Genomic DNA, 54936 nt, shown 5'->3' on the forward strand with positions numbered 1-54936 from the left:
CGTTGCTCATCAGCGAGCTTTCCGTGAGTTCCAGTTCCAGCAGCTCGGGAGGAATATCGTGCTCGCGCAGTGCGCGCAGCACCTCTTCCTCGAGCCCGCCGACGAAGAACTGGATGCCGGACACGTTCACCGAAACCTGTATCGCACCGGCGCCGGAGCCGATCCAGTACGCGATCTGGCGGCACGCCTCGTGGATGACCCAGGTGCCCACGCGCACGATCAGCCCCGTTTCCTCCAGCAGCGGGATGAACAGGGCCGGCGACACCATGCCGTGGCCGGGCCGGTTCCAGCGGATCAGCGCCTCGGCACCGCTGATGCGGCCGGTGCCGATATCGATCTTGGGCTGGAAGTACAGCACGAATTCGGCGTTGTCGATGGCGCGCCGCAGCGCGTTTTCCAGGTCCAGCCGCGCCAGCGACTGGGCGTTCATCTCGGCGGTGAAGAAGCGGAACGCATCGCGCCCCGCTTCCTTGGCGCGGTACATCGCCGTATCGGCATATTTGATCAGCGTGTCGGCATCGAGGCCGTCGTCCGGGTAGACGGCGATGCCGATCGACGCGGTGACGGTGACTTCGTGCCCCTTCAGGTCGAACGGCTGGCGCATCGCCTCGCGCAGCTTGTCGAGCACGGGCAGCGCCTGGTTCACGCCCTCGGGCAGCATCAGGATCGCGCAGAACTCGTCGCCGCCGAAGCGGCCGATCGTGTCGCGCACGCGCAGGCAGTCGACCAGCCGGCTGGAGAACTGCTTGAGCAGTTCGTCGCCGATCGTGTGGCCCAGCGTGTCGTTGATGTTCTTGAATCGGTCCATGTCGAGGAACAGCACGGCCAGCGCCCAGCGGTGCTCGGCGGCCTGCGTCAGCGAATGGGTCAGCGATTCATACAGCTGGCTGCGGTTCGGCAGCCCGGTGAGCGTGTCGAAGTGCGCCAGCTTCAGCAGGCGGCGCTCGGCTTCCTTGCGTTCGGTGATGTCGCGCGCCACCGCCACCAGGATCCAGTTCTGGTCGGAACGCAGCGTGCGGCGCTGCACTTCCACCGACAGCAGCGAGCCGTCGCGCCGGTGCAGCAGCAGCTCGGCCATGGCGCCGCCCTGGTCGCCGGCCAGCAGCTTGTCGTACAGGTCCACCAGCTGCATCGGCCCGCCGCTGCGCTCGCGCTGCCCAACCTCCAGGAAATCCTCGCGCGCAAAGCCGAGCATGCGGCAGGCGGTCGCGTTGACGTCGACGAAGCACATGTTGGCGCGGTCGACCAGGAAGATCGCATCGGCCGTGGCATCCATCGCCAGCCTGAAGCGGCGCAGGTCCTCGGTGAGGCGGTTGCGAGCATCCATGTCCTGCTGCAGCTGCGCGTGGTTGCGCCGCACTTCCTCGTACAGCTTCAGGGTCTCGTACGACACGGCGATCTGCGCGGCGACGGTGACGGCGATCCGCTCATCCACCTCCGAGAACCCTTCGTCGCCCAGCTTGTCCGCCAGGTACAGCCAGCCATGCACGCCGGCGCCCGACGCGATCGGCACGCCGAGGAAGGAATGCACGGGGGGATGTTCGGCCGGCAGGCCGAGGTGGCAGGGATCGCCCGGCAGGGAGTGCCGCCGCACCGGCTGGCGCTGTTCCATGACCTGTTTCAGGATGCCCGCGTCGGGCGCCTCGCACAGAACCCGCGTTTGATCGGCGGTACCGCAGTGGCTGAACCAGCCCAGCGCGCTGCCATCCTCGTTGAGCACGCCGATGCACGCATACTTGGCCACGCAGATGTTCTGGGCCACGCGGCAGCCGATATCGACCAGCGCCTGCGGCTCGCGCTCGGCGGAAAGATCGATGCCGAGCTCGATCAGCGCGGTCAGGCGCAGGCTGACCGCCTGCAGGCTGGACAGGCTGTTCGACAGCCGCTGCGTCATCGAGCGCAGCCGCTCCGCTTCGCCGTCCGGCGTTTCATGGTGGGCCAGCTCGGAAATCACCTGGCTGCTGGACTCCACTTCGTCCAGGTACTCGGCCATCTTGTGGCCGATGCCGCCCAGGCTGGTATCGGCGATGGACGAATCGGCCATCTCCACGGCGAAGTCCGGCACTTGCGCGCGCCGGGCGGTCACGCCGAGCGCTTCCTGCACGGTGTCCATTATCACATCCGGATCGGACGGCTTGGGCAGCACCCAGCGCACGCCGCACGACTGCGCCACCGCCACCGCCTCGCGCTCGCGATAGGTGGCGGTGTAGAAAATGATCGGCACGTTGGCCGTTTCCGGATTCTCGCGCACGCGGGCCACGAACTCGTAGCCATCCATGTTCGGCATGAGAATGTCGGAAATGATCAGGTCGGGCCTGTCGTGTTCGATCAGCTTCAATGCCTCGATGCCGCTGGCCGCTTCCATCAGCCGGTGACCGGAAAAGCCCAGCAAGGTCATCAGGAACTGCCGGTTCAGCACGTGATCGTCGACGATCAGGATCGTTGCGATGTCGTTATTGTTCTGGGGCGACATCTCCCCCGGCAAAAAAGACTCGAGCTGTGTGACGAAACTGTCCGGCTCGATCGGTTTGCCGATGTAGCCGTCGAATCCGGCGCCCAGCAGGCGCTCGCGGTCGCCCACCATCGCCAGCGCGGTCACGGCCAGCGCGGGAATGTGCCGCGTGGCCGGATCGGCCTTCAGCGCGCTGACGACGCCATAGCCGTCCAGCTTGGGCAGGTGCACGTCGCAGATGATCAGGTCCGGCTGTTCGCGCCTGGCGGCAGCCACGCCTTCCTCGCCGTCGGCGGCGGTGAGCGGGGTATAGCCGAAGGCACGCAGCAGATAGACCATCAACTCCATGTTGGTGGGATTGTCTTCGATGATGAGGATGCGTGCTGACACGGTGTCCCTCCCTTTTATTATGAATTGTCGTTGCCGGGCAACAGCCCTCCCCGTCCTGTCAGTATCCCTTATTCCGTACGGACGCGATGCACGGCAGGCGCGCGCGTCCAGCTCTGCCGGTTATTGTTCCGGTATTAGCTAAAGTTTCCGTACGTCAATTTATTGTAGCGGGGGATCGTGGCCGCGTCAAACGGCTGGCGGCGAGAATTTCATCGAGGATGCACGACAGCACGCGCGGATCGCTGCCCAGCGCCACGTGGCCGATGCCGGAAAAGGCAATGTTGCTCGCGCCGGCCAGCTGGCACGACGTTGCCGGCACCACGATGTTGTCGTGCCACGACCAGACCGACGTGATCAGCGGCCGGTATGCGGTGTCATCCTGCGCGAGCTGGGCGAGCCACCCGGAGTCCCGCCGCATCTGCCGCGCATTCGCGCCGATGCCGAGGGAAGCCAGCCCGGTGCCATGGTGCGGCGTGCCGACGGTGACGACGCGCGCCACGTTCCGCGCACCGTGGCGCCGCAGCCAGGCGCGCGCCACCAGGCCGCCCATGCTGTGGGCGACCACGACGATGCGTGGCGCACCGGTGGCGGCGAGCAGCCGCTGCACGGCGCACTCGACCTGCGCCACGTAATCGTCCAGCGGCGCGGTGACCGGCTCCAGGTCCACCGTATCGTGGCTGATGCGCTCGCGCCGGAGCAGCGCGCGCAGCGCGGCCCAGAAGCCGCCGTTGCAGCCGTAGCCGTGCACCAGCAGCACGGGCAAGGCGCGCGCTTCGGCTGCGAAGAACGGCGCGGGCGTGTGCCGCAGCATCGTCCATGACGATGTCAGCATCGACGCGCGGAATTCGCCGCAGAACAGGCACAGCCGGCCAGCCGGGTCGAGCCGGTGCTCGGCCGGCACCGCGCAGCCGAACTTGCGCGCCATCCTGAAGTTGTTGGCATTGATCGCGCCGCGGACCAGCACCACGGCCAGCACCGCCAGCAGCAGGGCCAGGTCGAGCGGCACGTATTGCGCCGCGGCGTACCAGATCGCCAGCGCCGCCGCCACCTGCATCGCCATGATCGCCAGCAGGATGCGCACCACCATGATTCACTCCCTCTTTTGTGAAAAGCCAGTGTAAGGCAAGCGGCGCCGCCCGGGTAGAGGGTGCCGTCGGCTTACTGGCCGCTATCGCCGGGCGGGCGGCGCGACGCCAGCATCTGCCGCGCGATGCCGCGCAGGATATTGACTTCCTCGGTCTCCAGCCCGGTGCGGGCGAACAGCCGCTTCAGCCGTGGCATCAGCTTGCGGGGATTGCCCGCATCGAGGAAGCCGATCGCCACGAGCGCCTGTTCGAGGTGCGTGTACATGCCCTCGATCTGCGCCTGGTCGGCCGCGTCGCCATGGAAGCCGATCGGGGTGGCGGCGGGCGCGGCGCCGCCGAGGGCCGCCATCCGGCATTCGTACAGCAGCACCTGCGCGGCCTGGGCCAGGTTCAGCGACGAGTATTCCGGGTTGGCCGGAATGTTGATCAGCACATTGCAGCGCTCGACGATCTCGTTCGGCAGGCCGAAGCGCTCGTTGCCGAAGACCAGGGCTGTATGGAGACACTGCCCTGCGGCGGCATCCCCCGCGGCGGCCACGTGCTGCGCCAGTTCACGCGGGCCCTGGACGGGCGGCGAGAATTCGCGCAGCCGGGCCGACACGGCGGCGGCATGGTTGATGCCGTCCAGCGCCTCGGCCATCGTGGCGACGATGCGCGCGCCGGCCAGGATATCCTGCGCGCCGCTGGCGAAGGCCACCGCTTCCTCGTGCCGCACGGCGCCTTCCACGCGCGGATTGACGAGCACCAGCTCGGAAAAGCCCATGGTTTTCATCGCCCGGGCAACCGAACCGATGTTGCCCGGCCGGCTGGTTTCCACGAGGATCACGCGCAGTCGGGAGAACAGCGGGCTGAAAAGAGGTGGCGTGCTGGGTGTCATTTCCTGCGGCATCATTTAGAATAGCGGTTTTCGCGAACGGCAGATTTTACAACGCCGCCCCGCCCCGCTCTTTTAATTCGCTCCTGTTCACACAGAACCGCCCCGCCGCAGCCCACCCTGCCCGGGCGGCCTGTCCATTTTTATACGGATTTGCCATGCATCCAATGCTCAACACGGCCGTGAAGGCCGCGCGCCGCGCCGCCGCCGTCATCAACCGTGCTTCGTTCGACCTCGACCGCGTCAGCATCGCCGAGAAACAACACAACGATTTCGTCACCGATGTGGACCAGGCCGCCGAACAGGCCGTCATCGAGGTGCTGCAGAAGGCCTATCCTTCGCACGCTTTTCTGGGCGAGGAATCCGGCACCACCGGCAACGTGAACGACGAGAGCGAATTCGTGTGGGTCATCGACCCGCTGGACGGCACCACCAACTTCATGCACGGCTTCCCCCAGTACGCCGTCTCGATCGCGCTGCAGCAGCGCGGCGTGATCACACTGGGCGTTGTCTATGACCCGGTGCGCAACGAGCTGTTCACCGCCGAGAAAGGCGCCGGCGCCTACCTGAACGACAAGCGCATCCGCGTGCGCAAGCTGGACCGTATCGCCGGCGCACTGCTGGGCACCGGCTACAAGAACGGCAGCGGCAAGGCGCTGGACGAATACCTGAAGATGTACGGCATCATGGCCGAACGCTGCCACGGCGTGCGCCGCGCCGGATCGGCCGCGCTGGACCTGGCGTACGTGGCCAGCGGCCGCCTGGACGGCTACTACGAGAAAAACCTGCAACCGTGGGATATCGCGGCCGGCACGCTGCTGGTCACCGAAGCGGGTGGCATCGCCGGCGAATTCAATGGCGAATCGAAGTACATGCAGACCGGCCACGTGATCGCCGGCAGCCCGCGTGTCTTCGGCCAGATGGTCGGTTTACTCGCTGAATTTGCCTAAAGTCAATATTTGGTGCAGCTTTGTTACAAAAAAAGGCCCGATTGGGCCTTTTTTATTGCCCTTGCGAAATTTAGTTCCTCTGAATACTGATATACTTCTTTAGAGAAATTGCCGACCAGTCCGGCCTCGCTATCATTCCATCCCTGCCTGTGACTGGCAAGGGGCTGTTTTTCTTCCAGAGCAACTATGTCTTTCACTGAACTCGGCTTGTCCGATGCGATCGTCCGCGCAGTAACCGAAGCCGGCTATACCGCACCGACACCCATCCAGACCCAGGCCATCCCGGCTGTCCTCAACGGCGGCGACCTGCTGGCCGGCGCCCAGACCGGCACCGGTAAAACGGCCGGCTTCACGCTGCCGATCCTGCACCGCCTGTCCACCGACACCGCCGGCGCCAAACTGGCCAATAACACGTCGACGCGTCCGATCCGTGCGCTGATCCTCACGCCGACCCGCGAACTGGCTGCCCAGGTCGAGGAATCGGTGCGCGTGTACGGCAAGTACACGAAGCTGAACTCGGCCGTGATCTTCGGCGGCGTGTCGATCAATCCGCAGATCAAGCTGCTCAAGCACGGCGTCGACATCCTCGTCGCCACGCCGGGCCGCCTGCTCGACCACATGCAGCAGGGCACGGTCAAGCTGGACCAGGTCGAGATCCTGATCCTGGACGAAGCCGACCGCATGCTGGACATGGGCTTCATCCGCGATATCCGCAAGGTGCTGGCCGCGCTGCCGCCCAAGCGCCAGAACCTGCTGTTCTCGGCCACGTTCTCCGACGAGATCAAGGCGCTGGCCGACGGCCTGCTGAACAAGCCCGCCACGATCGAAGTGGCGCGCCGCAACTCGACCGTGGAAATCATCGCGCAGAAGATCCACCCGGTCGACCGCGACAGGAAGCACCCGATGCTGTCGCACCTGATCCGCACGCACAAGTGGACCCAGGTGCTGGTGTTCACGCGCACCAAGCATGGCGCCAACAAGCTGGTGGAACAACTGGGCACGGACGGCATCAAGGCGATGGCGATCCACGGCAACAAGAGCCAGTCGGCGCGCACGCGCGCGCTGGCCGATTTCAAGGACAACTCGCTGCAGGTGCTGGTGGCGACCGATATCGCGGCGCGCGGCATCGACATCGACCAGCTGCCGCACGTGGTCAACTACGATCTGCCGAACGTGCCTGAAGACTATGTGCACCGGATCGGCCGCACCGGCCGCGCCGGCGCCACCGGCGAAGCCGTGTCGCTGGTCTGCGTGGACGAGCACGATATGTTGAAAGACATCGAAAAGCTCATCAAGCAGACGCTGCCGCGTGAAGTCATCGCCGGCTTCGAGCCGGATCCGACGGCCCGTGCGCAACCGATCCAGCTGCGCAGCGGCAATGGCCAGCACCGCAACCCGCGCGCCGGCAATGCCGGCGGCCGTGGCAATGCCGGCAACCCGGGCAATGGCGGTGGCCGCGGCAACGGCGGTAACGCAGGCGGCACCGGCAATGCCGGCGGCCGCGGCAAGCCGGCGGCGGCGCGTGCCGGCAATGGTGCCGCCGGTGCCGGTGGCAACCGCCCGGCTGCAGGTTCGGCTGCAACGCCGGCCCGCAGCGGCGCACCCCGCGGCGGCCAGCGCCCTGGCGGTCCGGCGCCCACCCGCTCCGGCGGCGGCGGTCGCGGCCGTTGATCGTTGCCCGTTGATGGCAGCGCGCCGCCATGGCGCGCTGCCATCAGACGCCGCCATTCACGCTGCGTTCGCGATATCCACATCATCGCGGTGCCTTGACCGCGATGCTGGCGGCCGAGGGCAAAATGGTGCATTATTGCCAATCTTGCCCGCAATTGCTACAGTAGTGGCTATCCTCAGAGTAGCCGCACCAACAGAGTAGCCGCCCATGCCGAAGTTCGCCGCCAACCTTACCCTGCTTTTTACGGAAGTACCGTTCCTGGACCGGTTCGCCGCCGCGCGCGCGGCTGGCTTCGATGCCGTGGAATGCCAGTTTCCGTATGAGTACAATCCCGCCGAAATCCGGCGCAGGCTCGACGACAACGGCCTGCGCATGGTGCTGCACAACCTGCATGCGGGCGACTGGCAGGCCGGCGAACGCGGCCTGGCATGCGATCCGCGCCTGCACCGCCAGTTCCGCGACAGCGTCAAGCAGGCGCTCGACTATGCGACGCTGCTCGACGTGCCGCAGCTGCATTGCCTGGCCGGCGTGGTACCGCCGGGCATGGATCTGCGCCGCGTGCGCGAAAGCTACCTCTATAACCTGGAATACGCTGCCAACATGTGCCGGCCGCGCGGCATCCGCCTGCTGATCGAGCCGATCAACACGATCGACATTCCCGGCTATTTCCTGTCGCGTACCGAACAGGCGCTGGACATCATCGCCGCATGCGACAGCGACAACGTCTTCCTGCAGTCGGACATCTATCACATGCACAGCATGGGCGAGGACGTGACGGCGCTGCTGCGGCGGGCGCTGCCGCACATCCGCCACGTGCAGCTGGCCGATGCGCCCGGCCGAAATGAACCGGGCACCGGCGAGATCGATTATCCCCATGTGTTCGCGCTGCTGGAAGAACTGGGCTACGACGGCTGGATCGGCTGCGAATACCGGCCGCTCGCGGGCACCGTTGCCGGCCTGCAGTGGCGCGATGGCCCCGCCATCGGCGGTGTGCCGCCGGCAAACCGGCTGAACCCCGCCGCCTGAGTTCCATTCCCGAGTTCGCCTGTTTGCGTTTGCGCAAACAGCGGCAATTCTGCAGGCGCAAGATGTTCGTTCCGCTCACGACACGGAAAGATCATGCGCCTGTCATCGCCGCCCCTTTCGTCCCCGCCGCTTCCTTCCCTGCTCCGTCCCTGCCCGCATTCATTGCCCGCCGGGCGCTCCCTTCCCCTGCTGTTGCTGCCGACGCTGCCGATGCTGCTGATGCTGGCCGTGCTGCTGTCCGGTTGCGCCGGCAACGCCCGCCTGAAGGAAGCGCGCGCATTCGCCGCCGAGGCACCCAAGCTGAACGGTTATGTCGAATTGAGCCAGCGTTACCGCGACACCTACCAGCGTGAGAAACCTTACCTGAGCCCGGCCGCCGGCCAGCGCGAACAGGCGATCGATGCCCGGCGCCGCGCGGCCTATCCCGACCTGGTGGCGATCCATGAAGCGGTCGTCGCCTACCTGCGCACGCTGGGCAGGCTGGCCGGCGGCGACCGCTTCGACGCGGGCGACCAGATCAAGGATGTGGCGAAAGGCATCAAGGCCTGGCCCGATACCGGCCTGACCGACCGCCACGTGAATGCGGTATCGGGCCTGGCGCGCGTGCTCGCCCGCGTGACGACCGGCCGTGCCCAGGACCAGGCCGTGCAGGACATGCTGCGCGATGGCTATGAGCCGCTGCGCGACTTGCTCGACGCGATGAGCACCGTGCTGCGCTATTACGACAAGCAGCACGACAACGAGCAGGGCATCGTGATCGGCATGCTGGAAACGGAAATCCCGTTTGCCGACCAGCCGAGGGACCGACTGCTGGCCGCGCTGGCGAAGTCGCACAAACAGGAAAAGCTGGACGAATACCGGCTGCTGGGCCGGCGCCATACGCTGGCGGCCGGGCAGGTGCAGGCGATCCGCGAGCGCCACGAAGCGCTGTACCGCGACCTCGTTCCGGCCGCGCCGCAAGCCACGGCGCGCGTCGCCGTCAACGAGGCAGGAGGCACGCAATGACCACCGCCAGCAACGCCATGGCCACGGCAGACGGCGACATCGAAGCGCTGGCCGACAGCCTGACCGACAACGCCGATGCGCTGCACAGGCGCATCATGGCCGCGATTCGCAAGAAGGATGCCGCCACCGGGCAGGCCATCACGCATGCCGAAGCGCAGGCGTTGTTCGAGCAGGAGATCGCGCTGCGCCAGCAGGCCAACGCGCTGTATGCGGATGCCACGAAATCCGCTGTCGCCGGGCTGGCGATCCCGGTACGCGAGCTGCTCGACCTGGCCGCCCGCGCCCGCGAGCGGATCCGGCGCATCGACCGCGCCAAGGAACTGGCCGGCATCGCCGCGGCGCTGCTCAACGCGGCGGCGGCGATTGCCGCGCTCAGGCCGGAGGGCCTGGCGCCCGCGCTGGAAGATCTAAAGGAGCACGTGCAGGCGTTGCCGGAAACCGGCAAGCCGGCCTCCCGCGCGTCGGGCGGCAGGCATACAATGGATTCATGAACATCCTGACATCCGACCAGCTTGCGGCATTGCAGGCGTCGCTCGAGCAGCGCAGGCTCACGCTGCTGCGGCAAGCCGCCGGCCGCCCGAACAGCGAGTTCAGCCGTACGCCGGCAGTCGAGGAAATCGAAACCTCGCCGGCAGACAGCGCCAGCAACCGCACGCTGAACCAGCTTGAAGCGGAAGCGGACGAGCTCCGGCTGGCGCAGCTGTCGTCCATCCGCCACGCGCTCGCCAAGTTCGACAGCGGCGAAAACGGTGCTTATGGCGAGTGCGAAAGCTGCGGCGAACCGATCGGCTACTCCCGCCTCGAAGCGCGCCCCGAAGCCCGCTTCTGCATCGCCTGCCAGACGCGGCTCGAGCAGCAGCGGCGCTGAAATTCCCCGATCCGTGCGCGGCGCCTCCGCCACACCGGCCTATAATTGCCTCATGGGCTACAAGACGATTCTCGTACACGTTGATGAAGCGCCCCACGCGCCGGCGCGGGTGCTGATGGCGGCCGAGCTGGCGCTGCAGCATGGCGCGCATGTGATCGGCGTGGCACTGACCGGGGTGTCGCGCTTCCTGTATCACAACGAGATGGTCGACGACGACGATCCCAACCTGGCGCAGCACCTCGATGTGTTGCGCGAACGTGCACGCGGCGCGCTGGCCGACTTCGCTCCACAGCTCCGCGCGCTGGGCTTGCACAGTTTCGAGGAACGCGTGCTGGACGACGAACCCGGCGCCGGGCTCGCGCTGGTGGCGCGCCATGCCGACCTGGCCATCGTCGGCCAGGCGGTGCCGGATCAACGGGGCACGGGCCCGTCGGCATTTCCGGCCGAAGTGCTCACCGAATCGGGCTGCCCGGTGCTGGTGGTGCCGCACACGGCGCGCCCGCGCGGCTCCATATCCGTTACCCCGTCCGGCATCGCCAGCCCGGGCGCCCCGGCCCCCGGCCGGCACGTGCTGATCGCCTGGAATGCCAGCAAGGAAGCGGCGCGCGCGGTACGCGAGGCGCTGCCGTTGCTGGCGCGGGCCGAGCAGGTCACGCTGGCGATCGTCGATGCCGATCTGCGGCCGGCGGCGTTCGGCGACACGCCGGGCGAGGATGTACTGGCCTGGCTGGGCCGCCATGGCATCGAAGCCGACGTGGTCATGTCGCAAACGCCGCGCCAGGGTTTGCTGAAACGCCCGGGCGACGTTGGCGAGGCGCTGCTGGCGCTGGCGGAGGAACGCGGCGGCGATCTCATCGTGCTCGGCGCCTACGGCCACTCGCGCTTCCGCGAAACGCTGCTGGGCGGCGTTACCCGCACCGTGCTGGAAACGATGACGGTGCCGGTGCTGATGGCGCACTGAGGACAGGCCGGGGGCGCGCCGCCGACCCTGAATTTTCAGTCCTGCGCGGTCCGTTCGGCGTCGTCAGTCCCGCGCCGTCCGTCCGGCTTTCACTCCTGCCACTGCTGGTCGCGGATCTTCGCCACCTGGCGCTGGGCCATCCACTGCCACAGCTGCAACGCATCTTCCTTTCCCGCCGACATGCTGCGCGGGCTGGCCAGCGCGATCTCGCAATCGCGGTCGGACCATTCCTCGAACCGGATCGCGCCGCCGCGCACCACCTCCAACTGGTACATCAGCCCGTCGTCGTAGCCGAACCGCAACACCGCGGACGGGGCGCCGCCATCCGCCCCCGCCCCGTCGCCTTCGTAGATTTCCGACAGCGCCGCCGCCAGCTGCGCGTCGGTCGGCGCCGGCACGTTTCGGCCGTCCGGCCTGGTGAGTTCCATCCATGCGTGTGTCATTCACGCTCTCCAGAAGATTGTGGACCAGGCGCCGCCGTGCCGTCAGCCGATACGCCGCGGCAGCGACAGCGGATCGAAGTCTTTCCAGTCGCCACCGGCGATCGTGCCTTCGGCGCGCTCGATATCGCCCGCGCCGAGGTTGCGCAGCACCTGCACGGCCGGCCCTTCATTGCCGTCCGGTACGGCCACAGCGATCATCATGCCGGCCTTGCGCGGCGCGACGGCATTCTGGCCGCCCTGTTCGGCCTCGCCCTTGTCCTTCATGTGCGAGAAGCTGTACAGTGAACCGACGTGCGCGCCGACCAGGCCGCCCACGATCGGGCCGACCGGGCCCGTTACCGGCGCCGTGGCCGCACCGATCGCCGCGCCGATGGCGCCACCCGTCGCGGCGCCCTTGGCCAGCCCTTCGGGCGTATCCTTGGCGCCGGGCGACAGCTGGCGGTCCCCGCCGATCGCGAGCATGTCGTGCTGGCCGGGCTGGTTGACGTAGAAGGCGCTTATGCCGTCGTCCGGATAGCCCGCATCGCGCAGGGCCTGGCGTGCGCCGTCGACCTGCTCCTGCAACTGGAAATGACCGGCGATGATGATCGTCATGATTGTTATCTCCTGCATGAATTGGACGCACTCAGCTTGCCGCGCCCGCCGCCGTGTTTCCGTTCGTTGACGCACATAGCCCCGTGCAAGGGAGGTATCGCCTGTCGAGACTTTTTGCGCATGGGTAGCCGGCCATGCCGTCACCCCGGCCGCCGATGGACCGGCCGTGGCGCCTGCGCCGATCGCCGCGCTGTCAGATGTCGCCGGCGCCTCGACGTGGCGGCCGCTGCGGCAGCCAGACGGTGAATGCGGTGCCTTCGCCCGGTTGCGAGCGCACGTCGATGCGCCCGCCGTGACGGTGGATGATGCCGTAGGAGAGCGACAGCCCGAGCCCCGTGCCGCTGCCGACCGGCTTGGTCGTGAAGAACGGCTCGAAGATGCGGGTCAGGTGTTCCGGGGCGATGCCGGCGCCCGTATCGGCGAACTCGACCCAAACCCAGCTCCCCTGCACGCCGGTGCGGATGTGAAGGATGCCACGCTCGGCGATCGCCTGCCCGGCGTTGACGATCAGGTTCATGAACACCTGGTTCAGCTGCGAGGCACGGCATTCCACGAGCGGCAGCTTGCCGTATTCCTTCACCACCGTGACCTTGTACTTCAGTTCGTTGGCAACGATATTCAGCGTGCTGTCCAGCCCGCGGTGCAGGTCGGCGAACTGCCATTCCGTTTCGCCCACGTGGGAAAACTCGCGCAGCGCCTGCACGATCTCCTTCACGCGCCGCAGGCCGTCGATCGATTCGCTGACCAGCGACGCCACGTCGCCGCGCACGAAATCCAGGTCGGCCGCCACCCGCACCGGCGCCATTCGTGCCAGCAATTCCGGGTGGCCGGCGATCGCGTCGTCGTAGGCGTCGATCAGGTCCACAAGCGTGCCGACATACCCTTGCAGCGACCCCATGTTGGAATTGACGAAGCCGATCGGATTGTTGATCTCGTGCGCGATGCCGGCCGCGAGCTGGCCGACCGACGCCATTTTCTCGGCCTGCAGCAACTGCTCGTGCGCTTCGCGCAGCTTGCCGATCAGCTGCTGCTGCTCGATACCCTTGGCCGTCAGCGCCTCCTCCATCGCCTTGCGGTCGGTGATGTCGGTCAGCGCGCCGATCACCTCCAGCGGCCGCCCGGCCGCATCGCGGACCAGGCGCAGCGTATCGTGCACCCACAGCCAGCGGTCGTCGGCCGTGCGAAAGCGGTACTCATACACACGCTGGCCTTCGGTAAATACCTGCGCCAGGCTTTCGACGATGCGCGGCTTGTCGTCCGGGTGGATGTGGTCGAACCAGAAGTTCGGATCCGCCAGCATGTCTTCCGGCCGGTAGCCCAGCATGTTGAACGCGTTATTGCTGACGAACGTCATCTTGAAGTCGCCGCTGGGCACCGTGCAATAGATCAGCGCCGGCGTGTTGTCGATCAGGTATTGCAGCCGGGTTGGCGGCGCGGACTCGGACCGGACCCCGGCGGCGGGCGAGGCATCGAATTCCTCGAAATGCATTACCAGCTGGCCCACGCGAACGAGCGGTTCGAGGGAACGGCCGGCACGACCGCGGGCGGCTCCGGTTCCACCGGCGGCTGGTCGAGCCATTCGCGCGGATCGACACGGTAATACTTCGACAGCTCGTCGTACAGGGCCGGGTGCCGCTGCGCGAGCTGCCAGGGCTTGCCGAAGAACGCCTCGGTGGCGACGGCAAAGAACTCGGCCGGGCTGGTGGCGCCGTAGTGATCCAGCACGCTGTCCTGGCTGCCCAGCCAGGCGGCGCGGCGCAGGTGTTCGTAGTCCCGGGCCAGCACTTCGGACCAGCTGCGGTAGTTTTCCCGGCTCCCCAGGTACGGCGCCCCGTTGGTGTGGCCCGCTTCGCTGTCGAGCTGGTGCGCGAATTCATGCAGCACCACGTTCTGGCCGTTCCAGGCCAGTGCGCCCCGCTCCGCGTCTTCCCACGACAGCACCACGCGGCCATCCTCCCAGGATTCGCCCAGCATCGTCTGGCGGAACGGCGTGACGACGCCGCCCGGACCCACGTCCTGCCGCGCGGCGGCGAAGGCGCCGGGATACAGGAGGATCGTGCGCAGCGACGGATACACGCCGCCATGACGGTTGAGCAGCAGAACGCAAGCCTGGCCGGCAATCGCCACGCGCATCTCGTCCGTGACGTCGAGGCCGGCACAGCCGACAAATTTTTTCTGATGCAGGAATTGTTTTACGTGCCGCTGCAACCTCTCCTGCAGCGCGGGGCCGAGGCGGTCGTGGATCGGAACATAACGCCGCAGCGCCGCAAGGTCAGCGGCAGGAAGGGGCCGGGACAGCGCCCGGCGCAAAGTCCAGCGCGGATACAGGAATGGCGCTGCAACAGCCAGCGCCACGAGTGTCAAACCGAGCAATGCATCCATTTTTGCCGTCCATAACGAAACTTGTCCGCCACAGATGGGGAGTGTTGCCGACAATTCAATCGACTGCCCAATCGACTGCGCCATCGCGTGCGCCATGGTGCGTGCAATTCGGGGCACAATTCACTGCGCTGAACGGCGCGCAATCAACTGTGCCATGAACTGCACCGTGCCGGCAACGGCACACTGCCCTTCAATTGCCTTACTGTTGTGCCTTCTGCAGCGATTGCGGCGCGCCGAACAGGGCGGCAACCAGTGGATCGCGGGTAACCGGGCCGCGGTTCACGCGGATGGCATAATGGGTATCGTCCGCCAGGATATGGAAGTGGCGGCCGCTGCCGGCCATGCTCTGCTCGCGCAGGCTCGGACGTTCCTTGCGCGGCGGCGAGCCTTCGCGCTTCGGCTGGGCGATCGCGGCCAGGAAGGCCTGCACGCGCTCGGCATCCGGGGTCAGGCGGTACACGGCCTTGCCCAGGTAGGTTGCGGTGCCTTCGATATAGCGGGCCAGTTCGATCACGCCGGCTTCGCGCAGGTCGCGGATGTATTTACGGGCGCCGGACGGGGAGAATTTCAGGAACCACGCAATTTCGTCGGCCAGCATTTCATGCTGCTGCAGCTCGCCGATCAGCTTTTGCATGTTTTCGATGCGGCGCAGTGTTGCGGAAGTGGACCGTACGCGTTCGATTGGCGCCAGCGACAATGCCTTGCGCTCGGTTCCCGGACCCGGACGCTCCACCAGCGCCAGGCGCGGCTTGGCAACGGGCTGGGAGGCCATCACATCGCTGTTCGACAGGTCGTGAGAATCTCTGATTGCGTGCATTTGAACACTCCTTATAACGGTAGCCGGTTTGCGCCGTGTAGGGTCACTGCGCAGTGTTGTCATTCATTGGTGTCCAGATTGCCGTTATGCGTTCGACAAGTCTGTGCGGCAACGAACACAAAATGGTTTAAAGGTTAAAGCCACTCCCCTGTGGTTTGACAACCACGCATGCCGCCTGAATGTGCGCTTACGAACAGTTCGCCCATGCCGCGTTGTGTAAAGTGCATGCTGGACCAACCCTAAGAGAGGACACACCCATGAAATACTCCATCCTGCTGGCGGCCATCACCGCTCTGAGCTTGTCCGCCTGTAACAAGACTGAAAACACCGTGCCGGCAACGGATACGACGGCGCCAGCCGTAACGGCTCCGGCCGTTACCGAACCGGCGGCACCTGCCACGCCGGCCCCGGCCGATACGACGACCACGCCGCCGCCTGCCGACGCCACCACCACGCCGCCTCCTGCGGACGGTGCAGCGCCAGCCGGCACCACCCCGCCGGCAACGGGCACCACGACGCAGTAACGGGCTCGCGCGACGGCAGTTTGCTGCAGTCGCGCAAGTTCGAGACATGACGGCGGCCAGATGCTTCAGGGACGCCATGGGCGGGTGCCAGTTCGGCACCCGCCTGCATTTCCAGAGTCTTCCCTTGCCGTATTGTCTTTTCCGCATTCGCCTGTCGGCCAGCAGACCATGCGACGCGGTGGCTCATCTGTAGCCTATTGATCGGATCGATAGCGATCTGATGGGAATTTCGTGGAATGCCCCCTTGCTTGCGCAATTTGTTTGTATGCGCCCGCACCCGATTGTTTTACGCCGGCCCATCCCATTGGACGGAAGAAAGGCGATTCGGTTCCTGTGGTAACATTACAACATATTTAATCAACGCAAGTTTATTGTGCGGTAGCGCACCGAAGAATTGGTTCTCCGCAGCATAAACTTGACGTATCAGCAATCACATATGCCGCCATTGAAAGAAGAGCATGCTTGATCACCGGTGGCGACTTCTTTCAATATTGCTGTTTAGTAAAATTTCTTCCAACGCATCAGGAGTCAATCTGTGAATAAATCCAACAAGATCGCAATCGCCGCAGCCCTGCTGTGCGCTTCCTTTGCCGCCTCGGCGCAGGATACCGTCATCAATCCGAACTGGTACATCCAGCCGAGCGTGAACGCAATGAAGCCCGACTCCGACTGGGCAACCGACAAGACCGGCTATGGCGGCGGCCTGAAGTTCGGTAAACCGATCTCGGAAAACTGGGATATCCAGGTGGGTTACACCTACGCCCGCTCCAGCGAGAATGGCGCGCGCTACCAGCAAGAAACGCTGGGTGCCGACTTCCTGTACCTGTTCTCGCGTAAGACGTTCCGTCCGTTCGTGCTGGTTGGCCTCGGCGCCCAGCGCGACAAGGAAAACCAGTTCCGCAGCCTGGCTGAACCGCACCGCACGTCGCCGTACGTGTCGGCCGGCCTGGGTTTCCAGTCCGTCATCAACGACCGCTGGTCGTTCCAGGCGGACGTGCGTAGCGTCTACGGCTTCATCGGCAGCGACGACTTCCGTCACGACCGCTCGAACAACGTCTACGCGACCGTGGGCTTCAACTATGCGCTGGGCCCGACGCCTCAGCCGCCGGCACCGCCAGCCCCACCGGCACCAGTGGTCGAACCACCGGCACCGGTAACGCCGCCACCACCGCCACCACCGCCAGCACGCTTCGAGAAAGTGTCGATGTCGGCCACCGAACTGTTCGAGTTCAACAGCGCCAAGCTGCGCGGCGACCAGCCGAAACTGGATGACGTGGCACGCGTGCTGAACGAGAACCCGAGCCTGACCGGCATCACGATCAGCGGCCACACCGACCGTATCGGTTCGGACAAGTACAACCAGACGCTGTCCGAGAAACGTGCCGCCGCCGCCAAGGAATACCTGGTTGGCAAGGGCATCGCCGCCGACCGCCTGACCACCGAAGGCAAGGGTGAATCCCAGCCGATCGTGCAGTGCGATAACAAGAAGCGCGCCGACCTGATCAAGTGCCTGGAACCGAACCGCCGCGTTGAAGTCGAGCAAATCACCATCGAACGTCGCGTGAACTAAGCACAAGCTGAGTATTCACTGACGTTACAAAAAAGGGGCTTCGGCCCCTTTTTGTTTATACGGAGCTAAAAATGAACTGGAGAAAGTTTCCTCACGTCGCCAAGAAGATTCCCAGCCTGCTGTACTGCGCGCTGATGGAATGGTTCGATCACCGCGGCAGCAGCAAGGGTGCGGCGCTGGCGTTCTATACCCTGTTCTCGCTGGCGCCGATCCTGGTGCTCGTCATCGCGATTGCCGGCATCTTTTACGGCAAGGAAGCGGCCCAGGGTGAACTGTTCACCCAGCTGCGCGGGATGGTCGGCGCACAGGGCGCGGAAGCGATCCAGCTGATCCTCGCCGGCGCGCACAACGAGGAAGAAGGCAAGATCGCCACGATCATCGCCGGCGCCCTGCTGCTGTTCGGCGCCACCAGTGTGTTCGCCGAACTCAAGACCAGCCTGGACGAGATCTGGCAGCTGCCGCCGGTGACCGAGAACACCGTATGGGACACGATCCGCACCCGCCTGCTGTCGTTCGGCCTGGTGCTGTCGCTGGGGTTCCTGCTGTTGACATCGCTGGTCGTCAGCGCCGCGCTGGAAATCTTCGAGCGGTTCTGGAATCGCTACTGGCCGGATGCGACGATGATCGTGTCGGTCCTGAACCAGAGCATCAGCTTCCTCGTGATCGCCACGATGTTCGGCGTGATCTACAAGCTGCTGCCGCGCATCCAGCTGACCTGGCCGGACGTCATCATCGGCGCGCTGGGCACCGCGGTGATGTTCATGATCGGCAAGTTCGGTATCGGCGCGTACATCGGCAACAGCGGCGTGGCCAGCAGCTTCGGCGCCGCCGGCTCCACGATCGCCCTGCTGCTGTGGGTGTATTACTCGGCGCAGATCTTCTTCCTGGGCGCCGAATTCGCCCGGCAATACGCACTGCAGATCGGCAGCCTGAAGCACCATCCGCGCGATGAGCAGGGCAAGTTGAAGGTCGCGGGGAAGAAGTAACTACCCTGCCCGCGTTGCATGCCAGTCCCCTGGTGTCAGGCACCAGGGGGTCAGGCAGCTACCGTTCAGGCCGTGTCACATTGGTGCCAGGCACCAGGGGGACATGCAGCTACCGTTCAGGCCATGTCACATTGGTGCCAGGCACTAGGGGGACATGCAGCTACCGCCCAGGCCGTGTCACATTGGTGCCAGGCACCAGGGGGACGGGCAGCTACCGACCAAGCCGTGTCACATTGGTGCCAGGCACCAGGGGGACATGCAGCTACCGCCCAGGCCCTGTCACATTGGTGTCAGGCACCAGGGGACTGGCAGCGGTGATACGAGCTCATCTTCAGCAACGACACCCTACTCGCCGAGCAGCTCCGCCACGACTTCCATCCCCTCCACCCGCTCGGCCACGACCTTGACGATCACGATCACGGGCACCCCGAGCAGCAGGCCCCATACGCCCCACAGCCAGCCCCAGAACAGCAGGCTGACGAACACGGCGGCGGCGTTCATGCGGGCGATGCGGCCGGTCATCCAGGTGGTCACGAAGGTGCCGACCAGCGTGGCGATGCCAAGCGAAGCGCTTGTAACGAGCAGCACCATCTGCAGCGATTCGAACTGCAGGAACGCCACCAGGCCGGTGGCGCTGGTGATCAGCAGCGGGCCGAAATACGGCATGATGTGCAGCAGGCCGGCCACGATGGCCCAGGCACCGGCGTTTTCCAGGCCGATGGCGCGCAGTGCGATCCACATCAGGAACGCGAGCAGCACGTTGGTAACCAGCAGCATGAACATGTAGGCCTGGATCGACGTGTTGATGTCTTCCAGGATATGGACGGTGATTTTCTTTTTCGACAGCGACGGGCCGGTGAGCTTGACCAGCTTGCGCTTGAACGTGTCGCCCGACAGCAGCAGGAAGAACACGAGGAAGATCACCATCGTGCCCTGGCTGAGGAAGCCGACCAGCCCGCGCGCGCTGACCCAGACCCAATCCATCACGCGGATGCCGCCGGCGGATGCCCCGGCGGCGCTGGCGGTCGCGACCTCCTGCTGCCGCCCGCCGGTGACGGCCACCACGGCTTCCTGCTGCCGTTTCGCCGCGCGGCGCGCGCTGCTGCCCGCGGTGGCCTGCTCGATCTCGTTGGCCACGGCCTGGATGCGCGACAGCGCACTGGTGCCCGAACCGGTGGTGGAGGCCAGCAGCCGGGAAAGCTTATGGGTGATCGTCGGGAGTTCTTCGACAATGTTCTGGAATTCGCCGTGCACCTTGTCGATGACGACGATGGCGCCGCCGAAGATCGCGGCGGTCACGAGCGTGGCACCGATGATGCGCTTGATGCGGATGCGTTCCAGCCAGTTGACGAGGGGATTGAGCGTGTAGGCGATGAAAATCCCCAATAACAGGGGAACGAGGAAATTCTTGCCCCACTGGAGCGCGTACAGGAAGGCGACAGTGGCGATGATGCCCAGTGCCATCCCTTTCGCATGCACGTGCATTGGGAGTTGCAGTTTGGACGCGTGCTCGCCGCCGTCCACTGATACGGGTTCAGCCGGCGGGGCCGGCTGTTGGGAAACGATATGCGGACGGTCCATCCTTGCGCCGCGGCCGGTGCCGATCCGGTGGGACGGACCGGCCGCGTTCCGGTTACTTGACGCGGATATCGTTCTTGACCGACTTCACGCCCTTCACGCCGCGGGCGATTTCGCCGGCCTTGGTGATGTCGCCTGGCTGGGCCACGAAACCGGACAGCTGCACGGTACCCTTGAAGGTTTCCACGTTGATTTCGGTGGCTTTCAGGGTCGGCTCGTTGAAGATGGACGACTTCACCTTGGTGGTGATGACAGCGTCGTCGACATATTCGCCGGTACCTTCCTTGGTGGCCGAGCCGGCGCAGCCGACAACGGTCATCATGGTGGCGGCGGCGAATACGGCGGTGGCGATTTTCTGAGCGATCTTCATATGATTCTCCTTCTTCGTGTGGTCAAAATGCCCGGGAACGAGCTTGGGTCCAGCGATTACGAATCAATAACCGATCAGTAACCGAACTGGGATTTCGCAGCCGAGACACACTGGTCTTTGGCCGTGCCGGCCAGGGCGTCGCATTTTTCCGCGGCGACCTTGTACTCGGCGATTCGTTTATCTTCTCGCGCATCGCTGCGCGCCTCGATGACTTTCTTGTCAGCCTTCGCATCGGCCAGCGCTGTGGTGCGGCTGGCTTTTGCCCGCTCCACGCACACATCGCGCTCATTGCCGGTCAACGCGGCGCAACGGGCACGGTCCAGCGCGAAGTCGGCATTGGCGATATCCACCCGCGCCTTCGTGTAGGCCCGCAACGTGTTGCGGTACTGTGCCGTGGCATCGGCATCGGCGCGAACCCGCGCGGCCTTTGCCTCGGCGATGCAGACATCCTTCGGGTTGCCCGCGATGCCGTCACAGCGGCTACGCGCAGCCTTGTACTCGGCCGCCGCGGCAGCCTTGGCATTCTCATACAGCGCTTTTGCTTCCGGTGTGGCCGCCGTGGCGGCGGCACTCATGCACAGGAGCAGCGCGGCGATCCAGCCCGTCTTCATGCTCTTGGCTCCATGCTTGTTTTCCATGCATGCAGTGTGCCCCAAACTGACTCCACGTTCTGTACGCTGGCGTACATTGGGTGCAACTTTTACAACAAATAGCCACTCGACGGGACAGGGTGCGGCATCGCACAGACCCCTGCCGCGCAGCAGGACTAATCTGGCGTCACATCTTTCGGGAGGACTGAACATGAAACCCACTCACGCCTTGAGCGCAGCAATGGTCGTGGTCTCACTGCTGACTGCGGGCTGCGCCAGCAATTACCCCACGGGCACCAACTATTCGACCCAGGCCGATTCTTCCACCTACGGCACGATCGAGAATATCCAGGTCGTGCGCGTGGATCCCGCCACCAGCGGTGCCGGCGCGGTAGCCGGCGGCCTGGTCGGTGCCCTGGTCGGCAACCAGATCGGTTCGGGCGGCGGCCGTACGGCGGCCACGGCGGCCGGCGCGATCGGCGGCGCCGTCGTCGGCAACCAGATCGAATCGAACCGCAATGCCCCGCATGACATGTACCAGATCAGCATCCGCCTCGACAACGGCGATTACCGCACCGTGAACCAGGACAGCGCATATGACCTGCGCGTGGGCAGCCGGGTGCGCATGGTCGACGGGCGCGTGTATCGGTATTGATGCCCGGTATTGATGCCCGGTATTGATGCCCGGTATTGATGCCCGGTATTGATGCCAGGAATAAATGCCCGTCTTCATTCGCGTCATCGCGGCGCGTTACGGGTTTGCAACATAAGACGCGGTTGCGATGCAGTGCGTCGTGCGCGGCGCGTTTGTTCCCGAGTGCCACGATTCACACCAATCTAAAATTTATAAGGAGTACCCCATGGGCACCATTCTCTTGATCATTCTGGTTCTCGTCCTCATCGGCGCACTGCCGACCTGGCCGCACAGCAAGAACTGGGGTTATGCCCCGAGCGGGCTGGCTGGCCTGATCGTGGTGGTCCTGCTGATCATGTTGTTGACAGGCAGGCTGTAACGCAGCAGACGGGGCGCCGCAAGCGCCCCGTTTTCATTCCAGGAGCCATCCCATGAAAAAGATCATAAGCGGCATCCTGCTGGCCGCCAGCCTTGGCATCGCCGCCGGCGCCGCCTGTGCACAGAGCACGCCGCAAGGCGTGGCGCAACACCAGCAACGGGAAATCGCCCGCGGCGAACCGGCACGCTGGCTGAAGGACGACGGTACCATGCAGGCCCAGCTCGCCACCAAGCGCAAGGAAATCGGCGCGGCACTGAACGAAGCGCTGAACGATTGCAGGAAAGCGGCAGCGGGCGAGCGCGCCGGCTGCGTGCGGCAGGCGCGCGAAACCTACCGGCAGGACATGGCCAACGTGAAGGAACTGGTGGCGCAGTCGAACACGATGGGCGGCGTACACGAAACCGCCGGCCCGTCGGAATAAGGGCCGCGGATACATGCGCAAAGCCGGCGCCGGGCCTTGCGTTCAGCGTGCCGGCTCCTTGGCGCCCAGCGGCAGCTGCACCGCGCCGGTGGCCGGCGAATCGGGCAGCGGCGGCAGTTCGTGCACCACCAGCGGCGTATCTTCCGAAACGAAGGCGAGCCAGCCGGCCGCGCCGATCGCGCGCTGCGCATCGGCATAACCCTGGCTCCAGCGCCATTGCACGGAGCCCTGCGAAAAATTGATGTCCTTGAGCGGCATGTGCCAGTCGTGGCCGGCATACGGTATGCGCACCACGTGCAGCGTCGTGTCGCAACCGAGATCGGCCAGGTCGCGCGCATGTTGCGCGGTGTGCTGCTGCGGCGGCATCGATGCATACAGCTCGCGCAGCTTTTGCTGCAACCGCCGCACTTTCACGTAATCGTCCAGGTGGCGCTGCGAGCGCGATGCGAACGTCACGTCTTTCTGCCGTGTCTGTACTTCTTCGAGCGTATCGGGTTCCGGCCCCTGCGCGCTCCACAGGTCGACCATGAAGCACAGCGTGTCGACCGGACGCCGGGTGTCGTCGAGCACGGTCTGCAGCGGCGTGTTCGAGTACAGGCCGCCATCCCAGTACAGCTCGCCATCGATGCGCACGGCAGGGAAACCCGGCGGCAGCGCGCCGCTGGCGCGGATATGATCGGCGGTGATGCGGCCGGGGTCGAGGCTGTCGAAGCTGACGAGGTCGCCGTTCGCGACGCGCAGTGCGTTGACGGTCAGCCGCATGCCCTCCGGACTGTTCAGCACATCGAAGTCGACCAGTTCCTCGAGGGTGGCCGTCAGTTCATCCGTATCGTAATAGCTGGCCTGCTCGGCCGGCACCGACATGCCGAACGCGAATGGATTGAACGTGCGCGGGCGGAAGAAACCGCGCACGCCGGAAATCATCGCATGCAGCGTCGACAGGCGGATGTTCTGCCGGCGCTGGGCAGCCGTCATCCACTTCGGATCGTAAGGATCGCGTTGCGACATGCGCTGCCAGAACTCCCTGATGCGCCGCAGCCGGTCTTCCTGGCGATTGCCGGCCAGCAGCGCGGCATTGATCGCACCGATCGACGTGCCCACCACCCAGTCCGGCGCGAGCCCGTGTTCGTGCAGCGCCTCGTAGACGCCGGCCTGGTAAGCGCCCAGCGCTCCCCCGCCCTGCAACACCAGCACCACACGCATGCCGTTCGGGTTCAGCGGATGGCTGTCGGAATCGCTCAAGTCGCACCTCCGGGAATTGTTGAAGACATCGGCGATCATTGTAGCGCGTCGTTGCAAACCATAAAAAAACGCCGCGGATGTCCGCGGCGTTCCGTTGCGAAGCAGGCGCGCGTTACAGCGAACCGCTTTGCTTGCGCTTGTAGATCCATGCGCCAACCGCGGCCAGCACGGCGCCCACGCCGATGGCCGGTTTGACGAGGCGCTTGCGCGAGATGAACGAGCCCACCGACATGGCGATCGGCATGATCGTCTTGTAGTTGGCCAGCAGCGCGCCCGCGCCGCCCGCCGCCGCGGTACCGCCGATGACGCCGGCCAGGCGCGTCTGCACCGTGCCGACCGCCAGGTCGACCGCGCTATGCAACAGCACCTCGGGATGCAGGGCCTGCGCGATATTGTGCTTGCCGGCCAGTATGCCAAGACGGTACATCTCGCCTTCCTTGATCAGCCGGGCCTTCGTGGCGCCAAGCACGGCCTTGCGTTGTTCCTTGTCGCTCATCGCATTCCTTTCACAGCAGCATGTCGCGGTCGGCCTTGATTTCCGCCAGCGTCGCCGGCATCCCCAGGAAGCCGCCACGTATCAGCTTCATGGCCGATTTCACGAGGACGAACGCGAGCACGGCAAAGACCGCGGCAAGGATCAGCAGGATCTTCCAGCCCAGCGTTTCCCAGACAAGGAACACGAGCGTGGCGGTGCCGAAGGCGATTGCGAACCACGCGGCCAGGATGGCAAGTGCGAACAGCACCGCCAGCTTGACCAGGTGATCACGCACTTCCGACAGTTCCGCCAGCGCCAGTTCCACGCGGGACATGACGAGGCGCAGGGTGGTCTTGACGAGCCCGGACACCGAGCCTATCAGGCCGGGCGGGCGGGGCTCGGTGTGCTCGGAGTGTTCCATAGCGATTCCCAGTCCCGGGCGTTTATTTGCGGCCCAGGATCACGCCGGCCAGCAGGCCGATGCCGGCTGCGACGGCGATCGAGCGCCACGGATTTTCTTTCACATACACGTCGGTGGTGGCGGCGACCTGCTTGCCGGTTTCCACGGCCTTGACTTGTGCGTCCTGCGCCTTGGCCAGTGCCGAATCCAGCGCGCGCATGCCGCGGCCGCGCAGTTCTTCCGCTTTTTCACCAGTCAGTGCGGTGGCGGCAGTGAACAGGGCTTGGGCGTCTTTGACCAGGGTTTTGACGTCGTTGTTGACGGTACTGATATTATTTTCCAGCATGATATAAGCTCCTTTTCACAGTGATGAGTAACAACTTTACAACGGTAGGGTCATTCGAGCAAATCGCGCATATCGTCCGCGTGCTCTTCTTCTTCCGCCATGATCTTGACGAGCAGCGCCGTGGTGACCGGATCGGTGTCGCCGATCCTTTCGATCATCTGCCGGTAGGCTTCGATCGCCACGCGCTCGGCGATCAGATTCGCGCGCACCATCGATGCCACTTCCAGCGACTCGTCGTATTCGGCGTGGCTGCGTTCGTGCAGCGTGGCCGGGTTGTAGTCGGGCGCGCCATTGAGCTGCACGATGCGCTCGGCCAGCCAGTCCGCATGCTTTTCTTCCTCGCCGGCATGCTCGAGGAACTCGGCCTTCACCGCCGAGTTGTTCTTGCCGCTGACGGTGTAATAGTGCCGCTTGTAGCGGTTGATGCAGACGAGCTCGGTGGCAAGCGCGTCGTTCAGCATTTTCAGCACGGCTTCGCGGTCGCCCTTGTAGCCTGCCGTGACCGGGCCGTCCGACAGGTTCTGTGCGGCGGCGCGGATGGCCGCGGTATCGATACCGCTGGCCTGGGTGGGATTAATGTCGGACATGTTCATTCCTTAAATAAATTTCAGCGGCGTGCCTGGATCGGCTTGCCCGGCTCGGACAGCACGATCTCGACACGGCGGTTCAGCTGGCGGTCGCCCGCCGATTCGTTGCCGGCGACCGGATAGGCTTCGCCGTAGCCGCGCACATCGACGCGCGAACGGTCGATGCCCGCCTGCGCCAGCGCGCTGCGCACCGCTTCGGCGCGGCGCTGCGACAGTTGCAGGTTGTGGGCGGTGGAGCCGGTGCTGTCGGTGAAGCCTTCGATCAGCACGGTACGGTCGGTGTTTTCGCGCAGTACCGTGGCAAGCTTCTGCACGGTGGCCTGCCCGCCCGATGTCAGCACGGCCTGGTCGACATTGAACAGCACGTCGCCCAGCGTGATGATGGTGCCGCGCTCGGTCTGCTTGGCCTGCAGCTCGGCCAGCTGCGCCGCCAGTGCCTGGGTCTGCTGCTGCGCATTCTGCGTGGCCGCGTTGGCCTGTTCGGCGCGGGCACGTGCCGCTTCCGCTTCAGCCTGTGCCTGCTCGGCCGAGCGCTTGGCCGTTTCCGCCTCGACGGTGCGGGCTTCCAGGCGCACCTGGTCGCGCTGCTGCGACGCCTGCTTCAGGTCGACCTCGGCCTTGCGGGCCCGGGCCACTTCCTGCGCGGTGGCGATCTTCTGCTTGGCCACATAGGCCAGCTGGTCGATCTTCTCGGTGCTTTGCCGATCCGCCGCGGCGGCATTGGCGGCATTGAGCGCCTCGGTGGCGGCCTTGAATTCGGGGACGGCGTATTGGGTGACGGCGCTGTTGCTTTGCGCGGCGACGTGGTCGTTGCGCGCCTGGTCCAGCGTGCTGGTGGTCAGCGGTGCCGAGCTGCAGGCGGACAGGGCGATGGCTACCGACAGCAGTACGGGGATGAACTTGCTTTTCATGGGATCTGCTCCTTACTGTTTGTTGGCGCGGTCGAGTTCTTCGCGCAGCACGCGGACATTTTCCTGCACCTCGTTGGCGGCGCTGGTGGCCTTGGCCGACGTGGCCTTGCTCTGCGCCAGCTTGGCATCGGCCTGGGCTTGCTGGGCCAGGTCGGAGGCGAGCTTGTAATCCTTGTCGGCCAGCGCACGGCTGGCTTGCTGCAGTTTTTCGCGGGCGGCCAGCAATTCGGCCGGCGCCAGCTCGGCGGCGCCAGCCTGAGTGGCGTTTTCGACAGCGGCGCGGGAAACGGCCACGTCGGCGGTGGCCGGGGTTTTCTGGCTTGCGCAGGCCGACAGCAGGGCAGCGGTGGCTAACAGCATTGGCAGGGTGTAGCGAGGGCTCATTTCTTTTTCTCCTCAATTGGTAGAAATGTGAATTTGCAGAACGTAGTGAAGTTATAGCCGAACAAACAACATCCCATCGGTACGGTGCCGCACATATGGGAAAACCGCCTGCAATAGCGCTCTGAAAACGCGCATCCGTTACAAAAGTGAAGTCGACCGGCAATAACGTAACAAAGCGTTACTGCGTGCGTTCGCGAACAGTTCGGTATAAACCGTTTTCTTAAGCTTGCTTCATCGGTACGGCCATAGTGCCGCACCCTTTCACACGAGGAGCGAGCCATGAACAACCTGACTTCCCCCACCACCGTGCTGTCGGGCATGGTGCTGGCGATGCTGGTGGCCTGTGCGTCCACTGACATATCCACCCCCGCCAGCGTGGAGACGAGCGACAGCGTGCTGACCACCAGTGTGCGTTCCGGCCTGGCGAACCAGCCCGGCCTGAATCCCGCGGACATCATGGTGGAGGTCTACGACGGCGAAGTGCGCCTGTCGGGCTTCGCCGTCAGCCCTGCTGAAGCGGAAAAGGCCGTCGCGGCCGCGCGCAGCATCGGTGGCGTGAAAGTCGTCAGGAACGACCTGAAGGTCAAGTGACATGGCCGCTCCGGCATCCACGCCGCACAACCAATCAAGGAGAACATCATGAACATCAAGCAGATCGCAATGCGTGCCACCATCGTCGCTTCCGTACTGGGCCTGACGGCCTGCGCCAACATGTCGTCGCAGGACCGTAACACCGCGGTCGGCGCGGGCGTCGGCGCCGTGGCAGGCTCCGTGCTGTCCGGCGGCTCGGCCCTGGGCACCGTGGGCGGCGCGGCCGTTGGCGGCGTGATCGGCAACCAGGTCGACAAGCCCAACCGCTAAGTGATTCGGGCCTGGACGGGCCCGATCAGGCACCAACGACAACGGAGCCCGCGGGCTCCGTTTTTGCTGTCCTGATCCTTGCTGCCGGTGCCGCCCATGCAGGCGGGCGCCTCAGACGAACACCGTGCCCATGCCGATCGCGCCGTTTTCCTTGACCAGCTCGTAACAGCGGCAGGAGACGGCTTCCAGCCCGCTCGAATCGAGGATCTCGATGTTGCCGCGGCTGTAGGTGATCAGCCGCTGGTTCTGCAGCGCGCTGGCGGCCTTGGTGACACCGACGCGCCGCACGCCGAGCGCATGCGCGAGGAACTCGTGTGTAAGGTGGAATTTTTCCGATTGCAGCCGGTCGCGCGTGATCAGCAGCGAGCGCGCGAGCCGCGCTTCGAGCACGTGGAAGCGGCTGCACACGGCGATCTGGATCGCCTGTGCCAGCAGCGTGTCGGTATAGCGGTGCAGCAGGTGCTGCAGCGATTCCAGGCGGGAAAATTCGGCGCGGAAGTGGTCGGCGCGCATGCGCAGCGTGCTGCCGGCGCGCTGCACCACGGCGCGCACCTGCGCCTGCCGGTGACCGAGCGCGACGGAAGCGCCGAGCATGCCTTCGCGGCCCACGGAACCGACTTCCAGCGTCATCCTGCCTTCCGCCACGGCCAGCAGCGACACCAGCGCATCGATGGGAAAGTAGATGTAGGCGATCGCCTGTCCGGGTTCATACAGCACTTCGCCGACGTCGGCCTCGACCGTTTCGCACAGGGCTTCGAGTTGCGCCAGGTCGTCTTCCGGCAGGCTTGCCAGCAGACGGTTGCGCGCCGGCTGCAAGGTGGCGGAATTGTTGTGCGCGGTGTCAAAGTTCAGGTTCATGTTGGGCTGATTGGTTGGCATGTGCACATCTGGTAACAAGGTTAACTTTTTCTTACGAGAGTGTATGTACGGTGACGCACGGAACACCTGCCGGTGTGGCCGGACAATCGCTTCATCGTGCCGAACCGGCCGCCATAACCATAACCAGGACACCGTCATGAACCATCCCAGCACACCTCCAAGCAAGCACAACGTGCCTGCCATCTTCATCATCGCAGCCATCGTGCTGATCCTGTTCGGCGGCGTGGGCATCGCCGCGCTGATGGGCTGGCTCCCCTCCTCCTCGCAGGCCGGCCGGCCCGGGCAGCTGATGACGCCGCCGTCCGAACAGCTGGCCACCGCACCCGTGGTGCCGCCAACGCCGGCGACACAGTCGAGCCAATACGCTGCAGGCGCCGGCACGATCAATGGCGAACGCGCGAAGGATGTGACCACCTCGGGCAGCTCGGTCGGCGGCGCAAGCGGCGGCGGATCGGGCACGATCGCGGCACCCGTGGTGCCGGCCGAAGATGAACGCATCGCCGCCCCGGCGCGCGACAAGGCGCTGCAGCGCGAACGTGAACGCGAGCGCGCCCATGCCAAGGCCGGCGAGGCGAAGCGCGCCACCGCGGCCGTCTGCAACGAGTGCGGCATGGTCGAATCCGTCAAGGAAGGCAAGACGCGCGGCGAAGGCAGCGGCATGGGCGCGGCCGGCGGCGCGGTCGTGGGCGGCCTGCTGGGCCGCCAGGTGGGCGACGGCCGCGGCCGCGACCTGGCAACGATCGCCGGCGCGGTCGGCGGTGCCGTGGTCGGCAACCAGGTGGAGGGCAACCTGAAGGGCAAGCGCAACTATGAAGTGGTGGTGCGCATGCATGACGGCGAACTGCGCACGTTCTATACCGATTCGCCGGTATGGCGCGGCGGCGACCAGGTCAAGGTGGTCGAAGGCATTCTGCAATCGCGCTGAGCCGTTGTTGTACCGTCACAGCCCCGCCGCCGCGCGGGGCTTTTTTTCGCTTCGTGTGCCATCGAACAGAGCCGCCGGATTCGGGAACCCGACAATGAACCGAGCGCCATCGGGGCGCATGGAGAGCGATATGAGCAGGATGCTGTGGGTTTGTCTGGTCGCCGCGGGCTTGCTGCTGGCAAGGCTGGCATATGCCGAACTGGATGTGGCGGAAGCGACCGTGGCGGGACCGGGCACGGCCGATCTGCACGTAATCGGCTTGCATGCGGGCGCGCTTGCCACGGCGAACGGCACCTTGCCGGAGATCGTCATCCTGGTACTGCTGACGGCCGGGCTGCTGGCCGGACTGTTCGGCGTTGCCGGGCTGCTCGGCATGCTGGGCTGGATTCCGTTACCGCGCGCGCAGCGGCAATGCATGCCGGCAGCTCATGCGGCCACGGGAGCAATTAATGAAAAAATGTAAAGTTTGTACGGCAGCGTACAGAACCCGGAGGGGGTCGGTCGCATACTTGAACCCATGACGGCGTGAGCCCGATAACTAAACCCGAGACGAGAGGACACGATCATGCTTTATACCATTGCTGTAGTACTTATCATCCTGTGGCTGCTGGGTCTGGTGACCTCCTATACCATCGGCGGCTTCATCCATATCTTGCTGGTCGTCGCAGTGATCATGATCCTGCTGCGCCTGATCAGCGGACGAGGCCTGTAGCGTTGACGGGCACCATGGCGGCGCTGCATTTCGTGCAGCGCCGCTGTCGTTTCGAGGCGTGCTTTTCCCGAACCGCCGGCTCCTTCCACGGATCCGCGATCGAGGAGATAGAATGCGATGACAAGGAGGATAAAATCATGAACATTTCCCAATCAATGCGCAAGACCATGGCCATGACGGTGGCCGCGGCAATGACCCTGGCTGCCACCGGCTGCGCCGACATGTCCGCCACCCAACGCGGTACCGCGACCGGTGCCGGCGTCGGTGCCGGCCTGGGCGCGATCCTTGGCGCCGCAACGGGCCCCGGCGGCGGCAACCGCGCGGCGGGCGGCGCCGTGCTGGGCGCCGCCGCCGGTGCCGTGGTCGGCAACATCTGGTCGAAACGGATGGAAAGCCAGAAACAGGCCATGGAACAGGCCACCGCGGGCACCGGCGTGCAGGTCTCGCAGACCGCCGACAACCGGCTGCGGATGGAAATCCCCAGCGACATCTCGTTCGATACCAACCGTGCCGACATCAAGGATAACTTCCGCCCGATCCTGGAACGCTTCGCTACCACGCTGAAAGAGAATCCTGCCACGACCGTGACGATCATCGGCCACACGGACAGTACCGGCTCCGATTCGATCAACCAGCCGCTGTCCGTGGAGCGCGCTTCGCACACCCGCGACTACCTTGCCTCGCGCGGCGTTTCGCCAACGCGCGTGGTGGTGGAAGGCCGTGGCTCACGCGAACCGATCGCATCGAATGACGACAACTCGGGCCGCGCCCGCAATCGCCGCGTGGAAATCTACGTGGCCGAACCCGCACCGCGTTCCTGACCTCCGGAGGCCGACCATGCCGTTGCCACGCCTGCTTCCCGCCTGTACCACGCTCCTTGCCGTCGCCATGTCGGTTGCCACCCCGCTCGCCTGTGCGCAGGCGCCAGGCGGCGCGGCCCTGAAGCCGGGACTGTGGGAAATGACCAGCAAGGTCGCTGCCGCCACGCCGGAAACGATGCAGGCGCTGGCGCTGGCGCAGCAGCAGATGGCCACGCTTCAGCCGGACCAGCGGCGTGCCATCGACCAGATGCTGGCCCAGCATGGCGTGAAGATGGAACTGGCCGAAGGTGGCGGCGTCAAGGTTAACTTCTGCCTGACCAGGGAACAGGCTGCGAACCCGCGGCTGCCATCCGGCCAGCCGGGACAGTGCAGCAACACGCAAACGCCGGTCCCCGGCGGCATGAACATCGCGTTCAAGTGCAGCAAGCCGCAGTCGTCCGGCACCGGACAGGTGATCTTCGACGGCGACAGCGGCTACTCGATGCGGATGAATGTCGACAGCACGCTGCAGGGCCAGGCTCAGCAGATGACCGTGGAAAGCACGGGACGCTGGCTCGCGTCCGACTGCGGCGGCACGCCGCCGGTGCGGTAACGGGCACCCTGCCCCGAAAAAAATCCGGCGCTGGTTGCGCCGGATTTTTTTGCCCTGGCGTTCGGCTGCCCTGGCGTTCTCCCCTGGTGGTCCGGTATGCGGCATCGGTCTTTCCGCTTTCGCGGCCGACACGGCCCTTTCCCGGTACCGTGCCTCAAAACGCGTGCCGCAGCCCCACGTTGATCGCGTTGCGCCCCTTGCCCTGCTCGCTGAAATTGCCCACCGTGTAGGGCGCGCCGTTGTGATCCTTGATCTTCGCATAGGCGGCATAGAACGCGGTGCGCTTCGACATCGCGTAGGTCATGCCCACGGCCACCTGGTCGGCATCCTGGTTGGCCAGCGTGCGGTCGTCTTTCCGTATGTACGACACCATGTACGTGGCCGCGCCGGACGAATACGACACGCCGGCCAGCGCATCGTTGCTGCGCGTGGAAGGCGACGCCAGCACCAGCGCGCCGTAGGGATTGTCCTGGTCCCACGGCGAGCTGCCCACGCCCTTGTTGACAGCATATGCCGCATACACGGTGGCCGACTTCGAGACATGCATGTTGGCGGCGATCAGCGAGTTGCGGGCCGACAGGTCGACCGGCGCCGTGGCGCCCGCGGCCTGCAGCATGTTGTTCTTGCGCTGGTGGGCGGCGCGCAGCGAGAACAGGCCACCCTGGTAGCCGATCGTGGCGCCATAGGCGCGGTTGCGCGACGTGCTGAATGCCGATTCGCCGAAGCTGTAGATTGCGCTGGCGGAAAAGCCGCGGATCACGCTGGAGCGGTATTTGATCGAGTTGTCCGAACGCCTGCCGCCATTGCCGATCAGGTTCGTGGCCGTGCCGGCGGTGCCGCCGTGGAACGGGTCCGCCACTTCCATCAGCGTTTCGTAGCCCACATCGTATTGCCGCCCCACCGTGAGCGCGCCCCAGCGGTTCGCCAGCCCCACGTAGGCCTGGCTGCCGAACAGCCGGCCGCCCTGGTCGGACTGGCCGGTATCGTTGCGCACGCCCGCTTCGAGCGTGAACACGGCGCGCGTATCGTTGCCGAGGCTTTCCTGGCCGGAAAAACCCAGTACCGAGCCGGTGGAAACGCCCGGTGAAATCTTGGTGCTCGGGCAGTCGCCGTTCGGGCAGTCATGCTCGGATACGGCGCCGGCATCGAGCACGCCGTATATGCGGATCGACGAAGGTTCCTGTGCCAGCGCTGCCAGTGGAACGAGGCAGGCAAGTGCGATCAACTTGGTGTTCATGATGCGTCTCTAGGTCAGGTCAGTTACCCGGGCACGTACCGTTCAGGGTACAAAACCAGGTACAACAACCGATTGGCTCGGCCCCGCCACCTTGCGTGCTTTTCCTAAAGCTTGCTGCCAGCATATCGCTGTCATGTTGCGATTTCTGTGCGGCGACTCACAAAAAGAAAACCATGTACTAAACATATACCTCATCGGTGGAAGTGTGAACAAAAAACTGCCGCGCACTGCTAATTTATTTGCAGAAATTGTTTCCATGCATATTTGGGCGGGAATCCCTTAGTTCGCTGGCGTACAGACTACGTATGGTTGAGCGGTATACTGCGGTCTTTCCTTCCGAATTGCCCCATGCTTGCCATCCTCGACAGCATTGACGAACACACCAAGGGGGTGGCCGCACTAGTCGCGCTCGTTGCCCAGCTGCGCCCGCGCCGCCGTGGCAATTTCATCCGTGCCGCCGCCAACGTCCGCACGCTGACCCAGCTGCTGCGCGGCAACCCCGAACACGCGCGTCAGTTGCGCGCCTATGTGTTGCGCCTGCTGAACGCGCGGCGTCATACCAGCCTCTACACCGAAGTCGGGGTACTGTCGAACGACGGGTTCTTCTCCGAACTGAAGCGCCGTATCGCCTACCGTATCCTGCCGCCCGCGCTGGGCGACGAGTACCTGGCGGACCTGCTCGACCAGGTATTCTACCGGCAGACCGACTGGCAATGGATCAGCGCGGTGCCGGCGCTGGACTGGATGGACCTGTTCGACACGCTGTTCCACCGCCGCGACCGCGCGGTGATGCTGCCCGGCATGCTGGAAGCGATCCGCACCCTCTCCTACCGCGTGGCGGCGATCGGGCTGGAACCGAAGCTGACCAATTTCCATACCGAGATGGAACAGTTCGAATCGCCGTTCCTGGTGCAGAACCGCGAAGTGCTGCACTACCTGGACGGCTACACGCGCATGGCGGCCGGCGAGCAGGTCGCGCTGGACGATGCGCGGCACCTGCTGGTGATGCTCGACCAGTGCGACACCGTGATCGCCCGCATCCGCCGCAAGGCGCTGGTACAGGGCACCTCGATCGCGCTGACGTACCTTCTGGTGACGCTGGCGCAGAGCATCGACCGGATGCGCAAGCTGCTGTTCCTGGTCGACGTGTCCGGCGAACTGCCCGATACCTACGGGAGCGCGCTGCCCGCGGATACCACCCCGCTGCGGGCACCGGCGGCGCGCGATGCGCAGCTGCGCGCGGCCACGCTGTCGCTGTCGCTCGAACTGATCGAGGCGCACAACAACAAGTACACGGTGAGGGATCTGCTCGGCGACAATATCCATCTGCTGGCCCGCAACGTGACGGAAAACGCCAGCCGTACGGGCGAGCACTACGTCGCGGAGAACCGCGGCGCGCTGGTCGGCATGTTCCTGTCCGCCGCCGGCGCCGGCGTGATCGTCGGCTTCATGGCGTTGTTCAAGATCCTGCTGGGCACGCTGCGCGCGGCGCCGCTGGTGGAAGCATTCCTGTTCTCGATGAACTATTCGCTGGGTTTCGTGCTGATCCACCTGCTGCACTTCACGGTGGCCACCAAGCAGCCGGCGATGACGGCCTCGCACATCGCGGCCAGTCTGCAAAGCCCGGATGGCCGCCACGTGGACCTGGACAGCCTGGCCGAGCTGATCAACAAGGTATTCCGCACCCAGGTCACGGCGGTGCTGGGCAATATCGCCACCGTCCTGCCGATGGCCTGGTTTATCGCCTGGGCCTGGATGCAGTTCAGCGGACATCACCTGGTTTCCCCGGGCAAGGCGATGCACCTGCTGAGCGACATCGACCCGATCCATACGCCGGCGCTGTTCTATGCCGCCATTGCCGGCGTGTGCCTGTTCCTGGCCGGCCTGGTTTCCGGTTACTACGACAACCAGGCGCTGTACACCCGCTGGGGCCGCCGTGTGGAACAACTGCGCGGACTCAACGCCCTGCTGGGTCGCGAGCGCACGAAGCGCCTCGGCCGCTACCTGGAGCACAACCTGGGCAGCCTGATGGGCAATTTCATCTTCGGCATCATGCTCGGCATGGCCAGCGCGCTGGGCCTGCTGCTGGGCTTACCGATCGACATTCGCCACGTAACGTTCTCTTCCGCCAATTTTGCGACAGCCATGGTCGCGTTGGATTATAAGGTTAGCTGGCAATTGGTCGTAACATCCGTTACGGGTTTCCTGGCCATCGGGGCGGTCAACCTGCTGGTCAGTTTCGGTCTTGCGCTATGGGTGGCGCTGCGCGCGCGCCGCATCCCGTTCGAGCACGGCTTCCTGCTGCTGCGCGCGCTGGGCAGGCGCCTGCGCAAGTCGCCGGTGGACTTTTTCTTTGGATCGAAGGAGGGCAGCAAATGAACTGTACGAAACCCCGCCACTGGCTGGCCGTGATCCTGGCCGGATGGTGCCTGGTGGCGTGCGCGTCGCTGCCGGCCGTCGACCCGGACAAGACCAAGGCCGAAGCCGCGGCCGTGCCCGCCGTCAAGTCGGCCAACGGCACGCTGTCGGAAAGCCGTACCAAGGCACTGCTGGCCAAGCGGTGGTCGAAGAACACGCTCGACCTGAAAGCCCAGGCGGCGCTCGAGGAAGCCGCCACCGGCGTGCCCCTGATTGCCGGCAACCAGGTCAAGCTGCTGTTCGACGGCCCCGTCACGATGGCCGAGATGATGAAGGCCATCGAGGGCGCGAAGAACAACATCAACTTCGAGACCTACATCTTCGACCAGGATGAACTAGGCGACAAGTTCGCCGACCTGCTGATCGCCAAGCAGAAGGCCGGCGTGACCGTCAACATCATCTACGACAGCGTAGGCACGCTGATGGTGCCGCAGGCGTTCTTCGACCGCATGCGCGCCGCCGGCATTCACCTGGTCGCCTACAACCCGGTGAACCCCGCCAAGGTGCGCGGCAATGGCTGGAAGGTGAACAACCGCGACCACCGCAAGATGCTGATCGTCGATGGCAGGACCGGCTTCACCGGCGGCATCAACATCAGCGATACCTATTCGAAGAGCTCGCCGTTCCGCTCGAAGACCAAGCCGCGCGACGCGAAGGACGTGGGCTGGCGCGATACCCATGTGCGCATCGAGGGCCCGGCCGTGCACGCGATGCAGTGGCTGTTCATCCGGCACTGGACCGAGCAGGACGCGGACGACCTGCGCGAGGCCGACTACTTCCCCGCCCCGGTCATCGCCGGCGACAAGCTGATGCGCGTGCTTGGCAGCGAGCCGGGCGGCCGGTACGAGATCTACAAGGCAATGCTGCTGGCGATCCAGGAAGCGAAAAAGTCGATCCACATCACGTGCGCCTACTTCGTGCCGGACGAGCAGACGCTGCAGGCGCTGACCGATGCCGCCAAACGGGGCGTGCAGGTGAAGATCGTGCTGCCCAGTGTCTCCGACAGCGGCATGGTGTTCCACGCCGGCCGTGCGTTCTACGACCGGCTGCTGGCGGCCGGCGTGCAGATCTTCGAGCTGAAACTGGCCGTGCTGCACGCGAAGACGATGGTGATCGATGGCGTGTGGTCCACCGTGGGCTCGGCGAACATGGACCGCCGCAGCTTCCAGCACAACGCCGAAGTGAATGTGATCGTGCTCGGCGACAGCTTCGGCAAGGAAATGGAAAGCGCGTTCCGCGACGACGTCAAGAACTCGAAGGTCGTCACGCTGCAGGCCTGGCGCGACCGGCCGGTGGTGACGCGCATGAAGGAGTGGGCGTCGAAGGTATGGGATTACTGGCTGTAACAAAATCCGGACGCGAATGCAGGAACGGAAGTCATGGTGTCTGACACTCTTTCCGGGAGCTTCATCCGGAAAAGGTGCCAGACACCGGTTTTCGGGATCCTCATCCGGAAGAAGTGCCGGAGACCGGTTCCCGGCCCCGCCATCGGCGGCCCCCGAACGCCGCTCTAGCCCGTCAACCCCTGCGGCGCCACCGTCTCGTTGCTGGTGATCGCTTCCGGCATGTCCGGCGTGGTGCCGAGCGGCTGCCAGGTATTGCCGTCGCGGCGGAACACTTCGATCGTGGCCACTTCGAACTTCGCCGTGTCATCCTTCCAGCTGTAGCGCTCGACCTGGATCTCGTCGCCGTCGATGCGCAGCACGTTGAACGAGTTCGACTCCCCTCTTTCCCGCGTGGACGTGGCCGTGCCGGCCTGCACGATCAGCGCGGAATAACCGGCGATCTTGTAGCGCCGCGCGCTGTTGCCCGAGTGGCTGGCATGCAGGTGCCCGGCCAGCAGCAGGTCGACGCCGCATTTCGAGAACGCTTCCATCGCCATCGGCGCGCGATCGACGAGATCGTCCTCGTCGAACTGTTCCGGCAAATCGAACGGATGGTGCGTGACGACGATGCGCGTCAGGTTCGGGTCCACCCTGGCCAGGCGCTCCTGCAGCCGATCTACTTGCTCGCGGTTCACGCGGCCATCCTTGATCGTCAGCGAACGCGCGGTATTGAGACCCATCACGGCGATTTCGTCGTCCACGTATTCCGGCGCCAGGTCCGGCGTGATATAGCGGCGGTACTTGGTCAACGGCGTGAGGAACCGTGCGGCCACGTTATACAGCGGAATGTCGTGATTGCCCGGCACCACGATCTGCGGCCCGGGCAGCGTGTCGAGCCAGGCCCGCGCGGCCTTGAACTGTTCGCTGCGGGCACGTTGCGTGAGATCGCCGGAAACGACCACCACGTGGGGCTGCACCGCCTCGATCGTGGCGCGCAGCGGGGCCAGCAGCCTGTCGTCGACGCGGCCGAAATGAATGTCCGATAAATGCACGAGGGTTCGCATGCTTGCTCCTTATTCTTGAATCGGCACCTTGTCCGGCACGATCACCGTCAGCGCCCCCGGGCGTGAACGGTAGTCGAGCGGCGGCGCCATCAGCGACACTTCGCCATCGGTAGCGACGCGCACCAGTTTGCGCCAGCTGTGGATCGTCAGATCCTCGGCCAGCAGCACGTCGAAATCGCGTGCCTCGGCCAGCCGGCCCAGCAGCGCGTGACCCGCCAGCCGCGCCAGGCCCAGCCGGGTGGGCCGCTGCGCGACATACAGGCTCAGCTGTCCGCCGTCGAGCCGCGTGCGCTCGCCGATGTTGAGGCCTTCCATTGTGTAGGCATTATTGCCGATGAAGACGAATGGGGTGCGCCGCGCATGCTCGTCCCCGTTCACGCGCAGGCGCAGGCTGAGGAATGGATAGCGGTGCAATGCCGCCAGGCTGGCCCAGCAGAATGCCAGCCACTTGCCGCGGCCGAGCCGGCGCTGCTGTTTTTCGCGGTCGCGCACGATGTCCGGATACAACCCCAGGCTGGAATTGTTCAGGAAGATCCGGCCGTTCACCTCGCCCACGTCGACGGCCACGGGCCGGCCGTGGGCAATGTTGGCGATCGCATCGTCCAGCGCCAGCGGAATGCCCAGGTCCTTGGCGAAATGGTTCAGCGTGCCCAATGGCAACACACCGAACGCGGCCGGGCTGTCGACCAGTACCGACGCCACGGCGTTCATCGTGCCGTCGCCGCCGCCGGCCACCACGATCCGGATGCCGTCGTCGACCGCCTCGCGCGCCACGCCGATCATTTCCTCGCCACTGCCGGCCAGCGTCACCTCCGCATCCAGCCCGACGGCGACGAACTTTTCGCGCAGCGATGCCGCCAGGTCGCCGCCATGGCCCTGTCCCGCACCGGCATTCACGATGACGGCGATCGGCGTCATCACTGATCCTTGCGCGCCGCGCGGCGCCGCCGCAGCGTCGATACCGCGGTGATGCACACCGCCAGCCAGCCGGCACTCTCGGCCATCGCCGCCAGCACATCGGACACGTAATGCGCGCCCAGGTAGACCCGGCTGAATGCCACCAGCGCGACCATCACCGCGGCGAACACCATGACGGCGAGGCGGCGTCGCCAGCTCGGCGACGTGGTCACGATGTAGCAGGCGATGAAACCATAGAACAGCGTGGCGGCGGCCGTATGGCCGCTCGGGAAGCTGTAGGTACCGAGCGTGAGCAGCGGCTCTTCGAACGCCGGCCGCGGCCGCGCGTAGGTCAGTTTCAGCAGCACGTTCAGCAGCATGCCTCCCGGCACCGCGATCACGGTCGCCAGCAGCCAGTACGGCGCCTTCCTGCGCCAGAACCACAGTGCCAGCAGGCTCGATGCGATCGACATGCCGACAATGCCGTGGGCATGCGTAAAGCCCATCATTATCGTGGTCAGCGGCTCGAACGCATGGGTGTTGAACCATTGGGCCACATGGACATCAAAACGGGCGATGTCGTCGTTTTCACCAACGGCCTCGGCTATTTCTTGGAACACTGATACGGCGGCCACCAGCAGCACCATTCCTGCCGTCAGGTGCAGCCCCAGTTCGCCGCCCGGCGTCAGGCGCGCCTGCAGGAAGCGGAGCAGCTTCGGCAACCAGTCCGGGGGCAACGTCCGACGCAGTTTCTGGCGCAGCTTCGAATATGCGATCCGGCTCATCGGTTTCGCTCGAATACAACGTGGAAAGAAAATACCTGTTTTTTCATACAGCCCTGTGTTTTTGTACAGTAGTTATGTTAAGCTTCTATCCAGTAGGCAGTGTTCTGGAAGCACCAATCTGGAAGCACCAAGCGGGAAGCACCGAATGAAAATATCTGGTCTGCTGCCGGTTACTGCAAGCTCATCGTTCACCCCATCCTTTTTTGATAAGGAATCGTCATGGCCACCATCAATACCGACATGGATCCTCGCCGTCTCCCATCGCGTTTCGAATCGCGCTTCGGGCTCGAGTACGCCCCAACGTCTTTCCTGGTGCGTTTCGGCAAGCGCGAAATGCTGGTGTGCCGCGACTTCCGCAAGCGTTTTTATCCGGTCAACCCGATCATCGAATGCGATACCGGCGTGCAGCCGGGGCATATCGAGATCCTGCTGTTCGGCCGCTGGTTGCTGATCTTGTCGAAAGCACAGTAATCCATCTGTGCAGTGTCGCACAATGGCTCGACTGTGCGACGTACCGTTCACGGCGGACGTGACCCGCGCGGCTGCGGCAGGCACGATGGCGGCGGCTCCCTCTTCACCCGCCGCCATCGCAGTGCAGCAGTCCGCAACCGGTGCAGATGCCGGGGGTCACGTCCCGGCGTGAATTGGCCGGCGCCACGAGCGCCCGTATGCGGGAAAGTGATTTACAAGCCTGGAATGATTTACGAGCCTGGAATGATTTGCAAGCCTGGACTGCCCTGGCGCAGTCGCCAGGCAGGTTTGCCGCCACGGTGGTGCAGCAGGCAGCTACGCCTGGACTGGCGTAACGACACGTTTCGCGACGCTCTGGCTGGCATCGCGCTGCGATTCCGGCCCGGACGGCATGTCGGTCGCCACGCCGGGCGGCAGTGCGGTTGCCGGCCCATTTGCCGGCCCGACTACACCGTCGACAACTTCGTCCATCGCAGCCTCGGGCGCGCTGTCCACGACGGTCCCGGATGCCCGTTCCGCCTCTTCCATCTCTCGCAGCAGCGACAGCGCACGCGTATCGTGCATTTCAATGGCACGTTGCAGCGTTGTGGCGGTCATGAAGGATTCATCGGCCACGGCCATGAACGTTTCCTGCGTATGCTCCAGGAACCGGGACTTGAAGCCGGTGCTGCGGAACATGCCGCCGACGTCCACGCACAGCTCGCGCAACAGCAGCAGCGTGCGCTTGGTCGATTCGATATCGTTGCGCATGCCCCCATCCATGTCGATCAGCTCGGTACGTGCGCTTTCATGTTGGGCGAGTTCCGTGATCGTTTCCAGCCAGCGCGCAATGCGCTCGGCGATGCGCGTGATGCGGGCGGTTTTCCCCCGCATCATGAGGCAGTAATGCATGCACAGCAGCCACACGGGCACGCGGGCGAGAGAGGTGGGCAAGCCGGCGTTGCGCAGCCACGCTTCGGCACGTTTGAACCGGCGCAGCATGCCGCCGATGCTGGCTAACAGCGGGTCTTGACGCATAGAAAATCCCCCTAACGGAAGGCAACGCACGTTGCGTTGCGCAATACTCCGCAGTATAGGCAGAGCGCACATGCTCGCGCTCAGCAGGAGATTTGACGCATCTTAAAAGTCACGGATAAAAACGTGCGCGTTTGTTCATTTGCGAAGCACGCGCGCTAAAAACTTGTCCGGAAAACAAAAGGCGCCAGGCGAGCCAGCCGTGATCGAACCGGCAAGCCTGCACTGGCGCCGCCTTCCAGGTTCAACCCTTGTTGCCGCCGTCCTTGCCCAGCGAGCGCGCCACGGCGTCGGCCAGCTTGTCGCCATGCGGACCTTTCGCGGCGTCCTCCATGCTGCCCACTCGGCGTGCCTGGTCCGACTGCTGGTCGAAGCTGACTTCCTCGGCCACGTCGAAGCGGCCATCCGTTTCGCCGCCGGCAGGCAACAAGCCTTCGGAGCGCGATCCGGCATCGCGCTGGGCATTGCCCGGCGTGGCCGATCCGTTCGAACCGGACTGCGCGTTGCCGCCGCCGCCCTGCTGCCCGCTGCCCTGGTTGCCCTGCTGTCCATTGCCCATGTGCCTGTCATCGGCACGGCTGTCCTGGTCGCGGGTTGTCGCGGCCTCGCCCCGCTGTGCCGGGCTGGCGCCCAGTCCGGGGCCGCCGACCGAGTCGTCGAGCCCGCTGCCCATCGATTTGCCTGCGCCTTCCGGCGGCGGCGAGTTGTAGTCGGCGCCGTGCGGTACCGCGTCGCCCACGATTTTCTTCACGTCCTCCGGCGGCACGGTATCGGGCAGGTGGGTGTGGATCGGCGGCTGGTCGGGCCTTTGCTTGTCGTCGTTCTGCATGATGCCTCCCTGTTATACGAATATTCATCTTAGCCGAACGGATTTTTTCGCAGCACAGCATTGCCGCGTCACAAAATGTGTGGGCAGCACGGCCCGTTCGGCGTTACAGTCGGCTCATGAGTTTGCTAACCGCGTTGCCGGCCGCTCCAGCGGTGATTCACCCCGTGACGGACTGGCCCTACCTCGAGATGCTGACCCGCTTTGCGCTGGCGCTGGCGCTTGGCCTGTTGATCGGCCTCGAGCGGGAGCGGCGCAAGAAGGAAGCCGGCCTGCGCACATTCGGCTTCATCGCCGTGCTGGGCGCGGTCGGCGCTTCGCTCGGCGACACCTATGCCTACATCGTGCTGTGCCTGACGGGCCTGCTGACGGTCTTCCTGAACCTGCAGGACATGCGCACCCATGAAGGTACCGAGCTGACCACATCCGCCGCGATGCTGGTCACCTGCGTTGCCGGCATCATGTGCGGCAAGGGCCACACGCTGACGCCGGCCGCGATCATGGTCTCCTCGACCGCGCTGCTGGCATGGAAGGATATCCTGCAAGGTATCTCGATCGGGCTGACGGAGCGCGAGCTGCGATCCGCGCTGCTGCTGGCGATCCTGGCGATCGTGATCTACCCCGCCCTGCCAACGGGGAGCATCGGCCCGATGGGCCTGATCCAGCCGCGCGCGGCGTGGGCCACCGTGATCCTCATTGCCGGCATCGGTTTCGTCAACTACGTGCTGTGGAAGGCATTCGGCGCGCGCGGCGTGACCATTGCCGGCTTCCTCGGCGGGCTGGTGAACAGCAGCGTTACCGTCAACGAGCTCGCTTCGCGCGTCAGCGCGGTAGGCGCCGTGGCAGCCGCGGCTTACCGCGGCATCCTGCTGGCCACCGTGGCGATGGTGATGCGCAACATGGTGATCCTCGCGCTGCTGGCACCGGCCGTGGCGGTGGCGGGCATCGGCGCGTTCGGCGCGATGCTGGCGGCCACCGCGTTCTTCGTGTTCGTACGGCGCCACCCGGCCGAACCGGATACGGCGCCCGATACCGAAACACAGGAGAACCAGATCGTGCTGCCGTTCTCGCTGTGGAGCGCGCTGAAATACGGCCTGATCTTCCTGGTGCTGCACATCGTGGGCGTGCTGACGCAGAAGTATTTCGGCAACGTGGGTTTTTATGTCGTAAGCCTGATGGGCGGCGCGGTCTCGAGCGCCAGCGCGGTGGCGGCGGCGGCGAGCCTGGCGGCCGAGGGCAAGCTGGCGCTGGATGTGGCCGCCACCGGCGCGATCCTCGCCTCGCTGGCCAGCGTGGCGATCAACCTCCCCTTCGTGCTTCGGGTGCCGAACCGGCGCTTCGTGCTGTCGATCGCGGTGGCGATGGGCGTCATTGCCGGCGTCGGACTGGCCGGGCTGCTGCTGGGCGAACCGCTGGCCCGGTTCGTCACGGATCACCTGCCCGGCCTGACAAGCCTCCAGCCGGGATCGCCGATGCCGGCCAGTCATACCGCCGGCCTGGCACAGCCTTGAGATGCCGCCGGTTCGTTGCGGGCCGGGCCAGAGCGGTGCCGGCCTGGAAGGGATGGGCTGACGACGGGTATCACAATGACGGCATCGCCGGGATTTGTCCGGCGGCCCTCACCCGTGTAAGCTGGCGCCTGGAGGTAAAGCATGCAAAATGAACGCCGCACCCTGCCGAACGAACCGGTGGCCGAAGCCGTCGACGCCACCGTCGAACTGATGCCGAACATCAGCCGCTACCAGGCCGCGCTGGTGATGGCGCGCGATGGCGTGCCGCCACGCGTGATCCGACGCGTCCTGGATGAGCCGGCACAGCGGCGGGCCACCGACAAGATCGATCAACCAGACAAGCCGTCGACCTGATATTGCGGCAACGAGCGAGCGTCGGCCTTGCCGGACTTGCCGGCTGAACTTTCCAGCCGCGCCCGCGGCCACGCGGCATGCGCCGCGCGTTCGCACCCGTCTCGAAAATATTAATTTTGTGACAATTGAATACATTTCCTTCCGCCGCGGCGTTGCATAATTCGCCACCTCGATAAACGCAGATGGAAATGACATGAGAACACTCATCCTGCTCGCCCTGTGCGGTACCCTGGCGGCCTGTGCCGCACGCTCCACGGTCAAGCTGGCCGATCCGCAAGCCGTGAAACTGGCGGCCCATTCCGGCCAGGTTTGCCTGCTGCGCTCGCCGCTGCCCGCAAATACCAAATTCAAGGTCGTCGGCGACATCAACAGCTCGAAACGTACGTATGGCAGCGTCAGCGAACTGCTTCCCCTGATGGCCGCCGACGCCCGTGCCATCGGCGCGGACACGATCATCAACCTGAACACGGGGCAGAAAATGGGGGCATGGGCATGGGCGCGTCCGGTCGGTACCGGGACCGCGGTGAAGCTCGAAAGCGGCTCCTTCGACTGCGCTTCCGCCGGCGGCGAGCTGCGCTGACAGACGGTCCGCCAGAAACCACCCGCGCTGCAATGAGCCGGCCGCGCCGGCCGTTGCAGCTGCCCGCGAAAACAGTGCCTCCGTGCAGGGACTTGCCTTTCCGGTATTGCATTATGGAATTTATCGGTCTAGCATGAAGACATGGCCATCTCCGCAACCAGTGCGCTCAATTCCGGCGTCTACACCCCGACCACCACCACGGTCGCCCGCACCAGCAATCCCGCGCTGGCGGCGAAGGCTGCCAGCCTGTCGGCGGCGGCCGGCATCGTGGCCACCCTGGGCGGCGGTTCGTCGTCCGCGCAGGTGTACTCGTCGGCGGGCATGCTGAACGCCCTTGCCCAGGCCGGCACCCTCGCTTCAGGCAGCACCACGCCCGCCGGCAGCGGCAATGCGTCCACGCTGGCCAACAGCAGCGAATGGGCGTCGATCCTGAAGGCAAACCCATCGGCCGCCGCGTTCGTCGTCGGCGCTTCCTATACCAGCGGGATCATCGATACACTGGCGTGATCCGTTTGCCGGCGGCCCTGCACGGGCAGGTTGCCTGGAAAGACATGCCGTCGAAGTCCTGCCGCCAGCCCCCGGACGCCCCGGTTTCACGGAGCGCGCCGCAGGAACGCGTCGCTCGCGGCGCACAGGTCGATCCGATGGAAGCCGGCCAGATCACGATGCAGCCCCCGCGCTTCGATGACGGTACCGTCCTGGATGTTCCAGGCAGCATCGAACATCGCCCGTCCGCACGGCTTTACACCCTCGACGTCGCCGTGCGCATACACCACGGCACCGGTGCTCTGCCCCACCTGGAACCTCAGGCTGCATTCGCCATCGCGCCTGCAGTGACGCGAGTTCGTCACCGCGGCGCGCACGAATGCCTGCCCGTTCGGCAGCACCTGGAACTGCCCGCTGGCCGGCCCGGCGAACGCGGCTGTTGCAGACAGGGCAGGCAGGCCGACGATGGCGGCCAGCGCGGCATGCACGAGCATGCGCCCGGCATCCGGCGCGAGGGTGTCGAACAAGGCCATGTTGTTCGCCGGCTTCGCTCACCGGCTCTCGGTTGCGCCAGACAGTCCCTTGTCGCCACATGGGCGCGGTTCACGCGGCCGGACGCTGCATTCTACCCTGCACTACCCGCCATGTTTTCTCTACCGCGACGCACATAAGCATATTTACAATCGGTACTTGGTTCCACAATTCCTTGCCCGTAAGATTGCACTCCGGTCAAGACATGCAAGGAATCCAGATGCCGCGCTTTCCCCTCCCGAACCCGCCGCTGCGCCGCAGTGCCATGGCCTGCGCGGTGCTGCTGGCAGCACTGCCGGCCGCCCAGGCGCAAACGTCGAACGCAGCCGCCGCCGATGCCGCCACCGGAGCCACCGCGGCGATCGACCAGGTCACGATCGTCGGCTCGCGGGCGCGCAACCGCACGGTGTTCGACAGCGCCGTGCCGATCGACCGCTTCGGCGCGCGCGAAGTGGAGAACGCGCTGGCGAGCGGCGACCTCGGCGCCGCGTTGCAGGCGCTGTCGCCGTCGATCAATTTCCCACGCATCGAGTCGAGCGGTGCCGCCGATTCCGTGCGCGGCATCCAGCTGCGCGGCCTGGCACCCGACCAGGTGCTGGTGCTGGTCAACGGCAAGCGCCGTCACGCCAGCGCGGTGCTCGATACCGAAAGCAGCTTTGCCGGCATCGTACCGGTGGATGTCAATGCCATTCCCCCCGGCGCCATCGACCATATCGAGATCCTGCGCGATGGCGCCGGCGCCCAGTACGGCAGCGATGCCGTGGCCGGCGTGATCAACATCGTGCTGAAGAAGGCGCGCACCGGCGGCTCGGCCTCGGTCAGCTACGGCGCCAACCATACCGACTTCAAGCCAACGAACGATACGAAGACCGACGGCCAGACCACCATCGTGAGCGCCGACTATGGCCTGCCGGTGGGCGATGCCGGTTACTTGCGCTTCGGCGCCGAGAACCGCGGCCGCAATCCCACCAACCGCGCCGGCCCCAGCGATGCCGGCTGGACGTCGTGGAACGCCACGCCGGCCGACCTGGCGCTCGACGGCAAGGTGGTGTTCAAGTCGGGCGACTCCGAACAGCGCAATACCTACGCCTTCTACAACGCGCTGGTGCCGGTCGCCGAAGGCGTGGATGCCTACTCCTTCGCCACGATCAACAAGCGCAAGTCCGACGGCAGCGCCTATTTCCGCTATCCGGGCGACCCGTCCAACGTGCCGGAGATCTACCCCGACGGCTACCGGCCGACCACGAAGGGCGACATGACGGACGTGAGCGTCGTCGCAGGCGTGCGCCTGGCCGGCGGCGGCTGGAACTGGGACCTGAGCGCCCGGCACGGCGGCAACAAGTTCCAATACGACCTCGCCGATTCCGTCAACGCCTCGCTTGGCGCGGCCAGCCCCACCCGCTTTCACCTGGCCACCTTCGACTTCGACCAGGATGCCGTCAACGCCGATCTCACGCGCGAGCTGGACCTGGGCATCGGCGCGCCGGTCAACCTGGCGGTGGGCGCCGAGTACATGCACGAGACCTATACCAGCTCGCCGGGCGATGCCGCCTCGTATGCAGCCGGCACGGTGGCCGGCGCGCCGCCGGGTGCGCAGGCCGGCCCGGGCCTGCGCCCGCAGGACACGTTCGACGGCAGCCGCTCGGTGCGTTCGGTCCATGCCGACATCGAAAGCGACATCACCTCGCGCCTGCTGCTGGGCGTGGCGGCCCGCTATTCCGACTACAGCGACTTCGGCAACGCCCGCACCGGCAAGCTTTCCGCCCGCTACAAGGTCAGCGACACGTTCCTGCTGCGCGGCTCGCTGTCGAACAGCTTCCGCGCGCCGGCGCTGGTGCAGACGGGCTTCCGCTTCTCCACGCTCAACTTCAACAGCGACGGCACCGCGCTGCAGACCGCGTCGCTGCTGCCGGCCAGCGATGCGCTGGCGCGCGCGTTCGGCGCCGAAAACCTGAAGCCGGAGAAATCGACGAACCTGTCGCTGGGCGCAGCCTGGCGCCCGCAGCGCAACACCAGCGTGACGGTGGATGCCTACCGCATCAGGCTGCGCGACCGCATCACCCGCACCAGCGACCTGCAAAGCGATGCCGCCACCGCGTATCTCACGGCGATCGGCCGCACGGACATCGAGTCGGTGGCCTATCTGGCCAACCTGCTCGACACCACCACGACCGGCCTCGATGTGGTGGTCAACCACGACCTGCCCTTCGCCGGCGCCAAGCTGGATTTGAACGCCGCGCTCAACCTGAACAGGACGCGCATCGACGACGTGCACCAGAGCTCGGACGCGCTGGCGCGGATCGATCCCGCACTGACGCTGCTGACCGAGAACAACCTGTTCCGCATCCGTAACGCTTCGCCGAAGACCAAGCTGGTACTGGGCGCCGACTGGCAAGCCGTCCGCTGGGGCGTGCAGGCGCGCGCCACCCGCTTCGGCTCGCTGAAGGATTTTTCATACGACGACGAAGCCGAAGTGATCGACGGCGTGCATGCCCAGCGCTTCGGCGCCGTGTGGACGCTGGACGTCGAGGCGCAATACAGATTGACGAAGCAGCTGACCCTCGCGGCCGGCGCCGACAACGTCTTCGACCGTTATCCGCAACGCGTGCGCGAAACCAGCAACGCCACCTATGGCGGCGCGCTGCCGTACAACTTCATCAACCCGATCGGCTTGAACGGCGCCTATTTCTACGGCCGGCTGCGCTACACCTTCTGAGCCTCTTTCAAGAACAACATGAAACCAACCAGACTCTTTTCCGCCCTTTGCTTCGGCATGCTGATGGCTGCCCAGACGCATGCCTTCGACAGGAACGCCCTCGTGCTGATGACCGATTTCGGCACCTCCGACGGCGCCGTTTCCGCCATGCGCGGCGTGGCCTTCGGTGTCGACCCGGCGCTGCAGGTGTCGGACCTGACGCACAACATTCCCGACTATGACATCTGGCTCGGCGCCTACCGGCTGTACCAGACCGCGAACTACTGGCCCAAGGGCAGCGTGTTCGTCAACGTGGTCGATCCGGGCGTGGGCACGCAGCGCAGGTCGGTGGTGCTGAAGACCCGGGAAGGCCGCTATTTCGTCGGCCCGGACAACGGCCTGTTCACGCTGATCGCGGAACGCGACGGCGTGGCCGAATTGCGCGAGATCGACGAGAAGGTCAACCGGTTGCCGGGATCCGCCGAATCGTACACATTCCATGGGCGCGACGTGTATGCCTATGTCGGCGCGCGGCTGGCCTCGGGTGCGATCACCTATGAACAGGTCGGGCCGGTGCTGCCGAACGAGTCGGTGGTGAAGATCGCCTACCAGAAGGCGGTGCGGAGCGGCGATGTCATCCGCGGGATCGTTCCCGTGCTGGACGTCAAGTACGGCAATGTGTGGACCAATATTCCGAAGCCGCTGTTCGAGCAATTGAAGATCGGCGCGGGCGACCGGGTGCAGGTGAGGTTCCTCCACAAGGGCAGGCAGGTCGCCAGCGTGGTGGCGCCGTTCGAGCATACCTTCGGCGGCGTGGCCAAGGGCAAGCCGCTGGTCTACCTGAACAGCCTGCTGGACGTGGCCGTGGCGATCAGCTGGGGCAACTTCGCGCAGCAGTACAAGATCGGATCGGGCGTGGACTGGGAAGTGGAAATCGCCAGGGCCAGGTCGCGGTAACGCCCCGTTGCCGTGAAGTGCGGCCCGGGCTGTCAGGCATGGCCGATGCCCGAGGCGCTGTACCTGTGCTCGAACTCGGCCATCGGGATCGGGCGCCCCAGCAGGTAGCCCTGCATCGATGAACAGCCCTCGCGGATCAGGAAAGCGCGCTGGGCCTCGAGCTCCACGCCTTCGGCCACGATTTCGAGCTTGAACTGGCGCGCCAGCGCGATGATGGCTTCGACGATCGACGCCGAACCCGGGTCGATGCCGATATCGCGCACGAACGAGCGGTCGATCTTCAGCGCGGAAAGCGGGAAGCGCTTGAGGTACGCCAGCGACGAATAACCGGTGCCGAAGTCGTCGAGCGAAAAGCAGATGCCATGGGAACGCAGCTCGTGCATGCGCTGGGTAATCTCCTGCATGTCTTCGGCGAACACGCTTTCGGTCAGTTCCAGGTAGAGCTGTTCCGGGTGCGCCCCCGTGCCGTCGAGGATATTCGCTACCGCGGCCGGAAAACCGGCATCGCGCATCTGGTGCACGCTGACATTGACCGCCAGCTTCAGGCGCCCCAGCGTGGCGTCGTCATGCCAGCGCGCCAGCGCGCGGCAGCTTTCCTTCAGCACATGCTCGCCCAACGGAAGGATCAGGCCCGACTCTTCGGCGAAACCGATGAAATGGTCCGGGCCGATCAGGTCGAGGTCGCTGCGTTGCCAGCGCACCAGTACCTCGGCGCCGACGAGCCGCCCCCGGCCATCGAACTGGGGCTGGCAAAACAGGCGGAACTGGCCCAGCGACAGGCCGTCGCGCATTGCCGCCTCGAAGGCGGCACGACGGTCGGCCGCATCCTGCATGCTGGGATCGAAGAAGCGGCCGATGTTGCGCCCGTCGGCCTTGGCACGGTACATGGCCAGGTCGGCCTGCTTGAGCAGGGTTTCGATATTGGTGCCGTCGCCATGGAACAGCGTGGTGCCGATGCTCGCGGTGCTCTTGAACAGCACCGAGCCGAGCTGGTAGGGCTGGCCCAGGGCGGACAGGATCTTGGTCACCACCCGGCCGGCCTCCGCGGCCGCGCTCTGTGGCGACATTCCCAGGCCTTCCAGCACGACCACGAATTCGTCGCCGCCGAGCCGCGCCAGCTGGTCGCTGTGGCGCACCGTGCAACGCAGCCGCTGCGCCGCCTGGCACAGCAGCATGTCGCCCAGGTCGTGCCCCATCGTGTCGTTGAGCAGCTTGAAATTATCCAGGTCGAGGTAGAGCAGCGCGCTGTAGTTGCCCGAACGCTTGCCGCGTGCCAGCACATGCTCCAGTTCCCCGAGCAGGAAGCGGCGGTTCGGCAGGCCGGTCAGGTGATCGAAGTACGCCAGTTCGTAGATCCGGCGTTCGGTGCGCTTGCGCTCGGTGAGATCGGTATTCACGCCGGATATGCGCAGGGCCTTGCCCGTGTCGTCGCGCAGTACGTAGCCGCGCGACAGCACCGGCACATAGTGGCCGTCATGGTGGCGCAGCCTGAATTCCAGGCTGAAACCGTCGCGGGGGCTCCCTGTCAGTTCGGCCACGTAGCCGCTCATCATGGCGGCGTCGTCGGGGTGCAGCATGCGGCGCCAGGCATCCGAATCGCTCAGGCCGTCGCTGCCCTCGTAGCCCAGCATGTTCCACCAGCGCTGGGAGTAATACACATCGCCGGTGACCAGGTCCCAGTCCCAGGGCGCGTCGGTGGAGCCCTTGAGCACCAGCCGCAGCCTTTCCTCGGACTTTTCCAGCGAATGCTGGGTATCCTTGAGCGCCGTGCAGTCGGTGAAGCAGACCACCACCTGCCGGACGCTCCCGGCCTCGTCGAATTCGGGATAAGCGTTGCACAGCAGCCAGCATGTGTGGTCGGGACCGACGACGCCGGCGACGAGCCCGGAAATCTTTTGGCCCGTGCGCAACACCAGGTTGGCAGGAAACTCGTCGGGCGGCATGGGCGAGCCGTCTTCGCGCAGGAATATCCATGTGCCCGAACTGGACGCGACGCCGAGCATCTGGACTTCGCTGCGGCCCAGCAGTTCTTGGGCCAGGCGGTTCGCGGAAACGATGCGGCCGTCCGCGGCGTGCACCACGACGCCCGCCGGCAGGTTGTCATGCAGCGCAGTCGGAGAATAGACTGCTTCTGCCGGGGAGATTGGCAGCATGGGTTCCCGGATCGAGGTGGAATTCAACAAGCTATCCGGGGATACTAGCAGTTTGCTCCGCCACGGGGCGCGTCAGACTGGTGCAAGCGCGAGTGTATGGTGCATTTCCCGACTCCGGCGTGGCGGGAAACAAACGATCGACCGTGCCGGAAAGTTGCCCGGCACTCCGCGCCTATTGCATGAACCACCCATGGCTGACCACGATCGACTGCCCGGTCAGCGCATTCGTCGGGAAATTTGCCAGGAACAGCGCCGTCTGCGCCACGTCATCGACGGTGGTGAACTCCCCGTCCACCGTTTCCTTCAGCATCACCTTCTTCACGACGTCCTCCTCGCTGATGCCCAGCTCGCTGGCCTGCTCGGGAATCTGCTTTTCCACCAGCGGCGTGCGCACGAAGCCCGGGCAGATGACGTTGGCGCGCACGCCGTGCGCGGCGCCCTCCTTCGCCACCGTCTTGGCCAGGCCGATCAGCCCGTGCTTGGCCGTCACGTAGGGCGATTTCAGCACCGAGGCTTCCTTCGAATGCACGGAGCCCATGTAGAGGATGCTGCCGCCGCGTTTTTGCGCATACATGCGCTGCAGGCACGCCCGCGTCGTCAGGAAGGCACCGTCGAGGTGGATCGCCAGCATCTTCTTCCAGTCGGCGAATGCCAGCTGCTCCACGGGCGCCACGATCTGGATGCCCGCGTTCGAGACGAGGATGTCGATCCCGCCCAGCTTGTCCGCGGCGGCGGCGATGCCGGCCTCTACCTGCTCTTCATTCGTCACGTCCATCGCCACCGCGATGGCCCGCGCCCCGGAGGGATCGAGCTCGCTGGCGACGGCCTGCGCCGACTCCAGGTTCAGGTCGGCGATGACGACCTTGGCGCCATTCCGGAAAAATACCGTGGCGATCTGCTTGCCGATACCGCTGGCGGCGCCGGTGACGACGGCCACTTTGTCCTGCATGCTCATGATGTTTCCTTCGATGTTGGTTGGGCCGGCTTCGTCAGGAAGTCGAAGAGGGCCGGATTGTTGTCGATACCGGGCAGCCGCAGGATTTCCTTGTGGGCGAGCGTGGTGTCGGCGTCCGCATAGCCGGCGCTCCAGTGCTCCTCCATCGTCCTGCGCGAAAATTCCACGTCCTTGTACTGGCTTTCATACGTTGCCGACCGGTAGACCAGTTCGACGATGTTGTAGAGACCCGGTTCGGCGGCTTCCGCCAGCAACCGGGCCTGCGGCGACGCGGCCAGTTCGCCGGGCATCATCGCCAGCAGTTCCGCCAGCGCGGTGCGCAGCTTCTTCACCCTGCGGAATGCATCGGTCGCGGCGCGCGTGCGGCTGGAATACTGGATTTCCTTCATCCGCGTGGCCACGCTGGCAAGGTCGCGCGGCAGCTCGCCGTGGGCACTCCACAGATCGACCTGCAGCACCAGCGTATCGAGGCCGGAACGGCACGACAACACCCATTCGAGAGGGGTGTTCGACACCATGCCGCCGTCCCAGTACTGTTCGCCGTCGATTTCCACGGCGTCGAATCCCGGCGGCAGCGCGCCGCTGGCCATGATGTGCTCGGGCCGGAGGTGGTGCGTGGCGTTGTCGAAGTAGGCGAAATTCCCGGTGCGCACGTTCACCGCGCCCACGCTCAGGCGCGTTTGCCGCGCATTGATGCGGTCGAAATCCACCAGGCGTTCGAGCGTGGCGCGCAATGGCGCCGTGTCGTAGTAGCTCGTCGCGTCGCCGCCGTTCCATACCAGGTAAGGCGGCGGCACGCGCGGTTCGAAAAAGCCCGGTGCGCCGCCGGCGATCGCGCGCCCCGCCGCCAGCCCGTTGACCCAGGCGCGCGCCGTGTCCACCAGTGGCAGGCCGGTCCAGTAATCCCCCGGCGCGCCGGTACCGCTGCCGCTGACCAGCTCCCAGAATTCGCGCAGCCGCGCCACCCGGTCTTCCCGGGCGTTGCCGGCGATGATCGCGCTGTTGATGGCGCCGATCGAAATCCCGGCCAGCCAGGTCGGCTCGATGCCTTCCTCGAGCAGGCGCTCGTAGACACCCGCCTGGTAGGCGCCCAGCGCCCCGCCGCCCTGCAGCACGAGGGCGACGCAATCGAACTCGGTGGGATTGAGCCCAGCGGGCGCTGCGCCGATGTCGTGGGCCGCCGCGGCTTCCCGTCTATTCACGTTCCGGCACCGGCACGTTGAAGCCGTTCAGCGTGGTCGAGACCAGCGCATACAGGCCCACCAGGTAGATCAGTTCGTTGGTGCCCTTCTGGCCGAACGTGTCCACGGCCAGGCGGTACAGGGGCTCGGGCAGCGTGCCGCCGCGGCACAGCGCGTAGGAGAAATCGAAGGCCACGTTTTCTTCCTTCGACAGATCGGCGGGCTTGAGGTCGGCCACCAGCGCCGCCAGGCGCTCGCGCGACATGCCCTCCTTTTCGGCCACGGCAACGTGGGCATACAGTTCATAGGCCGCGTCGTAGCGGGCGCCCACCACGAGGATGGCGATCTGGCGCACGTTGTCCGGCAGGACGGCGCCGGCCGTCATGGCCAGGGTAAGGTCCCAGATCGCCTTGCCGATGCCCGGCTCGTGCAGCCAAGGATTCCAGGGCCCCATCAGGGCGCCGTCTTCGCGCTCGACCTTGAACGCATTGAAGTTGCTGGCGATGCCCTTGCGCATGCTGTCGTACAGGGATTTCTGTTCGTCGGTGAGTTCGTCGGGGGGTATGAGTGGAAGTCGCAATCTGTCCTCGCATGATGAATGGATGATGGCGAGGCAGCAGATGGGGTGCCGCGACCTTGCATGATGCCTCGGGTTTTATTCTGGCATGTTACTGATGGGTTCGGCGTCCGGTTGGTGACTGCCGGTATCACGTCTCCATTGCGGCCTGGTTCGCCATCCGTCTTTCGGGGTGTCTCTGCACGCATCGGACGCAAAGGGTAAGATTGCTTTTTTCCCCAGTTACAGGAATCTGCGCCATGACGACATCGAGCTATCCAGACACCCGCCTCCTCATCGCCAACGAATGGAGCGACGCGACCGGCGGCAAGACCATCCCGGTGATCAATCCGGCCACCGGGCAGCCGATCGGCACGGTGGCCCATGCCAGCCTGGCGGACCTGGACCGCGCGCTGGCCGCCGCCCAGAAGGGCTTCGAGACCTGGCGCGCCGTGCCCGCCGCGGAACGCGCCGTCATCATGCGCCGCGCCGCCACGCTGCTGCGCGAGCGCGCCGGCGACATTGCCCGCCTGCTGACCCAGGAACAGGGCAAGCCGCTGGCCGAAGCCAAGGGCGAAGCGCTGGCCGGCGCCGAAATCATCGACTGGTTCGCGGCCGAAGGCATGCGCGTGTATGGCCGTATCGTCCCGTCGCGCAATCCGGCCGCGCAACAGCTGGTGCTCAAGGAACCGGTCGGTCCGGTCGCCGCCTTCACGCCATGGAACTTCCCGATCAACCAGATCGTGCGCAAGCTGTCCGCCGCGCTGACCACCGGCTGCTCGTTCCTGTGCAAGGCGCCGGAAGAAACCCCGGCATCGCCCGCGGCGCTGCTGCAGTGCTTCGTCGATGCCGGCCTGCCGCCCGGCGTGGTGGGCCTGGTGTTCGGCGACCCGGCGGAAATATCCGGCTACCTGATTCCCCACCCCGTGATCCGCAAGGTGACTTTCACCGGCTCCACGCCGGTCGGCAAGCAGCTGGCGGCCCTGGCGGGCGCGCACATGAAGCGCGCGACGATGGAGCTGGGCGGCCACGCGCCGGTGATCATCGCCGAGGACGCGGACGTGGAACTGGCCGTCAAGGCCGCCGGCGCGGCGAAGTTCCGCAACGCCGGGCAGGTCTGCATTTCGCCCACCCGCTTCCTCGTGCATAACGCGGTCAAGGCGGAATTCACGCGTGCCCTCGTGCAGCACGCGGAGGGCCTGAAACTGGGCGATGGCCTGCTGGACGGCACCAC

General features: G+C 65.3%; 60 protein-coding genes (2 of these 60 cut by a window edge). 30 read left to right on the forward strand and 30 right to left on the reverse strand.

The window, feature by feature from the left end:
- From GJV26_RS04935 to GJV26_RS04945, 3 genes are all read right to left on the reverse strand, one after another.
- Positions 1-2842, reverse strand: partial view of an EAL domain-containing protein gene (locus GJV26_RS04935; RefSeq protein WP_189442363.1) — the 5' portion only. It extends 788 nt beyond the left edge of the window; only the first 2842 of its 3630 coding nucleotides appear in the window; the start codon lies at positions 2840-2842; its stop codon lies beyond the left edge, outside the window.
- Between the two features lie 154 nt (positions 2843-2996).
- On the reverse strand, positions 2997-3929 hold the full coding sequence (locus GJV26_RS04940; protein ID WP_155707856.1) for an esterase/lipase family protein: 933 nt from the start codon (positions 3927-3929) through the stop codon (positions 2997-2999).
- 71 nt (positions 3930-4000) lie between these two features.
- Positions 4001-4804 (reverse strand): RNA methyltransferase, encoded by an 804-nt coding sequence (locus tag GJV26_RS04945; protein ID WP_155712255.1) that lies wholly within the window; start codon positions 4802-4804, stop codon positions 4001-4003.
- Between the two features lie 164 nt (positions 4805-4968).
- Here GJV26_RS04945 and GJV26_RS04950 point away from each other — a divergent pair, with 164 nt between their 5' ends.
- From GJV26_RS04950 to GJV26_RS04980, 7 genes are all read left to right on the forward strand, one after another.
- The gene (locus GJV26_RS04950; RefSeq protein ID WP_155712256.1) at positions 4969-5751 is read left to right on the forward strand and encodes an inositol monophosphatase family protein; all 783 of its coding nucleotides are present in this window, start codon (positions 4969-4971) and stop codon (positions 5749-5751) included.
- 186 nt (positions 5752-5937) lie between these two features.
- Positions 5938-7422: a DEAD/DEAH box helicase gene (locus GJV26_RS04955; protein WP_155707857.1), complete on the forward strand. Its 1485-nt coding sequence runs from the start codon at positions 5938-5940 to the stop codon at positions 7420-7422.
- A gap of 208 nt (positions 7423-7630) precedes the next feature.
- Positions 7631-8449, forward strand: coding sequence for a 2-oxo-tetronate isomerase (gene otnI / locus GJV26_RS04960; protein WP_155707858.1), 819 nt, complete (start codon positions 7631-7633; stop codon positions 8447-8449).
- 93 nt (positions 8450-8542) lie between these two features.
- Positions 8543-9454 carry a hypothetical protein gene (locus tag GJV26_RS04965; protein ID WP_189442109.1) on the forward strand — a complete coding sequence of 304 codons (912 nt, stop codon included), beginning with the start codon at positions 8543-8545 and terminating at the stop codon, positions 9452-9454.
- Positions 9451-9945, forward strand: coding sequence for a hypothetical protein (locus GJV26_RS04970; protein WP_229419175.1), 495 nt, complete (start codon positions 9451-9453; stop codon positions 9943-9945). Before GJV26_RS04965 ends, GJV26_RS04970 begins: the two co-directional genes overlap by 4 nt.
- Positions 9942-10322, forward strand: a complete 381-nt coding sequence (locus GJV26_RS04975) for a TraR/DksA family transcriptional regulator (protein ID WP_155707859.1) — start codon at positions 9942-9944, stop codon at positions 10320-10322. Before GJV26_RS04970 ends, GJV26_RS04975 begins: the two co-directional genes overlap by 4 nt.
- 52 nt (positions 10323-10374) lie before the next feature.
- Entirely contained in the window at positions 10375-11283 is a 909-nt protein-coding gene (locus tag GJV26_RS04980) for a universal stress protein (protein WP_155707860.1), read from the forward strand.
- Between the two features lie 89 nt (positions 11284-11372).
- Here the strand turns inward: GJV26_RS04980 and GJV26_RS04985 are convergent, their stop codons facing one another.
- The 5 genes from GJV26_RS04985 to GJV26_RS05005 all read right to left on the reverse strand — a co-directional run bounded on the left by GJV26_RS04985 (position 11373) and on the right by GJV26_RS05005 (position 15474).
- On the reverse strand, positions 11373-11726 hold the full coding sequence (locus GJV26_RS04985) for a hypothetical protein (protein WP_155707861.1): 354 nt from the start codon (positions 11724-11726) through the stop codon (positions 11373-11375).
- A gap of 42 nt (positions 11727-11768) precedes the next feature.
- Positions 11769-12320, reverse strand: coding sequence for a glycine zipper domain-containing protein (locus GJV26_RS04990; RefSeq protein WP_155707862.1), 552 nt, complete (start codon positions 12318-12320; stop codon positions 11769-11771).
- Between the two features lie 193 nt (positions 12321-12513).
- Positions 12514-13809 carry an ATP-binding protein gene (locus tag GJV26_RS04995; RefSeq protein WP_155707863.1) on the reverse strand — a complete coding sequence of 432 codons (1296 nt, stop codon included), beginning with the start codon at positions 13807-13809 and terminating at the stop codon, positions 12514-12516.
- Positions 13809-14702, reverse strand: coding sequence for a M90 family metallopeptidase (locus GJV26_RS05000; RefSeq protein ID WP_155707864.1), 894 nt, complete (start codon positions 14700-14702; stop codon positions 13809-13811). The genes GJV26_RS04995 and GJV26_RS05000 overlap by 1 nt, the downstream gene beginning before the upstream one ends.
- Positions 14703-14901: 199 nt before the next feature.
- A complete protein-coding gene (locus tag GJV26_RS05005; protein WP_173346323.1) occupies positions 14902-15474 on the reverse strand; it encodes a winged helix-turn-helix domain-containing protein in 573 nt (190 codons plus the stop codon).
- Positions 15475-15776: 302 nt separating this feature from the next.
- Between GJV26_RS05005 and GJV26_RS05010 the strand changes: the two genes are divergently transcribed.
- From GJV26_RS05010 to GJV26_RS05020, 3 genes are all read left to right on the forward strand, one after another.
- Positions 15777-16043, forward strand: a complete 267-nt coding sequence (locus tag GJV26_RS05010; protein WP_155707865.1) for a hypothetical protein — start codon at positions 15777-15779, stop codon at positions 16041-16043.
- 535 nt (positions 16044-16578) lie between these two features.
- Positions 16579-17613 (forward strand): OmpA family protein, encoded by a 1035-nt coding sequence (locus tag GJV26_RS05015; RefSeq protein ID WP_189442111.1) that lies wholly within the window; start codon positions 16579-16581, stop codon positions 17611-17613.
- 71 nt (positions 17614-17684) lie between these two features.
- A complete protein-coding gene (locus GJV26_RS05020) occupies positions 17685-18599 on the forward strand; it encodes a YihY/virulence factor BrkB family protein (protein ID WP_155707866.1) in 915 nt (304 codons plus the stop codon).
- A 345-nt stretch (positions 18600-18944) separates the two neighbouring features.
- Here GJV26_RS05020 and GJV26_RS05025 read toward each other — a convergent pair whose 3' ends face one another.
- The 3 genes from GJV26_RS05025 to GJV26_RS05035 form a co-directional block, all read right to left on the reverse strand.
- On the reverse strand, positions 18945-20063 hold the full coding sequence (locus GJV26_RS05025) for an AI-2E family transporter (RefSeq protein ID WP_371866444.1): 1119 nt from the start codon (positions 20061-20063) through the stop codon (positions 18945-18947).
- Positions 20064-20232: 169 nt separating this feature from the next.
- The gene (locus GJV26_RS05030) at positions 20233-20547 is read right to left on the reverse strand and encodes a BON domain-containing protein (RefSeq protein WP_155707868.1); all 315 of its coding nucleotides are present in this window, start codon (positions 20545-20547) and stop codon (positions 20233-20235) included.
- Positions 20548-20621: 74 nt separating this feature from the next.
- Complete coding sequence (locus GJV26_RS05035; RefSeq protein ID WP_229419177.1) at positions 20622-21350, reverse strand: hypothetical protein; 729 nt, start codon at positions 21348-21350, stop codon at positions 20622-20624.
- Here GJV26_RS05035 and GJV26_RS05040 point away from each other — a divergent pair.
- From GJV26_RS05040 to GJV26_RS05050, 3 genes are all read left to right on the forward strand, one after another.
- Complete coding sequence (locus tag GJV26_RS05040) at positions 21349-21792, forward strand: outer membrane lipoprotein (RefSeq protein WP_155707869.1); 444 nt, start codon at positions 21349-21351, stop codon at positions 21790-21792. The genes GJV26_RS05035 and GJV26_RS05040 overlap by 2 nt on opposite strands.
- Positions 21793-21997: 205 nt before the next feature.
- Positions 21998-22150, forward strand: coding sequence for a DUF3309 domain-containing protein (locus GJV26_RS05045; RefSeq protein WP_155707870.1), 153 nt, complete (start codon positions 21998-22000; stop codon positions 22148-22150).
- A 52-nt stretch (positions 22151-22202) separates the two neighbouring features.
- Positions 22203-22571, forward strand: coding sequence for a hypothetical protein (locus GJV26_RS05050; protein WP_155707871.1), 369 nt, complete (start codon positions 22203-22205; stop codon positions 22569-22571).
- 42 nt (positions 22572-22613) lie between these two features.
- Here the strand turns inward: GJV26_RS05050 and GJV26_RS05055 are convergent, their stop codons facing one another.
- From GJV26_RS05055 to GJV26_RS05085, 7 genes are all read right to left on the reverse strand, one after another.
- Positions 22614-23813, reverse strand: coding sequence for a patatin-like phospholipase family protein (locus GJV26_RS05055; RefSeq protein ID WP_308807617.1), 1200 nt, complete (start codon positions 23811-23813; stop codon positions 22614-22616).
- A 112-nt stretch (positions 23814-23925) separates the two neighbouring features.
- Complete coding sequence (locus tag GJV26_RS05060) at positions 23926-24309, reverse strand: hypothetical protein (protein WP_155707872.1); 384 nt, start codon at positions 24307-24309, stop codon at positions 23926-23928.
- Positions 24310-24319: 10 nt separating this feature from the next.
- Positions 24320-24709 (reverse strand): phage holin family protein, encoded by a 390-nt coding sequence (locus tag GJV26_RS05065; protein ID WP_155707873.1) that lies wholly within the window; start codon positions 24707-24709, stop codon positions 24320-24322.
- 22 nt (positions 24710-24731) lie between these two features.
- Positions 24732-25034, reverse strand: a complete 303-nt coding sequence (locus tag GJV26_RS05070) for an ElaB/YgaM/YqjD family protein (RefSeq protein ID WP_130185460.1) — start codon at positions 25032-25034, stop codon at positions 24732-24734.
- Between the two features lie 50 nt (positions 25035-25084).
- Complete coding sequence (locus tag GJV26_RS05075) at positions 25085-25621, reverse strand: ferritin-like domain-containing protein (RefSeq protein WP_155707874.1); 537 nt, start codon at positions 25619-25621, stop codon at positions 25085-25087.
- Between the two features lie 20 nt (positions 25622-25641).
- Positions 25642-26532, reverse strand: a complete 891-nt coding sequence (locus GJV26_RS05080) for an OmpA family protein (protein WP_155707875.1) — start codon at positions 26530-26532, stop codon at positions 25642-25644.
- A gap of 12 nt (positions 26533-26544) precedes the next feature.
- Positions 26545-26916, reverse strand: a complete 372-nt coding sequence (locus GJV26_RS05085; protein ID WP_155707876.1) for a DUF4398 domain-containing protein — start codon at positions 26914-26916, stop codon at positions 26545-26547.
- A 279-nt stretch (positions 26917-27195) separates the two neighbouring features.
- On the opposite strand from GJV26_RS05085, the gene GJV26_RS05090 reads away from it, so the two are divergent.
- Positions 27196-27507, forward strand: coding sequence for a BON domain-containing protein (locus GJV26_RS05090; protein WP_155707877.1), 312 nt, complete (start codon positions 27196-27198; stop codon positions 27505-27507).
- A 45-nt stretch (positions 27508-27552) separates the two neighbouring features.
- Positions 27553-27777 (forward strand): YMGG-like glycine zipper-containing protein, encoded by a 225-nt coding sequence (locus GJV26_RS05095; protein ID WP_189442113.1) that lies wholly within the window; start codon positions 27553-27555, stop codon positions 27775-27777.
- A 111-nt stretch (positions 27778-27888) separates the two neighbouring features.
- On the opposite strand, the gene GJV26_RS05100 is transcribed toward GJV26_RS05095, so the two are convergent.
- Positions 27889-28635: a Crp/Fnr family transcriptional regulator gene (locus tag GJV26_RS05100; RefSeq protein WP_155707879.1), complete on the reverse strand. Its 747-nt coding sequence runs from the start codon at positions 28633-28635 to the stop codon at positions 27889-27891.
- A gap of 157 nt (positions 28636-28792) precedes the next feature.
- Here GJV26_RS05100 and GJV26_RS05105 point away from each other — a divergent pair, with 157 nt between their 5' ends.
- From GJV26_RS05105 to GJV26_RS05125, 5 genes are all read left to right on the forward strand, one after another.
- On the forward strand, positions 28793-29581 hold the full coding sequence (locus GJV26_RS05105) for a glycine zipper 2TM domain-containing protein (RefSeq protein WP_155707880.1): 789 nt from the start codon (positions 28793-28795) through the stop codon (positions 29579-29581).
- 130 nt (positions 29582-29711) lie between these two features.
- Positions 29712-30044 (forward strand): hypothetical protein, encoded by a 333-nt coding sequence (locus GJV26_RS05110; RefSeq protein ID WP_155707881.1) that lies wholly within the window; start codon positions 29712-29714, stop codon positions 30042-30044.
- 102 nt (positions 30045-30146) lie between these two features.
- The gene (locus tag GJV26_RS05115; RefSeq protein WP_121670992.1) at positions 30147-30293 is read left to right on the forward strand and encodes a lmo0937 family membrane protein; all 147 of its coding nucleotides are present in this window, start codon (positions 30147-30149) and stop codon (positions 30291-30293) included.
- 155 nt (positions 30294-30448) lie between these two features.
- On the forward strand, positions 30449-31114 hold the full coding sequence (locus GJV26_RS05120; RefSeq protein WP_155712261.1) for a YiaD family glycine zipper/OmpA-like lipoprotein: 666 nt from the start codon (positions 30449-30451) through the stop codon (positions 31112-31114).
- A gap of 16 nt (positions 31115-31130) precedes the next feature.
- Positions 31131-31706, forward strand: coding sequence for a DUF3617 domain-containing protein (locus tag GJV26_RS05125; RefSeq protein ID WP_173346153.1), 576 nt, complete (start codon positions 31131-31133; stop codon positions 31704-31706).
- 154 nt (positions 31707-31860) lie between these two features.
- Here GJV26_RS05125 and GJV26_RS05130 read toward each other — a convergent pair whose 3' ends face one another.
- Positions 31861-32943: a porin gene (locus tag GJV26_RS05130; RefSeq protein ID WP_155707883.1), complete on the reverse strand. Its 1083-nt coding sequence runs from the start codon at positions 32941-32943 to the stop codon at positions 31861-31863.
- Between the two features lie 348 nt (positions 32944-33291).
- On the opposite strand from GJV26_RS05130, the gene GJV26_RS05135 reads away from it, so the two are divergent.
- Positions 33292-35322 (forward strand): site-specific recombinase, encoded by a 2031-nt coding sequence (locus tag GJV26_RS05135; protein ID WP_155707884.1) that lies wholly within the window; start codon positions 33292-33294, stop codon positions 35320-35322.
- A complete protein-coding gene (cls, locus tag GJV26_RS05140) occupies positions 35319-36707 on the forward strand; it encodes a cardiolipin synthase (RefSeq protein WP_155707885.1) in 1389 nt (462 codons plus the stop codon). Before GJV26_RS05135 ends, cls begins: the two co-directional genes overlap by 4 nt.
- A gap of 164 nt (positions 36708-36871) precedes the next feature.
- Here cls and GJV26_RS05145 read toward each other — a convergent pair whose 3' ends face one another.
- From GJV26_RS05145 to GJV26_RS05155, 3 genes are read right to left on the reverse strand one after another with little or no spacing between them, the layout of a single operon-like run.
- The gene (locus tag GJV26_RS05145) at positions 36872-37750 is read right to left on the reverse strand and encodes a metallophosphoesterase family protein (protein WP_155707886.1); all 879 of its coding nucleotides are present in this window, start codon (positions 37748-37750) and stop codon (positions 36872-36874) included.
- Positions 37751-37759: 9 nt separating this feature from the next.
- Complete coding sequence (locus GJV26_RS05150) at positions 37760-38668, reverse strand: diacylglycerol/lipid kinase family protein (RefSeq protein WP_155707887.1); 909 nt, start codon at positions 38666-38668, stop codon at positions 37760-37762.
- Positions 38668-39432, reverse strand: a complete 765-nt coding sequence (locus tag GJV26_RS05155; protein ID WP_155707888.1) for a phosphatase PAP2 family protein — start codon at positions 39430-39432, stop codon at positions 38668-38670. The genes GJV26_RS05150 and GJV26_RS05155 overlap by 1 nt, the downstream gene beginning before the upstream one ends.
- 219 nt (positions 39433-39651) lie before the next feature.
- Here GJV26_RS05155 and GJV26_RS05160 point away from each other — a divergent pair, with 219 nt between their 5' ends.
- Complete coding sequence (locus GJV26_RS05160) at positions 39652-39903, forward strand: hypothetical protein (RefSeq protein WP_229419178.1); 252 nt, start codon at positions 39652-39654, stop codon at positions 39901-39903.
- A gap of 315 nt (positions 39904-40218) precedes the next feature.
- Here GJV26_RS05160 and GJV26_RS05165 read toward each other — a convergent pair whose 3' ends face one another.
- Complete coding sequence (locus GJV26_RS05165; protein WP_155707889.1) at positions 40219-40920, reverse strand: hypothetical protein; 702 nt, start codon at positions 40918-40920, stop codon at positions 40219-40221.
- A gap of 241 nt (positions 40921-41161) precedes the next feature.
- Positions 41162-41746 (reverse strand): hypothetical protein, encoded by a 585-nt coding sequence (locus tag GJV26_RS05170; protein WP_155707890.1) that lies wholly within the window; start codon positions 41744-41746, stop codon positions 41162-41164.
- A 116-nt stretch (positions 41747-41862) separates the two neighbouring features.
- Here GJV26_RS05170 and GJV26_RS05175 point away from each other — a divergent pair, with 116 nt between their 5' ends.
- The 4 genes from GJV26_RS05175 (at position 41863) to GJV26_RS05190 (ending at position 44695) form a co-directional block, all read left to right on the forward strand.
- Positions 41863-43254 (forward strand): MgtC/SapB family protein, encoded by a 1392-nt coding sequence (locus tag GJV26_RS05175; protein ID WP_155707891.1) that lies wholly within the window; start codon positions 41863-41865, stop codon positions 43252-43254.
- Positions 43255-43395: 141 nt separating this feature from the next.
- Positions 43396-43608 (forward strand): hypothetical protein, encoded by a 213-nt coding sequence (locus GJV26_RS05180; protein WP_155707892.1) that lies wholly within the window; start codon positions 43396-43398, stop codon positions 43606-43608.
- Between the two features lie 193 nt (positions 43609-43801).
- Positions 43802-44188, forward strand: coding sequence for a hypothetical protein (locus GJV26_RS05185; RefSeq protein ID WP_155707893.1), 387 nt, complete (start codon positions 43802-43804; stop codon positions 44186-44188).
- 141 nt (positions 44189-44329) lie between these two features.
- A complete protein-coding gene (locus tag GJV26_RS05190) occupies positions 44330-44695 on the forward strand; it encodes a hypothetical protein (RefSeq protein ID WP_155707894.1) in 366 nt (121 codons plus the stop codon).
- Positions 44696-44781: 86 nt separating this feature from the next.
- On the opposite strand, the gene GJV26_RS05195 is transcribed toward GJV26_RS05190, so the two are convergent.
- Positions 44782-45207, reverse strand: a complete 426-nt coding sequence (locus GJV26_RS05195; protein WP_155707895.1) for a hypothetical protein — start codon at positions 45205-45207, stop codon at positions 44782-44784.
- 218 nt (positions 45208-45425) lie between these two features.
- On the opposite strand from GJV26_RS05195, the gene GJV26_RS05200 reads away from it, so the two are divergent.
- Together GJV26_RS05200 and GJV26_RS05205 are read left to right on the forward strand one after the other, a co-directional pair.
- Positions 45426-47921: a TonB-dependent receptor plug domain-containing protein gene (locus GJV26_RS05200; protein WP_173346154.1), complete on the forward strand. Its 2496-nt coding sequence runs from the start codon at positions 45426-45428 to the stop codon at positions 47919-47921.
- An 18-nt stretch (positions 47922-47939) separates the two neighbouring features.
- Entirely contained in the window at positions 47940-48857 is a 918-nt protein-coding gene (locus tag GJV26_RS05205) for an SAM hydrolase/SAM-dependent halogenase family protein (RefSeq protein ID WP_155707897.1), read from the forward strand.
- 32 nt (positions 48858-48889) lie between these two features.
- Here GJV26_RS05205 and GJV26_RS05210 read toward each other — a convergent pair whose 3' ends face one another.
- The 4 genes from GJV26_RS05210 to GJV26_RS05225 form a co-directional block, all read right to left on the reverse strand.
- Positions 48890-51010 (reverse strand): putative bifunctional diguanylate cyclase/phosphodiesterase, encoded by a 2121-nt coding sequence (locus tag GJV26_RS05210; protein ID WP_155707898.1) that lies wholly within the window; start codon positions 51008-51010, stop codon positions 48890-48892.
- A 172-nt stretch (positions 51011-51182) separates the two neighbouring features.
- Entirely contained in the window at positions 51183-51965 is a 783-nt protein-coding gene (locus GJV26_RS05215) for a 3-hydroxybutyrate dehydrogenase (RefSeq protein ID WP_155707899.1), read from the reverse strand.
- Complete coding sequence (locus GJV26_RS05220) at positions 51962-53167, reverse strand: patatin-like phospholipase family protein (protein ID WP_229427977.1); 1206 nt, start codon at positions 53165-53167, stop codon at positions 51962-51964. Before GJV26_RS05220 ends, GJV26_RS05215 begins: the two co-directional genes overlap by 4 nt.
- On the reverse strand, positions 53160-53726 hold the full coding sequence (locus GJV26_RS05225; protein ID WP_155707900.1) for a carboxymuconolactone decarboxylase family protein: 567 nt from the start codon (positions 53724-53726) through the stop codon (positions 53160-53162). Before GJV26_RS05225 ends, GJV26_RS05220 begins: the two co-directional genes overlap by 8 nt.
- A 236-nt stretch (positions 53727-53962) precedes the next feature.
- On the opposite strand from GJV26_RS05225, the gene GJV26_RS05230 reads away from it, so the two are divergent.
- On the forward strand, positions 53963-54936 hold the 5' portion of the coding sequence (locus tag GJV26_RS05230) for an NAD-dependent succinate-semialdehyde dehydrogenase (protein ID WP_155707901.1). It continues 472 nt past the right edge of the window; only the first 974 of its 1446 coding nucleotides appear in the window; its start codon is at positions 53963-53965; the stop codon falls past the right edge of the window.

Origin of the sequence: Pseudoduganella dura (genome assembly GCF_009727155.1) — a bacterium.
In the GTDB taxonomy this organism is placed as follows: Bacteria; Pseudomonadota; Gammaproteobacteria; order Burkholderiales; family Burkholderiaceae_D; genus Rugamonas; species Rugamonas dura.

Coding starts and splice junctions, on each gene's coding strand:
- GJV26_RS05115 (WP_121670992.1), top strand. CDS start 30,147: ATGCTTTATACCATTGCTGTAGTACTTATCATCCTGTGGCTGCTGGGT.
- GJV26_RS04945 (WP_155712255.1), bottom strand. CDS start 4,804: ATGACACCCAGCACGCCACCTCTTTTCAGCCCGCTGTTCTCCCGACTG.
- GJV26_RS05005 (WP_173346323.1), bottom strand. CDS start 15,474: ATGGCCTCCCAGCCCGTTGCCAAGCCGCGCCTGGCGCTGGTGGAGCGT.
- GJV26_RS05185 (WP_155707893.1), top strand. CDS start 43,802: ATGAGAACACTCATCCTGCTCGCCCTGTGCGGTACCCTGGCGGCCTGT.
- GJV26_RS05000 (WP_155707864.1), bottom strand. CDS start 14,702: ATGGATGCATTGCTCGGTTTGACACTCGTGGCGCTGGCTGTTGCAGCG.
- GJV26_RS05080 (WP_155707875.1), bottom strand. CDS start 26,532: ATGAAAAGCAAGTTCATCCCCGTACTGCTGTCGGTAGCCATCGCCCTG.
- GJV26_RS05110 (WP_155707881.1), top strand. CDS start 29,712: ATGAGCAGGATGCTGTGGGTTTGTCTGGTCGCCGCGGGCTTGCTGCTG.
- GJV26_RS05200 (WP_173346154.1), top strand. CDS start 45,426: ATGCCGCGCTTTCCCCTCCCGAACCCGCCGCTGCGCCGCAGTGCCATG.
- GJV26_RS05050 (WP_155707871.1), top strand. CDS start 22,203: ATGAAAAAGATCATAAGCGGCATCCTGCTGGCCGCCAGCCTTGGCATC.
- GJV26_RS05040 (WP_155707869.1), top strand. CDS start 21,349: ATGAAACCCACTCACGCCTTGAGCGCAGCAATGGTCGTGGTCTCACTG.
- GJV26_RS05030 (WP_155707868.1), bottom strand. CDS start 20,547: ATGAAGATCGCTCAGAAAATCGCCACCGCCGTATTCGCCGCCGCCACC.
- GJV26_RS05210 (WP_155707898.1), bottom strand. CDS start 51,010: ATGCTGCCAATCTCCCCGGCAGAAGCAGTCTATTCTCCGACTGCGCTG.
- GJV26_RS04975 (WP_155707859.1), top strand. CDS start 9,942: ATGAACATCCTGACATCCGACCAGCTTGCGGCATTGCAGGCGTCGCTC.
- GJV26_RS04995 (WP_155707863.1), bottom strand. CDS start 13,809: ATGCATTTCGAGGAATTCGATGCCTCGCCCGCCGCCGGGGTCCGGTCC.
- GJV26_RS05155 (WP_155707888.1), bottom strand. CDS start 39,432: ATGAGCCGGATCGCATATTCGAAGCTGCGCCAGAAACTGCGTCGGACG.
- GJV26_RS05165 (WP_155707889.1), bottom strand. CDS start 40,920: ATGCGTCAAGACCCGCTGTTAGCCAGCATCGGCGGCATGCTGCGCCGG.
- GJV26_RS05125 (WP_173346153.1), top strand. CDS start 31,131: ATGCCGTTGCCACGCCTGCTTCCCGCCTGTACCACGCTCCTTGCCGTC.
- GJV26_RS05100 (WP_155707879.1), bottom strand. CDS start 28,635: ATGAACCTGAACTTTGACACCGCGCACAACAATTCCGCCACCTTGCAG.
- GJV26_RS05085 (WP_155707876.1), bottom strand. CDS start 26,916: ATGAGCCCTCGCTACACCCTGCCAATGCTGTTAGCCACCGCTGCCCTG.
- GJV26_RS05120 (WP_155712261.1), top strand. CDS start 30,449: ATGCGCAAGACCATGGCCATGACGGTGGCCGCGGCAATGACCCTGGCT.
- GJV26_RS05180 (WP_155707892.1), top strand. CDS start 43,396: ATGCAAAATGAACGCCGCACCCTGCCGAACGAACCGGTGGCCGAAGCC.
- GJV26_RS05170 (WP_155707890.1), bottom strand. CDS start 41,746: ATGCAGAACGACGACAAGCAAAGGCCCGACCAGCCGCCGATCCACACC.
- GJV26_RS05075 (WP_155707874.1), bottom strand. CDS start 25,621: ATGTCCGACATTAATCCCACCCAGGCCAGCGGTATCGATACCGCGGCC.
- GJV26_RS05205 (WP_155707897.1), top strand. CDS start 47,940: ATGAAACCAACCAGACTCTTTTCCGCCCTTTGCTTCGGCATGCTGATG.
- GJV26_RS04940 (WP_155707856.1), bottom strand. CDS start 3,929: ATGGTGGTGCGCATCCTGCTGGCGATCATGGCGATGCAGGTGGCGGCG.
- GJV26_RS05035 (WP_229419177.1), bottom strand. CDS start 21,350: ATGTTCAGTCCTCCCGAAAGATGTGACGCCAGATTAGTCCTGCTGCGC.
- GJV26_RS05045 (WP_155707870.1), top strand. CDS start 21,998: ATGGGCACCATTCTCTTGATCATTCTGGTTCTCGTCCTCATCGGCGCA.
- GJV26_RS05025 (WP_371866444.1), bottom strand. CDS start 20,063: ATGGCACTGGGCATCATCGCCACTGTCGCCTTCCTGTACGCGCTCCAG.
- GJV26_RS05060 (WP_155707872.1), bottom strand. CDS start 24,309: ATGAGCGACAAGGAACAACGCAAGGCCGTGCTTGGCGCCACGAAGGCC.
- GJV26_RS05105 (WP_155707880.1), top strand. CDS start 28,793: ATGAACCATCCCAGCACACCTCCAAGCAAGCACAACGTGCCTGCCATC.
- GJV26_RS05135 (WP_155707884.1), top strand. CDS start 33,292: ATGCTTGCCATCCTCGACAGCATTGACGAACACACCAAGGGGGTGGCC.
- GJV26_RS05090 (WP_155707877.1), top strand. CDS start 27,196: ATGAACAACCTGACTTCCCCCACCACCGTGCTGTCGGGCATGGTGCTG.
- GJV26_RS05020 (WP_155707866.1), top strand. CDS start 17,685: ATGAACTGGAGAAAGTTTCCTCACGTCGCCAAGAAGATTCCCAGCCTG.
- GJV26_RS05175 (WP_155707891.1), top strand. CDS start 41,863: ATGAGTTTGCTAACCGCGTTGCCGGCCGCTCCAGCGGTGATTCACCCC.
- GJV26_RS05215 (WP_155707899.1), bottom strand. CDS start 51,965: ATGAGCATGCAGGACAAAGTGGCCGTCGTCACCGGCGCCGCCAGCGGT.
- GJV26_RS05150 (WP_155707887.1), bottom strand. CDS start 38,668: ATGACGCCGATCGCCGTCATCGTGAATGCCGGTGCGGGACAGGGCCAT.
- GJV26_RS04950 (WP_155712256.1), top strand. CDS start 4,969: ATGCTCAACACGGCCGTGAAGGCCGCGCGCCGCGCCGCCGCCGTCATC.
- GJV26_RS05130 (WP_155707883.1), bottom strand. CDS start 32,943: ATGAACACCAAGTTGATCGCACTTGCCTGCCTCGTTCCACTGGCAGCG.
- GJV26_RS05160 (WP_229419178.1), top strand. CDS start 39,652: ATGGCCACCATCAATACCGACATGGATCCTCGCCGTCTCCCATCGCGT.
- GJV26_RS04955 (WP_155707857.1), top strand. CDS start 5,938: ATGTCTTTCACTGAACTCGGCTTGTCCGATGCGATCGTCCGCGCAGTA.
- GJV26_RS05065 (WP_155707873.1), bottom strand. CDS start 24,709: ATGGAACACTCCGAGCACACCGAGCCCCGCCCGCCCGGCCTGATAGGC.
- GJV26_RS04970 (WP_229419175.1), top strand. CDS start 9,451: ATGACCACCGCCAGCAACGCCATGGCCACGGCAGACGGCGACATCGAA.
- GJV26_RS05070 (WP_130185460.1), bottom strand. CDS start 25,034: ATGCTGGAAAATAATATCAGTACCGTCAACAACGACGTCAAAACCCTG.
- otnI (WP_155707858.1), top strand. CDS start 7,631: ATGCCGAAGTTCGCCGCCAACCTTACCCTGCTTTTTACGGAAGTACCG.
- GJV26_RS05195 (WP_155707895.1), bottom strand. CDS start 45,207: ATGGCCTTGTTCGACACCCTCGCGCCGGATGCCGGGCGCATGCTCGTG.
- GJV26_RS04980 (WP_155707860.1), top strand. CDS start 10,375: ATGGGCTACAAGACGATTCTCGTACACGTTGATGAAGCGCCCCACGCG.
- GJV26_RS05010 (WP_155707865.1), top strand. CDS start 15,777: ATGAAATACTCCATCCTGCTGGCGGCCATCACCGCTCTGAGCTTGTCC.
- GJV26_RS04965 (WP_189442109.1), top strand. CDS start 8,543: ATGCGCCTGTCATCGCCGCCCCTTTCGTCCCCGCCGCTTCCTTCCCTG.
- GJV26_RS04990 (WP_155707862.1), bottom strand. CDS start 12,320: ATGACGATCATCATCGCCGGTCATTTCCAGTTGCAGGAGCAGGTCGAC.
- GJV26_RS05145 (WP_155707886.1), bottom strand. CDS start 37,750: ATGCGAACCCTCGTGCATTTATCGGACATTCATTTCGGCCGCGTCGAC.
- cls (WP_155707885.1), top strand. CDS start 35,319: ATGAACTGTACGAAACCCCGCCACTGGCTGGCCGTGATCCTGGCCGGA.
- GJV26_RS04985 (WP_155707861.1), bottom strand. CDS start 11,726: ATGACACACGCATGGATGGAACTCACCAGGCCGGACGGCCGAAACGTG.
- GJV26_RS05190 (WP_155707894.1), top strand. CDS start 44,330: ATGGCCATCTCCGCAACCAGTGCGCTCAATTCCGGCGTCTACACCCCG.